This is a genomic window from Acinetobacter sp. CY79 (assembly GCF_059515845.1).
On the sequence record NZ_JCAKMY010000018.1, the window covers coordinates 1 to 57,671 of the forward strand.

A 57,671-nucleotide genomic window follows, 5' to 3' on the forward strand; every position below is an offset into this window, starting at 1 on the left:
GATACTGCTGACACTATGCCCCGAAAGGGGCTTTCTTTTATTTAACGAAAAGGACAAATCCATGCGTAAACGTAACCCACTTAAAGCAGTAATCAAGAAAGAAGACCGCTTTGGTATGGCACACAAAATTGCGGGACATAAGCATGACGCTGCCGTAGTTAAGCTATGGAAAGAGGTTCAAGCTGTAGGCTTAGAAATCTACTATCAAGCCCACAAAGGTATGCTCAAGCAGATGAACGAACTCCCTGAGGGTTGGTTAAACACCGTAACACGTATCAACTTTCGAGCTATTGATGATAAACCATTCAGCATAGTTAAAAAGCACTACTCCGCTAACGATAATGGGTCTAAAGTATATGGATCCACTGATTACGTGCTAAGTGTTGACTTACCTAAAGCATTACCTAGACTAAGTGCCGATACAATCTACCGCTTAGCTGTGAACGCTACCCTTGTTGCTAAACATGCTGAGGCAACACGAGCATACCTACTTGAGTATGAAGAACGTCAACACTGTGCTGAACGTATGGAGACATTCCTAGAAGACTTTCGCACATTCGAGAAACTCTATGAAGCTTGGCCTGAGGTACGTGAACTTGTGAAAAATTGGGAACCTATCCCTGAGCTTACCAAACCACAGTACCCAGTGATGGCTCTTGATACGCAGTCACTTAATGATGAATTTGGTTTACCTACAAAGGTGGCAGCATGATCCGAGGTATTCAACCTTTAATTATTGCCTTTACCATATTCACTATCAGTGTAGGGTACACCGCATTCGTAGGGTTTTACTTACCAATATGGCTTTGGGGCATCACCTCAGTATTTATGCTGATCTACTCAGCCTTACGTGTGGAGAAAGTTAACCATACTTGGATGGCTGTGTACTCCTTCCAGGGCGGAACTGGTCGAATGTTCTTTACATCAAAAACAGGTAAAGTACATAAGGCGTTCATCATTGCGGTGGATGAATGCATTAAAAAGAACCCAGCAACTCCAAGCGCATTTGTAATCAATCTGGTATATCTCGGACTGACTGTAGAATGAACAAAGCCCCCAATTAAGGGGGCTTTACTATGGGCCAAGAGTCTGCCATCAATTTCGCATCATTTGCGTGTCCATCAGCAAGTTTCGCCAACCCGCTATATCTTGCGATGCACTGTCCTGATACGGTATCAAGGGCATCGGCGTACTCTGTTCGGGCTTCTTCGGAAGCGTAGACATACTTCCGCTTGGCTTCTGATAATGCGACTGACATCCTGTCAACGCTAGTATTGAGCTGAGCGTTACTACGCTCCAAAGCTTTAACTTTCTCATCATACTCCTTCTCTGCAATTAACAACCGCTCATTCCAAGCAGCTGTTGTTCTCTCCTTTGCAAGCAACTGATCAAGTACATACTGATCATGTTTTGCTATCTGTTCTACAGTCTTACGACTTAAATGGTCGGCATACAAAACCAAACCACAAATCACAAGGCTCAACACTAAGCTCAAACATTCAAACTTGTGCTCCCAAATCCAACGCCATCCTTTAACTGCAACATTCCCTAAAGCCCCTAAAGCATTAACTAGCAACATGATCTCGAATCACCTCAGCAATTGCCTTAGCAACTAGCCATTTCTTCGCATCCCACAATGCAAGCTCTGCAAAGTTAGAGATGAAGAATAACTCTACGATCAAGCCATTTCCCTTAGATACAAACCCTAAACGTGAGTGTTGACCACTCCCCTCAGATTTCCATCCCTTATCACCACGCAACGGAATACCAAGTACTCCCTTAATTGCACCTGCAATTTTTTGCGCGATCTCCTTATGCTCTGTACCTGATAACACTTCAACTCCACGAGCTGATCCGTTATCTGACGCATTGCAATGGAACTCCACAGCCAAGTGAGCACCTTTTGCTAACTGGATTGCAGTTGTAAGCGGTAGGTTCGATTTACCTGTACCATCAGTACGAGTAATTAATCCAAATGTTTTCAAGTACGAAACGACCATGTTTCGACACTCAACAACAATATCCGCCTCTGTACGGTCTCCATTTACCGCACCCGGATCACGATCATTGTGACCCGCTGTAACTGTAATAATCGCCATAACTACCTCCTTGTAGTTGTGCGAATCCTAACACAGCACGCACGTACGTACGTAATTAAGTTTTAAGATGAACATCAATCCATAAATCTTGAGGAATCTCAAACGGTTGACCATCCTTGGTCGTCAAGATTCTTAAGGCTGAACCCAATGATTCAAACTTCACTTGGAACATTGGTACATCGTCTGCATCCAGTGGTACTTCCTTTGTCCATCGAGTTGTCTCTAAGACAGCAGCGGAGATGGTATAAATACCCACACCCTCCCGCAAAAACTCCAGTACTTCACCATGCTGTGTGGTACAAGTCTGCCAAGTCACACGAGCAGAGTTATCACACGCTTTGATGTTCCCATTCACTGTCACTGTGCTATTGGTTTCACCAAATTGTTTATACCAACGAGTAAAGCCTTGTTCCTTGGATTCTCGTAAAACCAAGTCACTAACTCGACCAATCCCCTGTAACCCTACCTGACCCTTAGTTGATGCTGTACGTGTTGCCAATGTAATTGCAGACACATCATCCATGTTTGCATAAAACAATTCACCGGACTTGTAGTCCTCTGCTGTACGTCCATCAACGTCTAAACCGAGTGGTGAAAGGTCTGTCCCAAAACCACACGTACCGATCACCATAATATCGTTCTCGGCAGTACCTACCTCTCGTACAGCTGCTTCACCTAACCCAAGATTACGGCGAGCACCTTCCATAGTTGATGAACCTGTACCTCCTCGTGATACAGGAAGCGCCACAGGTAATACGTCTGTACTCTCCCCACCTGACATGAAGCTGTACAACTCTACAAATGTTGAGTTGATCTTCTGTGCTCCGGTACGAGCTGAGTCACCTGTCTTATCGTTTGGTGCTGCACCAAACTTAACTACTAATCTAGCCATATATCCTCCATGACAATCTGACAATGATACAGCTAACCAAATTTGGTACTAAATCCTGATAACACCTAACATTACCGGCTTAATTTCAAGGAGGAAATTATGCCTAAGCAAACAATCACCTTTGGCAATGGGCCAATGGGTATTGGAGGCGACACATACAAGACAGCCTTCATTAAGACTAATGAAAACTTCACTGAACTTTACGACAGTACACTCTCTGCCGTAACTACTCGTATCCCTAACGCTCAGACAGACTTCAACACCTTAACCAAGGCAGGTACATACTTTGCTATGTTCGGTATGAGCACTGGAAAGAATGGTCCACCTCTTGTGGGTAACTATGGATTCCTTAAGGTAACTAACTCCGGGAGTTGGATCCTACAGGAAGCCTTTGGAGATGTGCCTCCGTTCTACGCTCAAATGCGTGTATCTATTAACGGTACTTGGGGAGCTTGGGGCAATCTTGCTCAAGTGGATAAACTTCGTACCGCACGGTTAATTAATGGTGTAGCTTTCGATGGTAGTAAGGACATTACCATTCGAGACTCAAAAGCATTCAAAGCTGATGGCCCTGTCTCAGATGTTACATCTGCTGAGGGGCCTGCATGGAATGCCAATTCAGGTGTGTACCGTATGACGCGTTCAGAGGACACCGCACTTGTTACACACTTCAAGTGCGATACATCCTCGACCACCGCATTACAGCTCTATGCAAACTATGGGAACGGCGGACTGTTTTACAGATCCTCTCGTGATCAGCATGGCTTTGAAAAACCATGGGAACGTCTAATCACTGAAACTGGTGGGACAATCACAGGTGCTTTATCGGCTAAAAATATCCAGATCAACAAGATGAACAACCAAGCCTCAGGCATCTCTTGGTACAACGAATCCTATAGCTCTTGGCAGACCTATATGGCTACTGCACTGAGTACAGGTAACGGTGTTAAGGGAACCATTACTGCCCCTAAAGGTAAGTATGTGACCACTTGGGGTCTTCGTAATGTTATTGAGGATCAAGGCGGGTATGGTTGGACGTTTGAGACTATGCCAAGCCAGGGAACTACACCATTGGTTGTCGCAGAGGTTTCCAGTATCGGTGAGATGCACCTAGCTAAATCACTTGATATTGGTTCAACAAATGGCGCTAAGGACACAGAGTACCATAAGCTGACGATCCATCCTCCGACACATACTGGAGGTGATTGGACGCATACCGTGTATGACGACCAAACCTATGCTTACTACCGATTGAAGTATGCAAACACTGGTCAGTTACAACTTAGATCCGACGGTAAGCTTGAGGTAAGCGCGTTAGAGTCAGCAGGTGACATCGTCACACGTTCAGGGATCATCGGCTCTCCGACTACTACGTATCACCACATTGATCTAGGCGGTAATGGTAAAGATCGTATGAACTTTACTTCGTATGCAGGGTTATTCCAGTTCAAGAACGGACAAGGTACAAATGTTGCAACCATAAACACTTCGGGCGTGACAGCGCCTAACTTCTATGGCGCTGCAACTAATCTACGACCTCAACGTATCGGTGAAAACGCAGACCTCAACAACTACGTGGCTGTTGGGGAATACTACAGCGATTCAGATGCAAATGTGAGAACTATGTTGAATACCCCGAATGGGTTCTCGTTCACTATGTCAGTGACGAAGACTGCAGGGGTTGTTCAAAAACTCACTAATTACACGGGACAAAGTACCCGAAACTTTGTACGTGGCTTCTATAACGGCGGTTGGTCAGCTTGGCGTGAACTTGTCTACAAAGACGAGCTTACAGACCTCGCTCCGGGAGTACCAACAGGCGCAGTATCTTGGGGTATGTACAACAGAGAGAAAATTCCTGCAGGTCTTGCATCCCTAGACGGTCAGTGGGTACTTAAAACCACGTTCCCTAAGCTATGGGAATTAGTCAATGCAGGTAACTTGATTAGTGTTACAGACGCAGATTGGGTAGCCGATCCACTGAAACGAAGTGCTTTTGCAATCCACCCAACAGATGCAGCAACGTTCCGCTTGCCTGACTTAAATGGTCGTTTTGAGGCTTCGTTGAAGTCACCAGTACTTCGTGGTGATGGGTACAGCCCAAGCGGTACAATGCTTGGCGATGCTATTCGAAATTTTACAGCTAAAATCGGTCATACGAGTGAGTGGAGTTTTTCTTCGGCAGCAGATAACGGCATCATGTATCGTTCTAACTGGCAGACCGTAGGTAGCCCTAACGGTACGTCAAACCAAGATCGTTTCTTGCTTAACCTTGATGCATCTCGTCAAGTACCAACAGCAAATGAAAACCGTCCGAACTCAGCGTTCGGTATTTATGTAATCGCAGTTCGATAAAGGATTATCAATGCAATACTTAGTAAACCAAGATGGTAAGTACACTGGCACATTGTCAGGTACTCCCGAAGAAGTCTTAACCCAAGTACCAACAGGACATACCGTAGTCCACCTACCCCCACCACGGAGCACGGACTCCTGGAATGGAACTGAATGGGTTGATATTGGTTCACGACCATCGAGCTATCACCAGTTCGATTATGCTGTGAAAAAGTGGGTAGATTCACGGCCACTACATGAAGCCCAGCAAGTAAAGTGGGATCAGATTAAGTTACAACGTAACATCATTGAGTTCAGTGGTTTTATGTTCAAGAACAAGAAGTTCGACTCAGATCAGATCTCACAGACACGGATCCTTGCTGCAGTAGTCATGGGTCAACCGATCACTTGGACATTGGCAGATGATACAACTATGGATCTAACGTCCGAGGATCTACTGGCACTGGGCGGAGCATTAGCAATGCACGTTACCAGTACTCATGAACGAGGCCGGTTAGCTAGACAGCTCATCGACCAAGCACTCACAAACTCAGAGGTAGACGCAGTAATCCTCTAGACAAAAAGCCCCTCAAGTGAGGGGCTTTCTTTTTGCTTTAGTAATAATCCAACTTCACACTAGGGAATGATGCAATAGGTACATTCAAAACAACGTGAGTAACCGTAGAGTAAGCGTGAGCATAAGATGCCTCCCCTTCATACTGGACTGTTAGTTCAGTTCCATCAGCGTTCCATGCGTATGCAGGTCCACACCCATTCATAGCAACACCCATTGTCATACAAACGTAAAGAGGGTGCCCATCCTTAGACTTGTACACCTGCCTGTAGTTAGTCACAAAGGCATCGTACTTCGGATAAGTGTTGTACACATAATAGGACGCTTCACGGTTACGGTTGTTCCGAATATCCTCATCTGTCGTAGAACCACGAGGCTTCTGCCAGATGTACTGAACATTAGGATGTCTAAAGTACTCTGAAATAGTCCATATCACCGAACCATCTACAGGCGAGTACTGTGTCAAATAACCTTCGGGCAAATTCTTCTGACTGCCAGTGACAATCATACTTGCTGTCGGGTATACGTTTGTTTGTGTGCCCACGGTATAACCATAACCATCCTTACGTGATGCAGACATAAAGATTCCTGAGGGAACACAAACCCAAGCCATACCACCATCATACACAACATGGTGGTTATGCCCATCTCCGTCACCATCTGATTTCACATCAGGCCGGAACTGTGGGTAAGAAGCAATAGCAGCATCACTCAACCCACCAAAAACCTCACGCCTCCTCAATTTTGGTGGGGATCCCGAAGTACCTGGCCTTAATGTTGTGTACCCTGTTTGGGTGTATGAATCACCTAAATCAAGTCGAGAAGCATCATGGCTAAAACGGTAGTGAAATCCCTGAGGCTTCAACTGAGAAGACAACAACAGTGTACCGTCAACACTGTATGCTTCAATACCTGTAGTCATGACGCAATCCAAACAACTGTAAGGGAGTGTGAATAACTCTCTGCAATCGCAGGTAGCTTTGCAATGCTACCACTAAACGGAATTCGCACCTTGTTATCTACCACCTCCCCAGGGTATACGTTGGGCGTTGCATTACTCGCAGGATCTTTACGTATTTCCCTGAGAAATGCGATAGTGTTATTTAGCCCCAGAGTTGGGACCCCCGCAGGGGGGGTAATGTTGTACTCAAATATCGTATGCACATACTCCCCAGAGGCTGCAGTCGTACAGTTAGCTGTCGATAGCACCACTGGATGAGCATCAATGACTGTGTGTAAAACCATAATTCCAGTAGTGTTTGTACTAAACAATAACTCCCCAGAAGAGCTGAAAACTTCAATACCTGTTGGCATGTGACCTCCTTATCACCATGTTCCAATACGAATAGCTACGCGCCCATTAGGGTGGTAGAACGTGGTTAGCATCCCATTCTGAACTTGCTTAGATCCATCTGCTGCAGTCAGAGAGAAATTCCTTGCTTTAACGCTAACAGCGTCAATAGCTGCAGCACTTAAATGATCGGCTTTAATTGTTCCGGCTGTGATTCTATCACCGTGCATTGTTCCAGTAGTAATCTTGTTAGCAGACAAGTTACCTACGATTGCATCATTAATAACTGTCTGACCGTTTACTACAGAGAAGACTTTCTTACCTGTACTTGGTGAACCAACATAGAACTGATCTGCATTTACACCAAAAGCAGAAGTCACCTTACCTGCTACAAGGTCAGATACCAAACCATACCCTGACAGGACACCGTTGTTATCAATGGTTACTGTCTTCATCCCTCGGATACCGTCAACAACCTCTGACTGCTCAGTAATCTTTACCGCAAGGGAAGCACCTAATGCAGTCCAAGGCCCCCACGTTTCAAGAGTGGCAGACTTACGTACATAAACCTGATTCTCTGCACCACCACGCATAACCTGTCTAATTGGACCACCTGATGAGTCATTCCACTGAACAGTGGTTGTCAGTACGCCGTAGGTGTTACCAATCAGTGCAGATGTCAGCCCAACAGTATTTACGTACTTAAACTCCGTAACTTCTCGATACGAGTAGTGAGTCCAATACCATTGTGGGTTTTGGTTATCGTTCCGAGTATCCGGGATAGACACAGAATCCAAACGGATGTTACTCAGGGAGGTAGTCACCTCTGATTTCAACGTGGTAGTTGCATTTGCAATTGCCTTAGTCGCATCAGTCTTGGTGATGTAGTCATTAGTAAGCTTTGCATTGGTTTGATTCAACTTACCTGTTAGATCATCCACAGCCGGTTGGAGAGTGCCCTCCACTACCTCACTAAAAGATGACTCAAGTACGGTCAATTGCTGAGTTACAGACTTCTCAAGATCCGCAATAGCTAACTCAGTTGTTTCGATAGTCGCAAGAGCACCGCCGTACTTAGCTTCAAACTGATCCACACGCATAGCAGTTGTAGCGTTAGCATCAGCCAAAGCAGTCACCACACCTTGATAACCTGCATTGATTTCAATGTCAGCAAAGAGTTCGGTATTACCCGCCATGTGGGGAACAAGTTCTGCAGCAAGAGACTCAACCATTGCCGCTTCAACCTTGTTACGCTCTACCCATGTATCAATCGTTTGATCATATGTGGCAAGGGTGTTGTCTAACTGAGCTTTCAATGAGTTAGCTGCTACAGCAATTGCACTATCTGCATCAACTTTTGTGTAGCGATCTGCAAGAGCTGTTGCTGTCGCCACAGTTCGCGCCTGAACTTCCTCATTAGACTCTGACCACCCTGTAGCGATAGAACCACGTTCAATCTTCCACTTGGATAGGATCAGGCCTCCCCCAACCGAACCTGCTGCAATACTCAAGTGAGGTAAGATAGACGTAGTACCTGGGAACCACTTACGTGTCTGCGTGAATGCAACTTCCTTGCCGTTAGCTAAAGCTGAGATGTCGCCTTGTAACTGCACGTACGACATACCCGAAGTCAAGTAGAAACTTGGTAGAAACCTAGGTAAATTCGTAGGATCTACGGCACGAAACCACAGAGATATAGTGATGTCCTCACTGTCCTTAATCTCTTGGAACACTGGCCCAAAGCCTGTAGTGCTCCCCCACCAGCTAGTAAAGTACGTACTCTCTAGGGGAGTGTTAGTAGGCTTAATCTGAACACTTCCATCGCTTAAGATGGAGGTGACTACTTGCGTTGGTTGTCCAACACTTCCTACACGGAAATTCTTAAAGGAGTTCGTTACAAGGTTATTACCTCCAATCACAAGGCTAGACTTGAACTCAGACAGCTCCCCTGCAATTACTTCATCTGCTTTCGCAGAGGTGTAGTAACCTGCAAGAATCGAAGCATCTGCTTTCTTGTTGATGTTCCCCTCTGCAGTAGCCATCCGTGAAGCCAGTCCAGTAATTTGACTGGCATTCGCGTCCGCCTTAGTAACTGCAGTATTAGCGGTGGTCTGAGCTGTTGCCGCGTTTTTAAGTGCTGTACCTGCTAACGTATCAATCTCCTCAAGCTCAGCAAACATCTGATCAAGACGTTGGACTTGAGTTTTTACAACACCATCAACCTCTGTAACCTTTGCGTTCGTAGTTGAGATTGCCTGAGCATTTGCAGTTACATCTTTCAATATCCCAACATTACTAGGAACCCACCCTGTAGCAACATTACCAACCTGCACCATGACCTCAGTAAAACAGATGTCATAAAGCGTACCGTACGCCCCTCCGAACATGAAAGTGAACGAGGTCTTGTCTTTATCTGTAGGTACTTGCCAAGTAAAACTGTACCGCTTAGGTTCATGGGTCAGCACTGGCGTTGCGAAGTACTTCTGTGGGTCATTACCATCCGCGACGGCAGTCTGGTGAATCAACACTGACGCAACTTGACCTACCACATCAGAGTAGGCCAAAAATGATAATGTTAGACTCTCACCCCGAGCCACATCTAAACCAATAGATGTCAACACCCCCTTAAAATATGCTGTGTTTAAACCTTTGAGGTGGAGAAACTGCCGTCTGAACTTTGTAATGATTGTGCGTGATGACGCTGTAGAGTTCTCCCAAGAACTCCAACCAGTCATTCCATTAGTAAAATTGGAGTTGATGAGTAAGTTATCCCCACCAAGTTTTAAGGAGGCCTTGTATTTTGACAGTTCGCCTGATGCGATCTCAGTAGATTTAGCGTCACTCTCTGTCTTGGTGTAGATGTTCTGCAAAGCAGAGCTATCAGCCTTTTTACTTAGACCATTCTCAGTAGCAGTCACTCGTCCTGATAATGTATTCAACGAGTCTGTGTTCGCAGTCGTACGACCATCAATGTTTGCAACATTTGTGTTGGTTGTGTTGAGTGCCGTAGCATCAGCCTTAGTATTTACCTTGTCATTGGTTTGAGTAAGCCCCGCTTTTACAGATGCAATATCTGTAGCTTGGCTTTGAATGTCCTGACCATGCTGAGTTACCTTAGTATCCAGTCCACTGATCGCTTCATTGTTAGCATCAAGACCTGCTTGGGCATTCGTCATTGAACCTTTCAAATTGTTCAAATCGGTTGTATGACCTGTGACAACTCCTCGTGTATTCGTCACCTCTGCTTTCAATGCATTGAATGCATTCACATCCACATTCGTCTCAGCACCTTCACCGATGTCTGTGATCGACGCTGCAAGTGAGTCAAGACGGCTAGACATTGCCTGTTCATTGCTATTAACGACAGCTTCAAGGTTTGATACAGCTAAGGCATCTGCCTTGTTTGCAAGAGTGGCTTTGACAGAGTTAAGCTCGTTCGCCTGTGCTGTATTCGCAGTCACGGCAGAGTCAGCCACGCTTTGTGCATTAGCAACTGCAGTACCTAAACCATCAAGATCAGTACCTACCTCCTCAAAGCGAGTCGCTGTAGCAGAGTCAAGCTCGGATAGTGCTGTCGATACAGTGTTGACCTTTGCAGTGGTTTCACCTAAACCAGTAGAAACAGTATCAATACGTTCAGCTAAAGCAGAGTCACTGTCTGCAACTACCTCTGTGAGTGTTGCAACGTCAGCTGTCAGTTTGTCGGCTACGTCATGCAACTCAGCAAAGGAAACAGATAGACCTACCACAGTGGACGCAGTCGATGCATGTGCATTTGTCACCACCTGTACTTGGTTACTGACGACAGCGAAATTATCACCAGTCGATACCTTGAAAGCGTTCAGACTTGTGATGATGTTTGCGTCAGATGTACGAAGCTCCTCAATATCAATCGTCACCCCGTCTTGAAGTTGTTGAAACTGCAGACGTAGTTCATCCCGAACGTCTGTAACCTTTTTATCGTAGGCAACGCTGAGTTCATTTGTCTTGGCTTCAAGCGCTTCTGACGCAGTTAATGCAACACCATTAATCGCCGTAAGTAGTCGTTGTGCTTCTTCCTCAATAAGCGCGACACGATCCTGTGCCTCTAACTCAAGGAGTTGAGCTGTACGGTGTGCAACCTCTGCAAACGCATCTGTACGTTCAGCTGATTCAGCGAGTAACTGCTCGCTTAGTTTCTGAGTCTCCTCCAAAAGACGCTGTGAGTGGTAGGTCGCTTCAAGACGTACTTGCTCCGCTCGTTCTCTGCGTTCTCGTTCAATCCCATCCTCAACCTCAGTGAATCTCCCCCACAACTCAGCATCCAATGCATCAACACCTACCTGCCCTAATAGTGAATCCACTAAGGTAGAAACGTCAGTGTTCTCAAGAGCCTGGGAGGAATCCTGTGCTGCTTGGATTACAACAGATTCAAGCGTGCGGAGTTTTGTGTTAATAGCCTTCTCTGCTTCCGCAATGTATGAACCTAATTCAAGTTCCCATTGTTGTGCTGCAGATAGGATCGACCATCCGATAGTGTAGTCATCATTATCGAACGTCCATTCTGTTGAGTCCCAAGTCGTATCATCTAACGCTTGGGTATGATCCCCAACAGCCGCCATAGTTGCATTAAAGTACCAACTGTTTTGTTGGTCTGTTTCGTTCAGCTTTGCAACCAAAGCTTCATCACCTGCGATGCGCTCGCTTCGCTCAACATCTAGTGATGCGCTTTGAGTTGCAAACTCCTGAGAGGTACTACCATGATGTTCCTCGATAAGACCTATCACTTGAGCATGGTCTTTTGAGTGTTGACTTCTTAAGTCAGCTACTTCATCCACAACGCCTTGTACAAGTTTTGCTCTGACGAGTTGTTCTTGAGTCAAAGACGTACCGTGACTCTCAATAAGAGTTTGCAAACTTGCGTCATTAGTACTTAAACTACCGACCTCGCCCTGCAAGGATTGTCGAAGGATTCCGATTTCTTGCGTATTTTGGGCAACGGTAGAGTTAAGTTTTTGAAAATCCTCTGCAAGAGTACGTACGTACGTAGGTACTTGCGTATTTTCAGATGTATTCCCATCCATGGGATTAGCTCCTACCAAGTAAAGCCGAGATTCTAATACGGCAAAGGATTGACAACATAATCGGGGGCCTCCGCCCCCTGAAACGGCTTTTCAAAGGAACAAAGATGTCTAAACAAATTGCAGAATATATCGACCATATGGGGAACGATATGTCGGTAGTGAACGCTGCACGTGTCTCATTCGACAAAGTGGCTGAGCTATTTACTGATGAAGCCAATGCTTCATTAATTCGCTATCTTGCACGTGGACGTAGTTCTAAAGACTACAAAGGTCTCTTAGAGACTATCTCCAAAGGAACAAACACTCTCGAAGAAGCTGAGGACATCCTCGGCGAAATCTCGTCAACCGCAGTTCACTGGACTCCGTTTGCACACACAGCTATCACACTCCGCATGGCTGCCCCTGTACCTATTCGTACCCAAAGTTTCAAACACAAGATCGGCATGGTAGAGAACGAGGAATCTCGTCGCTATATCTCAAGCCGTCCTGAGTTGTATATCCCGGACCACTTCCGCGCAAAACCCGAAGGCTCAATTAAACAGGGCTCAGGCTTAGTGCATCAAGGCTCTGACAAATGGTTAGAGATCTACGAAGTTCGTTGTATGGATGCAATCCGTACTTATGAAGCAATGATTGCTGACGGCGTTTGTCCGGAGCAATCACGATTCATCCTCCCACAAGGCGTACTTGTTAATTGGATTTGGACAGGGAACCTCTTGGCTTTTGCAAACTTCTACAACAAACGTAGCGACTCCCACGCTCAAGTAGAGATTCAGCAATTAGCGGAACAAGTTAAAAACATTATCGAGCCACTGTATCCAGTGTCTTGGAATGCCCTCACTTTTAATTAATTTTTAGCGACTGTAACTATGAAATACCTTTCTCAGATTGAGACACCAACTGAGTCGCAAGTGGAGTACTACCCACAAGCGACCAAGGCTGCTATCGAACAGATGGCGATCTTCTGGCCTGCCGAGGAACTCGGTGTTGAAGAAGATGAAAACGATTTCCGTCACGGGCTTAAAGAAGGTGAACGCTTTGCTGTCTTAGCATTACAGCGTTACCTTTCTAAGATTGAACGTGTCATTGGTGGAGACGACTTTTGGGGTGGAAAGATTGGACGTATGTTCCCTCGCCCTGAGATCCAACGTGCATCATCTGTATTTGCAATGATGGAGAACAACTCACATGCACCGTTCTACCGCATTGGTAACGAAGTCATTGGCGTTGCAACCGATGAGTTCTATGAAGAATTTAAGGACATCCCTGTATTCTCAGAACACATCAAGTACATCGTCAAGAAAGCCAAAAGTAAATGCAAGCTTGAAGCTACTGCAGCACTTACGTTCCTTGAGGGCGTACCTCTGTATTCAGCTTTTGCCTTCTTCAAATCATTTGGAGTACGTGGACACAATAAGATCCCGCACTTCATCGCAGGTATTGATGGAAGTGCCAAGGATGAAAACTTTCACTGTATGTTCTCAGCATGGTTGGTAAACCAATGTATTAAAGAGCGTACCGATCTAGGTAACTTCACTGAACAAGAGCTTGTACGTTTCCGCAAAATCCTACGCCGTATGGCTCGTAAGGTATATAAGCATGAGCTTGGCATCATTGATTACATCTTCTCGCATCGCCCTGAGGATATTACAACGATCACTAAGCATGAGCTTAAACACTTCGTACGTGACCGTGTGAACGCAGTACTGGGTTATCTACAGATGACTCCAATGTTCACAGGTAAACAAGGCAAGGTAACTCAGTGGTTCTTCGCCCAATTGAATGCATACAAATTCCAAGATTTCTTTGCGTCTACTCAGTTGCAGTACCGCCGAGATTGGAAGAAGCATTTATTGAAGTTCGATACGGAAATCGCGGAAGAATACAAGGAGTTTTACGCAAATGTTTAAGGCAATTGGAGCAACGAATACCAAGGCAAAAGTACTTGCCGAAGCGTTAAGCGCAGAGCGCAAACAGTTACAGAAAGATGGTCTACTCCCGGAGTGGTACACAACCTCTGCATGGAAGATGTTTAAGTCTAAGTATGGCTTACCATCTGAGGGCAACACATTACGTGAACGCCACAAAACCATTGCAAAGATTTCTCGCCATTTACCGTTGGAGTACCAAGCCGAATATGAACAGAAGTTCTTTAGTGAACTTTGGGACGGTATCCTATCCCCATCATCCCCTGCCCTGGCAAACACTGGTGCAGATCGTGGGATGGGTGTGGCATGTTCAGGTCAGGACATCGGTAACGCAGTATGGTCGTTCTACACAGGACTCCGAGAGACAGCGATGCTATCGAAGAATGCCTTTGGTACATCAGGTAACTTCTCAAGCGTACAGGCTCGTAACACACAGTTCAGTGGTAACGGACAAGCCAATGGTGTACGTGAAGTTATTGAAGACTTCTTTACTGCAGCATCTAAGATCAGTCAAGGAGGCAACCGTCGTGGAAGCTTTGCTGCTTATCTTGACATTGAGCATGGCGATTTCTATGAGTGCTTGGATTCTTTACGAACTCACTCAAATGGTAAGAACTATGGTTGGGTAATTCGTGACTCATTCATCAAGCGCCTGTTGGCGGGTGAGCCCGAGGCTCACAAGCGATGGACTGATGCACTTCATGTGAAGCTGTTGACTGGTAAGGGTTACTTGTTCTTCCCGGACAAAGCGAACCGTCACCGTCCACAGATGTACAAGGATCTCGGCTTAGACGTTAAGGCTACCAACCTTTGTACAGAAATCATGTTGCACAGCTCTGAGCTTCTCACTTACTCATGCATCCTTGCATCTGTGAACTTGAAGCACTGGGACGTAATCCCTGAGCGTGAATCTGTATTCATCGCAACTGTATTCCTTGACTGCCTATGCTCAGAGTTCATTGAGCAATCCAAAGGTAAACGAGGATTGAAGAAGGTCCGAGATTTCACAATCAAAGGACGAGCAATCGGTTTAGGTGTACTTGGTTTTGCAACCTACCTACAAGAGAAACGTATCCCATACGAATCACTTGAAGCGTACTTCCTAAACAATACGATCTTCAAACACTTGCATGATGAATCGCTCCGCGCTTCTAAGTGGTTGGCTGAGATTCTCGGTGAACCGGAATGGTGTAAAGGCTACGGCGTTCGTAACACACACCGTACTGCAGTTGCCCCAACGAAATCCACATCGAACCTTATGGGCGGTGTTGAGGAATCGGTGTTCCCATCTGTAGCTATGGTTTATGAAGCGTCAAGCTCGGTTGGTGGTTTACCACGAATCAATGCTGTGCTTTACGAACTGATGAAAGAGAAAGGCGTTTATACGCAAGAAACGCTCGATAACATCATTAAGTTCAAAGGCTCAATCCAGCATGTAGATTGGCTGGACGATAACGAAAAGCTTGTCTTCAAGACTGCATTCGAGATTGACCAAGAGGTTATCTACCGAATGGCTAAAGGACGACAGAAGCACTTATGCCAAGGTCAGTCCCTTAACTTCTACTTCTCATCTGATGAGGGTGCCGAGAAGAAGATCGCAAGTCTGATGACACGTGTGACTCTCGACCCTGATATTTTATCTCAGTACTACATCTACTCAATGAGTGGGGTTGTAGTAACTGATGAATGTTTAGCCTGTGCCGCGTAAGTACGTACGCACCCACGCACGTAAGTATGTTAATCTCCTCTGCCGCTCTCCGAGCGGTGGAGTGGTTTTAAAATTTTAAACAAGGAAATCTCCCTATGTGTATCTTATGTAAGCTTGGCATTATCGAACAACCACCTAAACCGAAAGCATCTACTGGCCCTGATAAATCTACGCCCGCTACTGCATTCGCAATCCGTGTTTTAGGCGAAGACGTTGTCATCGCTGAATACGAACAACGTCAAGGCCAACCTCTCCACGCAGTTATCCAATACGCAGTTGCGTTTAGTGAACGTGTGGTTAAAGCCGCAGAAGAACAAGGCCTCTCATATCCTGAGTTCCTTGTGGAGTTCAACTCAGAACCTAAAGCTACTCAAGGCGAAGTGGGCACACCACCTAAGACTTCAACCCAGTTCCTCGACAATGCGAAACGCTTACAGGAAAGCCGTGCTTCTCAGTACGACCAACCTGAGGGCGAGCGTTCAATGGCGAAGACTGTAGCAGCATTCAATACCGTTACTGGTCATAACCTTTCTGAAACAGATGCATGGTTAATGATGACTTTGCTTAAAGCAGTTCGTGCAAACCAAGGTGACTTTAAGTCAGACAACTACGAAGACTTTGTGAGTTACGCCGCGCTTCTCGCGGAGTCTGCGGTTAAGGAACAAGGTTAAGTAATGCGTAAATATACCAACCACGAACAGATCCCCCTTGCATTAGCAGTCTTCCTAGCAGAAGACAACTACGACCACGAGGAGGGTGTGATCTCGGCAACAACCCTACTCAAACCAACTCGTCAAGTTGTACTCGCTAAGCGTGTGCCAAAAGAGGATCGGTTGGTAGACATTGCAAGTCTCGTTGCATCTCGCTTAGGTACAGCAATTCATGACGCAATTGAGCGTGCATGGAAGTCGGGCAAGCTAGAAGAAATTCTTTTAGCACTCGGCTTTCCAAGCCGTGTTACGAAGCGTGTGAAAGTCAATCCGACACCCGAAGAAGTGGAAGCAGGTTGCATACCTGTATTCATGGAACAACGTGCCTACAAAGAAATTGAGGGCATGAAGATCTCAGGTAAGTTCGACTTCATTGGTGAAGGCTCTGTACAGGACTTTAAGTCTACAAGTGTTTACACGTACATGAACCAAACCAATTCAACGAAATACCCACTTCAAGGTTCGATCTATCGTTGGCTCAACCCTACTCTGATTCATCAAGACTTTATGTACATCCACTACATCTTCACAGATTGGTCAGGTGCTAAAGCCAAGTCAGAAAAAGGATACCCGCGCAGTCGTCTCCTCAGCCAAAAATTCAACCTCTTGTCACATCAAGAGACTGAACACTTCATTCGTCAACGTGTGCTCTTACTTAAGAAGTACATGGAAGCACCGGAGCATGAAATCCCGGAATGCACAGACGAAGAACTATGGCGTAAGGAAACAGTATGGAAGTACTACAAAGACCCTAACAAGCTCACACGTTCAACGAAGAATTTTGAAACCAAGTCAGAAGCGTTCGCACGCTTTGCTGATGATGGTCAAGTTGGAATTGTGCGAGAGATCAAAGGTGGCGTAGGTGCTTGCCGTTACTGCGATGGCTTCAATGCATGTACTCAAAAGGATCGTCTGATTGCAGACGGAAGTTTAGTTATTTAAGGACAATCTAATCATGGCACTTGATTACAACAACTTAAAGTTTCACCCAATTAGCGAAAAGCTTGTAGACATTCTATGTCTCAAAACTCAGAACGAAGAACGTCTGTTCTTCCGTGTACTCCTTGGATATTACTGGGGTGTAGTTGCATCTCAGATGCGAGCTGACATTGTCGGTTGGACAAGTAAAGGTTCAATCCCTGTCAACGTATATGCACTTAACCTAAGCCCATCGGGTACAGGTAAAGGCTACTCATCTTCACTTATTGAAGGTGAAGTACTCAACCAGTTCAAAGAGAATTTCATGGAACATACGTTCCCAATTCTTGCTGAAAACAATATCCAAAATTTAGCTGTACGCAAAGCGACACGTAACGGTACCAACCCTGACGATGAAGCTGAACGTATTACCAAAGAGTTCAACAGTCTAGGTTCACTCCTATTCTCGTTCGACTCAGCAACAACACCTGCTGTTAAGCAGATGCGTCAAAAACTACTCATGGGTAATGCGGGATCTGTGAACTTACAGATTGACGAGATTGGTGCCAACTTAGTTGGTCAAACCGAAGTGCTTAACACTTTCCTTGAGTTATTCGACAAAGGGTTAGTGAAAGACAAACTTGTTAAATCTACACAGGACAACGTACGTTTTGAGAAGATCGACGGCGCAACTCCTACCAACATGCTGTTGTTTGGTACTCCGTCTAAATTACTGGATGGCGGTCCAACCGAAGCTCACTTGATGGACATGCTCGATATGGGCTATGCACGTCGTTGCTTCTTTGGATTCATCCGACACTCAGCTAAAGCGACTGGACTTACTGCAGAAGAATTGCTTGAGCGTATGTTTAGCTCCGAGAACGATCAGTTCATTGACGACCTATCAAACCGCTTTGCATGTCTTGCAGAAATGGTGAACATCAATAAGAAGCTCATTATCCCCCGTGATGTGTGTCTAACCTTACTGAGCTACAAGCTTTACTGTGAAGAACGTGGACGCTCATTCAACGAACACGAAACCATTCGCAAAAGTGAAATGGATCACCGCTACTTCAAGTGTTTAAAACTTGCAGGTGCTTACGCCTTTATTGACGGAAGTCCTGAAATCACAGATGACCATATCGAATATGCAATCGCAATCGCAGAGTCATCAGGTGATGCAGTAGCAGAACTCCTAACGCCTGAACGTAACCATGTGAAGTTGGCCAAGTACTTAGCGACAAGTAAACAAGAGTTCACTCTTGCTGACTTGGACGAAGACTTACCATTCTTCAAAGGCTCACGCTCAGCACGTGACGAGATGATCACACTGGCAGTTGCATGGGGCTACAAGAACAACGTCATTGTTCATAAGTCTTTCAACGATGGAATCCAATTCCTACGTGGAGAGTCACTTGCTGAAACCAATCTTGATGAAATGATTCTGACTTACAGCTCAGACATGACAACAGGTTACTGCAATGAATATGCACCGTTCGACAAGCTCAATGTGTTAGTCGGTCAAAGCGGATTGCACTGGCTGAATCACCACCTAAACCGTGGCGATATGGTTGATCCGGATACTGGAACTCATCTTGGATACCGCAAAGAGGAGAACATCCTCCCAGGCTTCAACATGCTCGTACTGGACATCGACGGCACATGCCAACTCAGTATGGCGAAGATGCTCTTGAAAGACTACAAAGCGTTGTACTACACAACCAAGTCTCACACAGAACAGATGAACCGCTTCCGCATTATCTTACCAATGACGCATGTATTGCGTTTGGATGCCAAGGACTACAAGGAGTTCTTCAACAACGTAATGGAATCATTACCGTTTGAGATCGACGAGTCTGGAAACCATCGTTGTAAGAAATGGCTTACCAATGCAGGTCATGTGGAATACACAGAGGGTCAATTATTCGATCCCCTACCGTACATCCCTAAGACCTCTAAGAACGAAGAACGCAAGATCAACCTCCAAGATCAAAGCAACTTGGACAATCTTGAGCGTTGGGTTCTGAACAACATTGGTGATGGCAACCGTAACGTACAACTACACAAGTACGCAATGATCCTAGTCGATGGTGGTTTTCCATTTGATCAGGTTCGTCGCAAGGTACTTGAACTGAACTTGAAGTGTAAAGGCGCTCTCGATGAGGGTGAACTTACAGCAACAATCTTTACAACCGTTGCAAAGGCAATGGCTGCAAAAGCTTAATGACGACGCTCTCCGAGCGTTGGTGTGATCAAGCATGGGGCTTGTGTGGGTACACAGGTCTCTAACCAATCAAACAATGGGAATCCTCAATGGAACAAGTAAACGACAACCTATTCTTAGTCTGCGGTGTACCGGCAACAGGTAAATCAGCATGTCTCCGGGACTTAGAAAACGTAATTTATCTCAACTGTGAATCGGGCAAAAAACTCCCATTTCGTCCGAAGAACTTTAAGCAGTTTGTAATCACTGACCCGTACCAAGTGTATGAAGCATTTGCATGGGCAGAAGAACAACCTCAGTACACAACCATTGTGATTGACGGTCTGAACTTCTTGATGGATATGTTCGAGAGTATGTACATCATCGGAAGTGCTGACAGTCGTGCAGCATGGGGCGACTACGCACAGTTCTTCAAAAACTTGATGCAACAGCATGTATCTAAGTCAACAAAGAACGTGATCTTCACAGCGCACACCAAAACAGAATACAACGAGAAGACGTTGCAGTTTGAAACCAAAGTACCAATCAAAGGTGCATTGTCAAACCAAGGTATTGAAGCTTACTTCTCTATGATCTTGTCTACCAAGAAGATCTCACTTGCCGATCTTGCAGAGAAGAAACAAGAGTCAGCATTCTTGAACATCACCGATCAAGAGAAAGCTCTAGGCTTTAAGCACGTATTCCAAACAACTGTTACAGCAGACACCGTACAAGAGCGTATGCGTGGGCCAATGGGTATGTGGGATCCTAACGAGATCTACATCGACAACACCTGTGGACACGTACTCTCTCGCTTAACCGAATACTACTTCGACGACGCTGCTTAACAAACCATCAACCAATTCACGCAAGCATAAGGATTCCTTTCATACTCAACAAACCAAGAGTACAATCCGACTGCTTGCGTACGTACGCACTTGCGTACTTACTCACATTTAAACTTAAGGACATCCCTAAATGAACGCATTAGCTGGCTTAAACTACGACAACGACATCGCAAACGAAACTGACTCAGTTGGTGGATCACTCGTTCGTGAATCAAGTGTGGGCTTATTCACAATTAAATGGGCATACTTTGAAACATCGAAAAACGGTGCAACAGGTGTGACTTGTGTTTTCCTTGACGAACAAGATCGTCAATACAAAGAAACATTCTGGGCAACTAACCGTGAAGGTAAAAACTTCTATGTCAACAAAGACAATGAGAAGAAATATCTTGCAGGTTTCATCCATGCAGATGCATTAACACTTCTTACAGTTGGTACGCCAATCAGCCAAACACCTACTGAAAAGCTTGTAGTTAAAGTCTACAACAAAGATGCAAAAGCAGAAGTACCTACTCAAGTTGACGCATTGAAATGCATCATGGGTAAACAGATTGCACTTGGTATCTTGAAGCAACGTGAAAACAAAACTGAGCTTAACCAAGCAACTAATAAGTACGAACCGATCAACGAAGAAAAGATCTTGAACGTAGTAGACAAAGTATTCCGTGCTGACGGCTTTACTACTGCAGAACTTCGTGCACAAGCAGAAACTCCGGCATTCCTAGAAGAATGGAAAGCTCGTTGGGACGGTAAATTAAAAGACCGTTACAAAGAAGTTGCCGCAAATGCGGTACGTGCAGGTGCTCCTAAACCGGGCGCAGCAGCAGGTGCTCCACGTTCATCAATGTTCGCTTAATTCAATTAACTCAAACGAGGGTGCTATCTAGCGCCCTTTCTTTACACCTCAAGGAAGTACCTCTCATGGAACAAACACAACAACCTCAACCGATTACATCTGTAGAGGCTATGGGTAACTTAGTTTTGAACTGGTTTCAAAACCGTCACGAACAACTGAATCACTTACAGAACTTACCTGAAAGTGATGCACTTGAAGTTGAAGACCGCGACACTGGTGATGTAATCACACTTACAGCTGAACAACGCAAAGTATTCTTAATGGGTGCTGCGGTAGCACAATCCATCTTTAGTGAACCTCCCTTCAAATTAGCGGAAGCTCCAGATGCAGAACAGCCAACAGCTTAAAATTGTTGGTATGGATCCATCCCTCAGAAATTGGGGGATGACCCAAGCACTCTACAGCCCCACTCAGAAGTCACTTGAGATATTAGATTTTGATCTCATCCAACCGGAACTCCCAAAAGCCAAGCTAAAGCAAGGCGAACTCGACATCATCTCAGCCGAACAGCTCTTTACCCGAGCATACCATTTCGCAAAGAACGCAGACATCGTGTGCGTGGAAGTGCCTGTAGGAAGTCAAAGCGCAAGAGCTATGGTTTCGTATGCCACGTGTACCGCGATCATTGGTGCGTTAATTGCTGTGGGACTGCGAGTTGTAGCGGTAACACCTAACGAGGTGAAGAAGGTTATAGGAGATCCCAAGGCATCCAAGCATGACGTTATCGAGTGGGTTCGTATGAGGCACCCATTGGCTCCATACCCGACCTATCGACGTAATGAGCAAAATCTAATATCTGAGGCGAAAGCTGAACACTTATGCGACAGCGTAGTAGCCATCTATGCAGCAATGCAGAAGAAGCGTTTTCTCCAATTAGTCAAGGAACTCACGCTACCTGTCGCATCCTAATCAACTCCCCCGAAAGGGGGATCTTAAATTTAACAGAATGTAAATGAACGGACGCTGCAGCACACGTTTACATTCCCTTGAATTTAACCCCTTTAGTAATCCAATTATGGAAATCATTATGAACATCGAATTACAAGCTCGCATCACTTTAACTACTGAAGACATCCAAGAAGCGTTGACCAATTACATCAACGACAATGGCTTCGACTTAAACGGTAAAGAGGTAGAGTTCCCAAACCTCCCCGAAGAAATCGTTGTGACTGCAGCGGGCGAAGACTTACCAAAAGAAGCCACAACAAAAACAGCATCGCGCTCACGTGCTAAACCAAAGACTGTACAGCCCAAGGTAGATGCAACTGTTGAGCGATCTTTTGAAGATCATGCACAAGAGCAGATCGACAAAGCAGAAGCAGATCGTGAAGCCTTACTGGAGCAAGAGCGCCAAAAAGCAGAAGCTCTAGAAAAGAAACGAGCTGAGGCAAAAGCACAAGCTCAAGAACTTCTACAGAAAGGCACTGAGATCTTAGAGGCATCTAAAACACAGTCAGTTAATCCAATGGCTTCCCTTACCTCTGTTGAGACAGATGTAATCGAAGATGATGAGCAGGTAGCTGAACCACTTGCAGGTCAAGACGTACTAGATGCAAAACCTACAGAAGGCGTGGCAGAAGTTAAACCGCGATTCAATCCATTTGAAAAAACTGCGGATACGTCTGAATCAATTGAAGTAGCAGCAGCAGCCGTAATCCCAGTTCAACAGACAACTCCGGTTCTACCTAAGAAGTCTATCTTCGGATAATGAAAGACCTACTCGGACTCATCTTTTTGATTAGTGTCGTAGTAGCAATCTATACGGTGTACATAGCCTTACGAGAAATCCTAGTAGCAGTACTGGCGATATTCATAGCGTGGCTATGCTACTACGCACACAAAACGAAGCTATAAAAAAAGCCCTGATTAATTCAGGGCTTTTTCATTGTGTTCATAAACTTATCAAACATGAACACATTCAACGCTACTACCAGGTTTAGTCCATAGTAGATAATACCTACAAGGGGTAGGAACAAAAATACCCCTACTAGGAATCCACCTATACCAAAATTGGAGGTGTGCTTCCACTCAGTGAGAATCATTAAAGCGATAAACGCTGAAACAGCTAACAAAGCTTTTGGAAGAACACCTTGAAACTTCAACATGATAGGACAACCTTTTAATGATTGCCCTATCTTACAAGTAGCGTTATTACAACGCTACACCTAACACACCTGACCCCATCACAGCTGACGGTAAAATGAGCGGACCCGGATTGATTACGCCTAAACCTTTACTTAGCAAGTTAGGATCAAGCACAGTCTCCATGCTAGTCATCGCACCAAGAGCCATAGATTGAGTCATCACAAGCGCTGGGTTCTTACGCAACAACGCAAGCATCACACGTTGGTAGCGGAACAAGAACTTAGTAAACAACATCGCACCTACATCGTTAAGCCACTGTACCTGAGCAGATGATGGCAGATCGTAGTTAATGAATGTCTCCATGGCTTCATGTACTGCAGCATCATGTGACATACCATCCTTCTCAGTGAAGTGCTTGTACGCAATGTATCGCCCGATGAAGTCGGAGTACTGTGTAGCCGCTGACATAAAGTTATGACCAACAGTACCCGGTGACATCATCAAAGTTTTACCTACATTCTTTGCAGTATCCGGGACATAACTTGTCAACTCGGATGCCTTAGATGCAAGTGCAGTCTTGTACCCAAAGTCATCGTTAGTCGCTTCAACATCATCAACAATCGCGGGCATAGTTCCTGACTCGATAAACGCTTTAAGCGGATTACGAGCCATGGAGTCTTGCAGTACAGCAAGGCGCTGTTCAAGCTTAGCTGTATCACCAACTCCACTTCGTAACTGCACCTCGATCTCAAGGAGTTCCTTGCGATCATCTTGATACGCTTTACCTGCCTTAAACGCCAACATACCATCTCGCATAGCATTTACTGGATTCACTCCAAGAGCTGTCAGAAGTACGGAGTTAAAGGTCATGTTGCCCATCAAGACTGCAGGTGTACGAAGTACGATGAAGTCTTTAGCAGTAGACACAATCTCAGAAGTAGCACGACCAACTTGGTACGAGCGAAGCTGAGCTTTGTCTTTGAACATCCCCTCCATGATCGTTGTGTACATTCGTTCAGCGAAGTTACGTTCCTGTTGTTGCTTATTCCAGATGTTACCTAAAGCCAACTTGCGATAACCAAAGACAAGAGAAACCAAGTCATTGCGGATATACATTGGCTCGTTCTTACCCCAAGTATCTTCCATCGCCTTACGGGTATCATGTGGCATTAAGCGCCATAGTTCCTGAGCACCACGATCCGCAACAAACGGACCGATGGCTACATAGGCACGAGGGTTCTTGGTGAAGTTCGCCAAGTAGTCCGCATGAAGTGCATCAATCGTACGAATGTTCTGAGCCGGAGAGTAAGTCTTATCCAAGCTTGAACCTGCATATTCGCCCAGTAGTTCACCTACCTCGTGCTTGCGCTGTAGAAGCTCATCACGTGCGTTATTGTTCATACGGTACGAATGGTGCATCACATTACCTAAAGTGTCGTACGTAGCAAACAGTTGCGTATTCTGATCCCCTCTTGGGTCATACGTTACATGGTTGGTCAACTCCACTTGCTTAACCAAATGAGCTTGTGAAGCTGTCACAGCCTGAGACATACCCTGATCGGTAACAATCATACCTTTCGTATGAGTATCGGTCAGACTCATCACCGTAGACACACGACGTTGATAACCCCCCTCACGAGAATACATTGCCTGAGTATGTTTAACAGGATCATTAGAATCCTGACTAAGCTCAGCAACCTTTACCCATCCTTGAGCTTCAAGCTTTTCACCATTACTCACTACATCAATACGTGTCTCCACGTATGGATTGTTGATCTCCGGAACCCATCCCTTGATCGCAGACAGTGGGTTGTCCTTAAAACGATGTTCCATTGCATCAGCACTTAACTGCTTATGTACACGTAACGCGTTCTCAAAACCATTCACCCCATCTTTGCGTCCTAACTCTTGTGACATCACTTGAGCCAGTACCTTACGACTATCACCATCCATATACTCAATCGACCACAACGAAGCCAACTTATCCAATGCCGTTACAAGTTTTGGATCAGCTGTTCGTAACTCCACAAAATTTGATGTACCTAAACCTTGTGCAATCGCTTGGGCATTCATAACAAGCCCTGCTGTTGGATTACCTGACTGCATGTACCAAGCCAATTGTTTAGCTTTATTGATCATGGCATTACCTTGAGGATGCAGACGCATAACCTCAACTTGAGCCTGACCAATGGCTTTCTCACGTTTAAGCTTTTGAGCAACTAAACCTTGCAAGTCTTGAGCCGAGTACGTGTCCATTAACGTATGAGCGTCTGAACGTAATAAGCCGTATGCAACCGCTTTACTTTCCTCAGGTGTAAGCTTACGAGAGAAACCATTGTCCACAATTGTTTTAACCGAGGACTTAACTGCAGCACGAGCCTTCTCAATTTCCTTGGTACCACGAAGTAACTTCTGTAGTCCCTTGGCAAAACCTTGAGCAGATCCGAACTCATTAAGAATCTCTGCAGTAACACCGTAACGTGTGCCAGGGTTTTCATGATTTCGTAAATCACGTAATGCACCCGGGATGTTGTCGATCTTGTCTGATACAGCCAAACGAGCTGACTGACCTACCGCACGTACTACCGCATACTTACTGTTACGAACAAACTCAAACTGTCCCAACTTACCGATTGCTTTTGCTGACATTGGATTCAATGAACCCATCTTGGCAGTCATCCAATCAAAGCCTGCAGAGAAGCGCTCTACAGCAATGTTTCGACTGCGCGTATCAATCTGTGCAATTCGATTAACAAGAGCATCTACCTTCGCTGACACGGTCTGTGCGCGATGTGTGCCTGCCATCCAATTGTTTGTCCATGCAACTGCATAATCAAACGCTTTCAGCAACTTGCCGTAAGGAGTCGTAGGCTTCCCAGCTTCAACACTTGGTTTGAAGTTAAGGAGCTGTGACATCTGCTCACTACCTAAAGCCATTGAAGCAAAACGAGCAATCGTTGTGTTACGTCCGCCAGTCGCTTTCGCTTTAAAGATGTAATCAAACTTAGCCTGAGCTAACGCCCTGTCTTGAGCTGTTGCATGTGTCCAATCGCCTTTATGGAATGATTGCGGTGTCATCGCTTTACGAGCTTCCTCGTATGCTTTGTGCATCACTTTCATCACGTTTGAACCTGCACCATTATCAAGTGCTGTGTCGATCACAACTTCAAAAGCTTCAACCGCATAAGCCTCACGATCATTCAATGCAAAACCTGCAGAACGTGCATCTACAGATCGGTCCGCAATTTGAGTCAATCCATCCTTAAGATGTTCACGACCTGCACGGGTGATCACAGTCTCAATGACAGTGTCCATCATCGTCTCTACACGCTGAGTAAACTCACGTGAATTGTTCTGCCCATCGAGAGATCTAAAGATGTCACGAGGAGACGCTTGAGTAGCTCGCTGCTTTGCACGCTCTTGACCTGAGATCATTGGTTTAGCTTCTTGAGTCATTGCCAACTCAGCACCTTTCAATGCTGTGATTTCACTCGACAGTGAAGCCATATCCATAATCAACGCTTCGTATGCAGGGATATGCTTGCGGTTCGATGCACGAGGACGGTCATGGCCAAATACAAGATCAAGTGCACTTGACACAAAATCCTTGAACATAGAAACAACTTTACGACCCTTACGTTCCACTGTCGTACTTGCCAAGTACTTCTGGAATGTTGGGTTAGTCATACCCCATGAAACCAATTCATCAATGTTGGCTGTGGCTTCCTTGAACTCAGCTTCACGTGCGGTACCTTTCAACGAGGCTACAACATCAGCACGTAAACCCTCTAGGCGATCAACTGCATCACGCATTGCCTGAGTACCTTTACCCGACTGGGCAAGTGCAATCCCATTAGACAAGCCCGCATGAAGTAACTCATGCATCAACAACTCACCACCTACACGGCTATTCGCTGACTTTGAATCCAAGATATTGATCTGATTCGCCTTCGGTGAATACCAACCTGACGCACCTGCATCAAGCATCGACTTACCTTTTTGGTACGACGTATCTACATGCTCCGGTACAACCTGATCATTAATCAAATTGATCGTAAGCCCATCCGGTAAAATCCCTTCAAGCACATCGAGCAACTGACGACCACTCGCAGATGTTACGACTTCCTTTCTCAAAGCTTTGATTGCAACCCGTGCATCCAAAGGCTTCCCGTCCCCACGTGCCAAGATACGCTCAGTTTTAGTAACTGGCTTATTCTCCGGCTCCGTTACTTTACGAACCTCAAGTACCTCACCACCAAACAACTTTTCTAACGCATTGCCCACACGTTTCGCACGACCTAAAGCCTTAGTCTTTAAGTCCTGTTCCAACTTAGCACGACTGTCATCACGCACCTTCTGATGTGCATCAGTCAACTTAACCTCACCACCCCAACTACCGTACTGGTGAACTGTGTCCAGTGAATCCAAGTAATCTAACTTCTTGGCTTCCAACGCATAGCGATGTTCTGCAAGTCCTGTGAGGAAACCACTCAAAGAGTTATCTGCAAAGCTTACCGGCATCTTGTCGCCAAGGCGTGTCAGAGCATCTTGGATCTTCTTGCGTGAAGCTTCACTGATCGGGATAGTACCTTTAGCAACCTGGTCAAGAGAACGCATCATCATGTTCAGCATCTCTACCTGCATGTGGTACGTTGAGGTAATCTCATGGAATGCCTCATTCTGTACACGACCAAGCTCACCCACACGTTCTAAGTTTGAGTAGTTCGCATCATGCATGTTCTCTGTTGCAAAGCCTGAACCTAATGCTGCAGACGAGATGTATGCATCTGTACCAAGTACAGGGAATACAGATCCACGAACACCCGGATCTCCATCTACCTCAGCTGTGATACCAACCTCAGATTTGGAAATACCTTCCTTACTTTTCGCATTACCAAAAACGCTACGAGTACGAATACTTACATGGCTCTCCTCTGCTTTAAGCGATTGCGAGCGTGTGTCTGTCAACATGATACCGGTACCAACTGGATCATCTGATTTAGACGACAAAGCTGAAACAACGATAGGTCTTGCTGTGTAAAGCTCACGGTCAATTTCTTCCATGGCTTTCTTAGACAATCCCTCAAGCGGAACTTTTTTACCATCAACCATCTTGTATGGAATGCGTGGTAAACCTTTCTCGCTTGTTGGTTCCATACCCTCTTGGATATACGACTCAACCAATGACTCTTTCAATGCTGCATACGTTTCGTAAGCCACAGATGACATTGCAATGTTTACGTCACGGACTGCCAGGTAATCTTTATAGGCATCCTGTAAAGCCATCTCATGAACACGACCATGTGTATTGTAGATCACGGTCTCGAGTGCAAGCATTAGGTCACGTGGTAACTCTGTCTCTAGTAATGTAGCGACAGATAATTCACCATCTTTGATCAAAGATACTGGGGCAACATTTGGACGCTCACGGTTATAACGGTACTTCGCTGAACCCCACATTGAGTTAAGTGTTCCGCTTTTACCCGTGTACTTCGCCAAGAAGTCCATATCAGACATACCACTGAAATCCACTGGCGCATCAGCGTTGCGAGAGTTGTAGTCATACTCAAGTTGAGTACGGTACATCTCCATACCTTCCTTACCATACATACCATCAGGGATAGAGCGGAAGTTGCTATTGAACAATGCAAAGATCGCATTCATATCCTTTCGCATAACATCCAATTGCTGTACTGCAGTATCAGGATCAGTCTTACCAGTCTGAGCAATTTTAGCCATCTTCTTGTAAATCGTAGACACAGCTTCGTTTACAGAGTTGATCTTAATCGCTGTGGTACCTGAACCATAGATCGTAGGTGATGCAATCGTCTTACCCTTAGCACGTTGCAAGAAGTCACCGAACAACACATTCATACGATCAGCAGTTTTACGCAGACGTTCGTTATCACCTGTGCTCGATGTGAACGTAGTCGATGCAAGCAACTGATTCCATCGGTTGTCTTGGTACGTGTTGATCGTGTTGTACAAATCGCCCATACCTGAACGAGCTACTTCGTATTGGTTTTGGAAACCCTTGTCCGGATCATTTGCAGACGCTTTGGTGATTAAACCAAAACCATCTGACATATCATTCGTACCTGTCGACGCATCCACGGTACCCGACTGAGTCAGCGCAATTGCTGAACCGTTCGTCTTACCATCTGAACCTGCACGTAGGTAGGTTGTGAAAGTAGACGGAGCTTTAGGATCAGTCATGGCCATGTGCAACTCAGCGAGTGAAACCAAACCATTAAATGATTGGATTCCCATGCCCATTGCTTTCACAGTTTTAGACATATCACGGAACACGCTGTCAGGAACTTTATCACCTGACTTGGTCAAAGCCATTAAGTTAGCTGTCGCTTTGATACCTGCTTGTGTTTCAGCAGAGTGGTACCAATCCAATAGCTCAGGTAAGTAAGTCTCAGGGTGAACTTTGTCTGCAGTCGCTCCAACATAGCCCTGAGTTTTCAAGCCCAATTCTTCTGCATGTTCTGCAACTGCCTCAAACATACGACCTAATTTTGTTAAGTCTCCCGCCTCAGAGTACAAGTGCTCACTCTTAATCGACTCACCTTCTGCCAATTTTGGTACGTCAATCTCTGCTCGATACTCCACAGGTGTCAACAACGTACGATGTACTTGGTTCGCCTGAGTGTTTAAATCGTTGTTGTCCACATGCATACGCTGTGTACGAACGACATTCATGCCCAAGTAAACGTGCTGATACTCGCCCTTGTCATCACGTGTAAGCTGACCTTTGATAAACCCAACACCATGTTCAAGATCACGGATCACCGCCTGACGTTTAGACTTCACACTACCTCGTTGAGATATATGGAAATTTTCTGTCAAGTGTTGCTCGCTGTGATGAAGATCCAACATATCGAACAATTTGTCCTGATAGTTATCGAACATATTGACGATTGGATCTGCTGTCTCTGTACGCACACGGAACGGATTATCAATCGCTTTGTTGATACGATCACGCTGTAAAGACGGCGGAGCTAATACCGAACCACGGATCTTAGTCTTTGCATCCATTGGTTTAATCTTTGTAATCGACGGGCCTTTACGCTCAGGTACCACAGAGAAGATCTTACCAATGATTGCGCCACTACCTACGTCTCCGTCTTTGGCTTTAGCACTTTCAACAATACGTTGTACCAGTTTAGGCGGAACACCCTCAGCGTCACGCTTTAACTCCACAAACTTGCCGTAAACTTTTGAGCTGTTCTCTAATTGATGTACAGCTGTGTTTTGTTCAGGTGTGTACTTAGACGCATCTATCGGGAGAGTTGAGCCGATCTGCTGACTCAACCAGTCACGGTACATATATGGACCAAGACCTTTTGCAAGTTCTGCCATCTCCTTACCAGTGATCGAAGTCACAGCGAGTACACCTTGATGCTCTAAGGCGTAGACCATGTGAACACCTAACGCTGATTCAAGACGACCTTGGAAATGTGAATCCACATCACTACGTACACGTAAGCCCAGAGCTTGTACCGCACGTTTACCTAAGGTACTTGCCATAGTCGATAACGACTGTGAGTAAGCAAATTTTTGGTGAATGTCTTGCGATACCGTATTCCCCTCTGAGTTCTTGAAGTGGAAAATACCCTGTACGATTTCGTCTGCGTTGTAAGCAGGGTGCTCACCATTCTCACTAAACCAAGTAAATGCAGATGCAGCCATCGCAACTTTGACGTTCTGCTCAATACCTGACGCACCGTCTTCGTTCACAGCCAAGTACTGTAGGAAGTCTTCCTTATGGAACTTCTTACTTTTGGTACGTACAAACGAGTTACCAAAGGCAGTAGAGAAGTGCATCGCATACTTACCGAAATTGGTAAAGTGATCTTCCTGAGCTTTGGTTAGTTCTGCCCCTGCAAACTTTGCGAGAGTTGCTTTGTACTCTGCATCGTCTAACTCATCGAGAGATGAAAGGAAGTCCTTAACCTCAACTAATGGATTCACCGCACCGTCGGTTGCTGTACGTTGCTCAAAACCAACAAGCACTAAGTTCTGCTCGTCATAGTCTTTCAGACGTTCAGCATCACGTGTAGCCGGAGTTGTATCAGCGAGTACGTTTAACTTGCCTTGACCCTTTGGAGGTTTAGGCGTAGCTGTATCGTCCTTGCTTTCAGCTTTAGGCGTTACTGATTCAGCATCCGTCTTAGTACGCTGTGGTGATGGCTTGTCAGTGTTGGAGTCCCCTTTCGTCTCAGGTCTCTTAACACTTTTTGTAGGCGTAGCTTCTTGCTTCTTAACATTACCGGTATCCTTACCTTTAGGTTGAGTTTGAGTTGGTTGATCTGATTCAGGTGGAACCCAATTATCAAATGAGAGGGATAGGTCATCAGCATCACGTGTGTCATTGAAATGATCTAACGCGCTTTGAGCATCTGAATCCAATGACAAGGGAGGAAGCGATTCCGTCATCGGAGCTTCTGTTTGCGGTAAATCTAATTGAGTTGGTGCACCAAGTACTGATTGCATTTGTACCAGGGCATCACGTGTCTTACCGATCAGTACTGCATCATTGTCAATGCGCCCTACCAAGCGAACTGACCCTGTGTGGTCGGCATCAATATCCAATGCACCAAGCTGATCTCGGTTGGCATCATTGATTGCTACTTCACCTTGGTTTATGAGCCATTGACCATTTACCTGATCTTTATAGATCTGGAAAACTTCGCCTGATTCTTTAGATAGGCGTAAAGCTTCTTGAGCAACCTGAGCTTTGTTCGTGGTATTGAACTCAAACTCACCGATCTCCTCTAACAGACGATCTTGAGAACGCTGACGACCTGATGAAACTGCATTGGCCATTTGAGCCACATACTCATCAAGACCGCGGTATCCCTTACCACCTTTGACGATCTCTGCTGAAACATAGTTGTCATCTTTACTTTGGTTTAACTCGACTGCACGTTGCGCCAATGTACGGAATAGACCACGCTCATTCTGTGTTAACGGTAGGCTTGCATTCTCAGACGCAGCAATCAGCGCCTCAGCTGAGTACAGCTGTGGAGAGTTCTTCATCTGAGTAATTACATCTTGTGCAACCTCAGGCGTAGCAGTCTCAACCTTACCGGTCACGACATCAGTTGTCGCTTTGATGTTAGCCGTTGTAGGAGCTTTACCCGATTGAGCACGTTGAGCTTTGGTGAACGCCTCAAACTGGTCTAAGGCATCATTCGCATGTTTATGCATGGATTCAAGCTTAGTAGTTGCAACCTTCTTCACACCTTCTGCTTTGGTAATATCCGCACGCATTGCTGTGATTTCGTCTTGGAACTCTTTGATCTGTGCCGGATCTTGGAGAGATTGCAACTGAGTCTCATACTCTGCAATCAGAGTTTGATTCTCTTGGATGATGACATCCTGTTGTGCCAGTGCTGATTGAACCTCATCACGGGTAGTAACGAACTGTTGCTCTGCAATATCTACAGCCTGTTCCATATTGGCGTAGGCTTTGCCTGCGGATTCCTCAGTAGCGTCCGCCTTACTGAACTCAGTCATCTGTGAACGAATGGCTTCTGCCGGATTGAACTTAGGAGATTCAGGATTGATCGTATCTTCGTATGTAGTTTTACGAGCGTCGATCTTCTCTTTGGCAAGGTCTGTACCTGCACGTGTTGCAGTAGCGACACCACCGATTGCATGACCACCTGCCGTCAACGCACCTGCAGTAAGACCACCTGCAACACCGGCTTCAATGAACGAACGTGAATCCACACCCTCAGTAGAAAGTGAGCCCCAACCTTTTTGAATCGTGTCTTGTAAACCAGTAGCCAAGAAGTTAGACGCAACCGCACCTGCAACACCGGTACCCGCTTTAAGCGCTTGCTTACCTGCAGTACCTTTGGCAACACCGATAGCCTGGGAAGGTGCAAGACCTTTCGCTAAACCAAGTGCTTTAAGTGGGGTAGCGTTCTCAACGAAGTTCGCACCAAAGTTCAAGGCAGCCATACCGCCCATCTTCCATGCATCTGATCCAGTTGCAATGTGACCTTCACGTTCCTCATAGTCAGCAGACGAGTGAATGTAGTCCTCCATTGTTTGAAGCCCTGCACCGCCTACAGCTGTAACCATACCGCCCATTAAATACGGTACGAGAGAACCTGCTTCACCAATCAAAGCATCATTGTGTTTTGCATTGGCACTGACAGCATTACCCAAGTACTCAGCATTCATTTTAGCAGCTAGGGCTAATGCACCTTTCGTATCCCCTGCTTTTTCAAGAGCTTCGATCTGTGGTTTGTACTTCTTACCTACAGCATCGTTGAGCGTCTTCATCTCACGATCACGTAGATCACTGAAATATGGGTTGTACTTTTCGGTACCCCATTTCCCTTTCTCACCTTTACGCGCATCACCTAACCACTCACGAGCGCCATCCATTTCCTCATGGTATTCATTGAGTAATTCAAGGTTAGTTTGTGGGTTGTAGACAACACCACGTTCAGCCTCAGGACGGCGTTGTAAGAGGGCAATATCTTCTGCAGATGCATCGAAAGGATTTTTCTTGAAACGGGCATGAGCTTCACGAGCTTCATCTGAAACGAGAGATTTAGCATCCATCGCATCTTTGAAGTAAGTAGACGCAATACCTTGGTTCAACATCTGTGAACCGGCATCCAACGCACTACCTGCAAAGTTTTTGGTTTTACCCCAAGCACGACCAGAGAAACTACCCTGAGTCATTTCATCACCAGTTGCCCAATACTTATCAGCTTCTTGCTGACTTGCTTGGATACTCGCCTGAATTGCTTGGTTTGTTTGAGTACGCTTCGTCTGCATGTCTGTAAACGAGGTTGTGCGGAGGTTGTTTAAGTAAGACAAGTTATTGCGAAAGGTCGCATCCTCGACTTGCTTTTGCTTAGGGGAAGGTTGTCCCCATTGATCAAAATCCATTTTGATTCCTACGCAAATAAAAAGAGAGCCAATGTTACCATTGACTCCCTCATTACGTAAGTACGTACGTACGTATTTACAGACCTGCAAACTGCTTTAATAAAGCCATTTGTTTATCTTTTGACTGCTGTGCTTGGTTGAGCTGTTGGATCGTCAACTGATTTTGCAAAGCTCGACTCAACATTTCAGAGTCATTTTGATCACGAACCTGACGCGCACTTGTGAACTCTTGCACCGCTTCACGAGCCATCTTACGAAGGTTCTCTTTAGAAGTTGGACCATTCATATCAAACAATCCTGACGCATCCTCTGCGATAGCCGTCTGAGCCATATGATGTGCAAGGCTCGCTTTCATTGCCGGAGGGAGACCACGTGTTGCCGCATCATTATTTAAGATACTGATGATGTCAGTTTTCGTTCCCGGCTCCAACTCGTCCTTGTAGGTTACAGACGTTTGTTTGCCCCACTCTTGAAGACCTCCTCCCGCTTTACCAAGATTTGCATACAAGGGTGATGTATTAATCTGCTTATTTAAAAGCTCATTGTTTGACGCATTCGCAATTTGATCCTGTTTCAACTGGGTATCAAGGATTGCTTTCTGAGCCTCCGGAGCCTGGCCTTGAAGCATCTGTGCTAGGTTTTGCGGTACAACCCCTTGTCCCCCATTCTGTACAGTGTTATGAGCCTGAGCATACGCACCGAGATCACCGCCGTAATACAAGCTTGCTTGATTAGGTGATAACTCTGCACGACTAAGCTGCCCTACCGCGTCTCTAGCACTGCCCGCGTATTTTTGCATACGTGCCGCAACATCCTGTAAATACTTCACAGAGTTAGGGTTGGCCACCTTACCGTCATTACCTCGACGAGCCATGTACTGTGTCCAAGTCTGATTGTTGGCTTTACCACCTGCAATCATTTTGTCCATGTTACCTTCACCGGCAAAATAAGCAGTTGTAGCTTTCGCCCAATCCCCACCGTATCGTTTACCTAAGAAAGACAAGTACTGAGTACCCGCAGAAATGTTGCTACGGGGATCCATACGATTACCCGCCTGTACTCCAAAACGTGCTGCAGTATTCGGCATCAATTGCATAAGACCTTGTGCACCTGCAGATGACGTTTGACCGTTACGACCACCCGACTCTTGCTCAACAATGGCTTGGATCACGTTGACTGGTACACCATATGTACGAGAAGCCTCGCCAATCATTTCGTTCCACTGAGCCATGTCACCGTAAGTCTTTTGAGTACCTGCACCACCGCCTAAGGTGATACCTGCATTCGGAGCCTCACTGACACCAAAAGTACCGTTAATTAACTGCTGACGATACTTCTGTTGTTCTGCAAACTCTTGAGCTTGCATGTTGTGTGTCTTCTGTGCCAACGTCATTGACTGCGTCGTATTCTGACGCGCAAGATGTGAAGTCTTTAAACCATCAAGGTTCATTAAGACTCCGGCCTGATTCCCTTGAAGCTGACCCAGTAATGCCGTTACATCTGCATTTGGATTCTGTGTACGCTTCGCAAGGATCTCGTTCACGATTGGTGCATCGTTCTGTTCCGTCAAGGCATTGTCCAAACGAGTCTGATTAATATCACGACCCATCAACATATCTGGACGAGCTTCCATAGTCTTCTGGAAGTCCTTGGTGTGGTACTCACCTCCGAGACTTGCTTGGAAATCTCGTAAGCCTTGTTGAAATGCTGGAGCATTAAACTCAGCTGTAGTCTTTGCTTGGTTTACTTGATCCAATAAACGAGCAGTGTTCTGATCTCGAATAGCAGTCTGTGAACCTTTCAACGTGTCCTGTAATGTTCTGAACCCATCGCCTTGTGCTTTCGCTGCAGATGCCATTAAAGCATTTACACCTGAGAACGATGGGGCTTCAATCATCCGTAATTGAATTTCAGCCATATCACTTCATCCCGTATTTGCCCATGTACGAATCAACCGATTGATAAGCACTTGGGTTTGTATTTGACGCGACACGCGCACGTTGACGATCCTCTAGCTGATTGTTGTACTGCTGTTTGCTCGCACCCCATTGCTGATTCCAAACGTCCTTTTGGAAAGCGAATTGCTTTTTGGCCATCTTGTTTTGGTTGAAACCATTCCATACACCATTGACAGCTGTTAAGCCACCTGCCAGTGCGTTGAGCTGATCAGTACCAGGCATATTCATAAAGCCTTGTACTGGCTTCGAGTTAGCAATACCTGAGCCTAACTGACCCGCCTGATAACCTAAACCATTCCAAGCACTACCAAGAGCTTCACCCCATTGTTGCATTTGCGTCAAAGGAGCTCCGCCACCTACTGTGTAGTTCGACATAACTGGGGCAAGATAACCTGTCTCAGCCTGTTGACCTACGTTAAATAGCTGTTCAAAACCGTTCATTAAATCCCTCCATGGATTTGTTGAATTGTCGTTTGTGGTCTAGGGAGTGTAAGCATTTCACCAATACTCCCTAGTGTTACATCAATCACCGCAGGGCCAATGTTCCCTGCATGAATGGTGCGAGTATAATAGTCATCGGGCGATTCTCCCAATTTGATATATGCCCCGCTAAAATCAGGCGCAATCCATAGTGCGTTATTGAGTATTTGGCTTTGCATTGCCACTTCATCTTTAAGCTCTTGGAGCTCCTTCATTCTGTCCTCATGCTCTTGCCCTAAGTTCTGCATCTGCTTCATTAGGCTTTGCATTTCGTACTGCGTCATATTGGCTTGGATCTGTAAAGCTGCATTAGAGATACGTGTCAACGTCTGAGCTGACATACCTGCAATTGCATTCACATTGTTGAAGTTTACATAACCAACAACAACTGCAGCGACTACAGCTACAACCATCATTACCTCAACAGCAACGCCAATCTTAATCAGTAGTTTTGTGGCGAGCGTCACAGCCACCGTAATAGCTACAGAGACGGCGATTGCTTTTGCAACTGCAATCAACCCCCACCCTGCACCACCTGTCCAAACAGTAATAACGATTGCCACAACAAACATCACAAATTTAAAGGCACCTCGTTGGTACCACTTTGTTTTTACCACTTTCACTGTGTTGACGATGATATGTAACCCTTTCGCCATCACAACTTCGTAATCACGTGCAGACATCTCACGTTGCATCGTAGCGTCTACAGGAATAAGTAATGTGTCACTATCGCCTGTAGACACGACACGTTTACCTCCCAAAACTTCCTCAGACGATGACAAACCATAAACAGAGATAACGTGATAAGTGTCCTCTGTGATCTGAAACTTGTACCGGTGTACCTGTGTAGATACTTCACGATTATGCCAACCCATTCGCCCACGATCTACAACATAAGCAAGCTCATAATGGTACGAACCGACATCACCGAGCTTCCCTGTCACCACACGATTACCAATGTGGCTGAACGAAACGATCTGTGTATATATGTTGTCCCGGATAGTCAGTGACAACCCATCTCGTACGTTATTGTTAATGAACTCAACCTTACGTGCTCGGTACTGTTCCTGAACTGATGAGGTTCGTCCACGCTCCCGAGTCATGTACAACTTCTGAAACCATTTGAATAGGTACTCAAGTTGATCCTTGTCCCAAGTGTTTGCAGGGATTGAACAAGTAACGAATACCTGAGGAATGTCTTCAACGTCCTCCATGTTTTGGTGCAACTGCTCTACCCAGTTCGCCCAATCCAAATCAGCAACACGCCATAGGTTTTGACAACTCTTGTATGCATCGGTCTCCTTCCTGTGTGGTTCAGAAAGGTTTTGGTAATTCACACGTGCGTACATACGTGGGTAGAAGTCACCATAATTAATACCGGTTAAATACACCTGATCGATTCGAGGGTATTCACCGGTACCAAACTTACCTGTGAAGTAGCGGACCTCGCCACCTGTCAAGTAAGAAACCATGATGTAATCCTGAGTCTCGTCATAATCCTCAAAAGTTACTTCAATGGTTTGATCACCTGCTGTGGATGTAGTTGTCACAACAGCGCGTACAAGCTCACTGGTGAGGTTTTCTTCCCAATAGGTATGATCGGCTTGACGATTCTCTACACGAGCATGTGTGCGACCTGACGAAGCAGAATAACCCCATTGAGACATGAGATCCTCATCGACCACATCAACCAAAAACTCAGTGGGATACTGCATCACAGCATCTTGTAGGAATACTGGTGTACCTGCTTCCTGAGAGAGTACTGTCAGTTCATTGGTTGTTGGATTCCACCCATAAGTGCTGACAAGCTTTTGCATCAATACATGGAAGTAGTTCATCTCGTCTGCATGTGCATAGATCAGTTCCACTTTCTCCATCGCAGAGGCCTCAAGCATCTGGACAATCTCATTCTCAAAATCGGTACTCTCTTGGAGCACAATGTTTGAAGTCGGTACCCCATAGACATACCCTTGAGCCTTTGCACGTTGATGTGCGCGTCTCCATTTAGCAGGTAGGTTATTGAGTGTGGCTTCATTCATGTAATCCACAATCGACATCTCTTTGAGTGTCGTGCTTGTCTGTAGAGAGTCCCTGAGTAGGTAGTCTGTAATTGCTCGTTGGTTTGCGTTGACAACATCTGCATCGTCCAACATACGAGTAGCAGACGAATACACATAGGTCTTCTTCTTGGAGCTGAATAACCCCATAAGTGTCTCCATAAGAAAAGGGAGCCGAAGCTCCCTTGGGTGTTACGTGAGAGGAGAAGCGCCAACCCCCGCCAGTAATGTACGAAGTACAACACCGATGTTTTGGTCAACGAGTAGGTTATCGACGTTGGCTGTCGTACCGTTATCCGTGTTTCGACGGACACTCCATGTATCCACAAAGATCTTCGCTGCTTTCTGTTCGGCATCACGTTGGAAACCGTCAGTCTGTGCTTTGATCATTGTGTTCTGAGTTCCGATTACAGAACCCGGTCCAATTACAGATGCGTCTACCTGAGCTTTCTCAGTAATAACCTTCTGAGCGTACAGAGCACTTTGAGCTTTTTGCCCTGCGATCTGTTCTAACAAGAGGTCAAGCTGTTTCTGCTTGGCAGCAAGTTCAGCCCGAGATAACTCAATTTGTTGGTAAGCCAAATCAATTTGAGCAGACTGGAGAAGAACATCCTTCTGTAACTTAATACCCTGTTGCTCAACCAAGTGTGTCTGAGCTTCAAGGTGCGCCTTCTCGACTGGAGCTTTCTCTACATTGGCTTGAACTAACTTAGTCTGTTCAAGTACCTGTGCAGTTTGAGCCTCAAGCTGAGCACCTTGTTTAGAGGTGTTGACTGTTTCAGCTTCGACATGATCTGTCTGAGCTGATGTATGAGCAACCTGTGCTTGGGTTACTTTGACTTGCTCATCTGCTTGTAGCTTCTGCTTTTCGAGCAACTCAATCTCGACAGGAACCTTAGTCGCTTGTAGGCGAATCGTATCTGTCTGTGCTTGAGTCTGATCTGTTTCAGCAGTTGCTTGGATTGCCTGTTTCTGTAGCAGAGCTATTTCCTCAGGAATCTTGCCGATTTGAGCTGTGATCATTTCAGTCTGTTTAATGGTTTGAGCATTTTGTGCATCAAGACCTGCAGACTGCTTACGAACCATTTCTACTTCAACCGGTGCCTTGTTAGTCGTTTCATAGACAAGGGCTGCGGTTTGCGCTTCTACTAAAGCTTTTTGTGCATCTGAACCATCAATCTGAGATTGAAGTAATTCCAGTTCAAAACCTAGACGAGCTTTGCTCAATGCATATTGAACAGCTGTCTGTAATGTCGCAGAGTAAGAACTGATATATGCAGTTGCATAATCAGGCCCACGGATACGACCTGCTTTGAACTCAAGGTCAAGATGTTCTCGCATGGTTTTAAGGAGCACATCTAAAACACCGTTCCCATTAACGGTACCCTCAGTGAGCTCGGTAATTTCCAATGGAGCATCTAAGATTACTGGCTTCACTGTGACGGACATTACTCACCTCGCTCGAACAGCTCTAAGCGTTTCAGCAAAATTTTGCTGTAAGCTTTCATTGCTTTCTGTTGTCCATGCAGTAATGCCCAGTGAATTGTAGAGATAAACGTAGGACGCTCAGGACGGTTTAACAAAGTAGTAAGCTGTCCAAGTTTAAGGGCAAGATCTGCAAGCTCATCGGTTACTCGCTCCGATGGTGTACGAGCCTTTAAAGATTCTTTCTCCTTAAGGAGATAACCCTCTAAGTCCCACACTTTTTCAAGTGCCTTGGCGTATGCGATGTCTTCACCAATTTGCTGATCGAAGCGGGATGCACTGATACAAGCTGATGTACCTGATACTGTGAATCCATTGGCTAAAACCAATGAACATACTGTGGTAGTTGTCTCAGGAACACGGTGATAGTGAACCGTTACAACCTTGGATTCGATGTCGGCTAACGTAAGACGAGGAGCACTTGGCTCCCCGTTTTTAGGTTGACCAACAGATTTTTGATCTGTCATGTCTGCACCTTAACCCACAGCTTTACGTGCTTTTTGATCAGCACCTAATGCATCAAGTTCCGACTTAGTCAACGGTTCCAGGTATTCAATTGAGTAAGCATTTACCAATTTACCTTTACGAGTTTTACGACCACGTTCATCTTTGTGTGTGTAGAACTGTTGATACTTCTTGTCTTTCAATTGTTGAAGGATGATGTTTGGTACATGGTACGGTTCGTTAAATTGAACGAACTGTTTGAATGAACCTACTACACCATTCATTACTGTGAACAATTCACCAGTGTATTCCTTCTTCAACGGATCGTGACACGAGATGCGAACACGAATTTTCTTCGATGCTTCATCACGAAGTTCTTTCAATGACTTGGCTTCTACCGTTTGAGGTACTGCAGGTTTTTCATCTGTACCAACTTCAAGTGCTTTTGCAACACGTTTACGAAGCGTGTCTACACCAATCGACGTACTGTACTGAACACCTAAGAGATCAGCTTGACGCTTCAAAGCCTCTAGCTCGTCCTCATGTCCATCAATGTCAAATGTGTCAACGGCATCTGTTGCCTTTAAGTCTGTCATGCTAATTCCCTTTAAGTGACAGTGTGTAAGAATGTGGGTAAATGCTTACGCACGTACCCACGTACGTATTACAGTGGAGCAGCTGTGTGCAATACAGCGATACGTTCGCCACGAAGCAACATGAAGCCGTACCACCATTTGATTGAGATGAAGCCCATCTCGCCGTATGGATCGTCCTTGTCCGCAGTAGCTTCACCAGGCGCACGATGGATGATCTTGAACTTGTGTTGCTTACCGTCGTTTTGGAAACCGATAGTAGTAAATGATTCTTCACCAACAACTAACATTGGGAATACATCGTACTTACCGTCAGTAGCGTGGAAGCCATCGCCTTCACCTGCAACAACAGCAGCACCGGCACCTGCCCACTTCATCATTTCAGGAACTACTACAATACGGAATTGGTACAATGCACCGATTTCGCCATTCAAAGTAGTTGTACCTGCAGCGTACTTCTCAATCGGAGTAAACGCAGGGTTGCCATGAACATCTTTAAGGCCTTCGATTAGAGGGATAAGCTCTGAACCGATGTACATCACACGAGACGCATGGATTGTCTTGGTATCAATGTTTCGAGTACCAGTAATCAAAGTTGTCTTTTTAGGCGTACGGTTGTTATCTAAAGTGATAGATACACGGCGTACGTCTTGGTATGTGATTTGGTGTGCGTGGGTCATTTCAGCTTTAGAAATCGCTGCACCCGGATACGCCAAAGTTGTACCGTTTGTAAGTAAGTCGATCTGCAATGCATCTTCTGTTAATTCCATCGCACCGTTAATTGCTTCACGGTTGATGTGGTCTAACAATTCTGCATCTGTATCGAAAGACAATGAGTCAGCTGAGTATTCTGTGAAGAAACCAAACTTCTCAAATGTACCTTCAATTTCCACACGGCTAAAGCCGACACGGTTTACACGACCACCTGTTTCACCAACAAGAGGCATCTTGTCAGGAATTGTACCGATGTCTTTTGAACTACCGTACAAGTTACCGTTTGCAATTACTGCACCTGACGCATCAATACCTTGGTCATTGATGTTGGCATCGTCAAGTAGTGGTAAGTAATGCATCTGCTTGATGATCTTACCGTGGTGCTTCGGCATAGTGCGGGTATCCGCTAACTGACCGAAGTATTGCTCTTTACGCGCTTCGACGAGAGCTTTACGTTCCCATGCGAAAGTGTTGAGCTGATTACCAATGGTCGACTTATCGCCACCCACTGGATCGTTATAGGTCATACCTTTAACTGACATCTAAATCATCCTTGATTATTGTCGTGTATCTAAAGCAGCAAGTAACTCGTCATCCGACATATTTCCGTAGTCCGGTTCACGAGCCTGAGTCTTGACTGCAGGTCGAGGAGCACTCGCAGCACGGCGTTTTGCATTCAGATCTGCTTGTTGGGTCTGTGCAATACTCGCCGGTGCTGCAAGCGGTGCGGTTTGACTTTGTACTACTTGGGTTGGTTCGCTCTTAGGTTGTCCGAACATCCCGCGAGTATTCATGTCATCACCGACTTTGCGGTAAGCATCGAAATCGCTTAAACCATCAATATGACCACCGATTGCTCGTAGACGTTCTACCTCAGTCATTACCTTATCGAAAAAGCCATGTTGTGCATGACCATCAAGCACACGTAACAATGATGGATTGTTTGCAATTACTTGGGTACTTTGTTGATCCCATTGCGCCACAATCGTATTCAGTGTGTTCTGAAAAGTTGGTGAGCTTGCCGTAAGTTCCTGAACTACCGTATCAAGCTCCACTTCACCATCAGTAGCTATGGCCGCTTGAGTCTTGTAGTCGGTTGCCTTTTCAGCGTCCAAAGAGTAAACGTCTACGCCACTATCCTTGATAAGTTTGCTAATGGCCTCAGGGTTCTTGTTGTGTAAATCAATCAAGTAACCTAAGTCCGATTCGCCAATCTTATGATTTTCAAGTGTACGTAGGATTCGCATTGATGGTTTAAGTGTCGCCATTTTCTTGGCGAAACCTGCACCACGTTGCATCATCGCTACTACGTCATCCGGTTCTGTGATTGATAAATCACGACCATTCGCTTTGAATGATGCTGTCACCTTGTCGTAGAAAGCTTTGTAATCTACGTCGTCAGAAGTAGGGCTCTTGTCTTCGATCTGCTCAGGTGTTTCCACATCTGCAGGTTGTGTAACTTCCTGAGGAGCTACAGTTTCCGGTAAGTCTGTTTCGGGTGTCTCAAGATCTGCTTCGTCTGGAGTATCATCAACTTGATGATTTGCATTATCGTCAGCGGTTGGTTCTACAGTCTCTACAGTTTGAGTTTCGTCAACTTCATCATCGGGCGCTGTATTAAGTTGGGTTAGGTCGAGTTTGCTTAATTCCTCATCCGATAATGTATTAATATCGACATGAGCTAGTTGCGATTGTTCTTCCATGAAAATTCCTATGGTTCAAGCTCATCTAAGAGCAAGAGTCCTTCTCTGATATGTAAGTGAGCGACTTCTCCGATTGACTCAATATCTTTCAGGTACAAATCCAAGTAAGAGATTGCATCGGCAATACGGTTCAATTCTTCACGTGCCTCACTCGATGCCTTATGTCGCTGTAGGACACATTGGGTAAGCTTGTCTTTAAACAGCCCATCTGTGAAAACCAGTCTGAAATCACCGGAAGCTTTCAAGCGTTGTAGCGCTTGGTAACGCTTCTCAAACTCCCGAGCCTGTGCAATATCCTCACGGATTTTGTTGAGATCGCTCATCTTTACGTCCTAGTAAATATCACCACATCCTTGCGGTGTGACGGCACAATAATACGATTTGAACCGTCATACCAAATTTAATTTGCGTACTTACGTACGTACGTACGTTAAGTATTTGATTTGCTTGTTAATTGAGGTTTAGGTGCAAGATCAGCTTTTGCGTGCTCTAACAACAGACTACTGTTGTGTTGATCACGGAAGCGTAATCCCTCTGCCTCAAAGTCACGAGCTTTCATGTCACGATCAAAGTCTTGCTTCATACGTTGAGACTCAAGCGAAGCCTGTCCTTTCGTAATCTGTAGATCCAATTGACGCATGTGCTGAGTACCCTCTTGCTGTTCCACATAGTTCAATGCTTTGTTATCAGCATCACTTTGTAGGTTGTTCGCACGAGCTTGCTCTACCGGAATCTTATTCTGATTAAGCATACCCTTCGTCTGCGCTTCCTCTGCCTGTGCTTGAAGTAATGCAATCTCAGCTTCAAGTTTCTGAGCTTCGAGTTCTGCAATACGTTGTTGCATAGGATCAGGTTGCGGTTGGTAATCTGCAATCTGCTTGGCAAATTCAGGCATCTTACGAAGCTTGAAGATCTCGGCATACATGAGATTGCGGAGCTTTGGATCCATATCAACACCATTGGTTTGCAACATGAAACCAATCTGTTGAGCTTTGGCTTCATCGCCCTCTGCAGTACTGATCGTCAGCTTGAGGTCAAAATCCCCTGGCAAGTCATCACGTTTGATCGCCACAAATTTTTCATCTGTGATACGAACAATCTCAGTCTCATCAAGGAACTGTGCATTCATGGCAATGATCTTACGCCCGATCTCGATAACACCTGCTGAGATACGGCGAAGAATACTCATCTCACGTTTACTTGCAGCATCCATTGCAGAACGGATACCCACTACGTTTTCACCAAGGGCTTGACCTGTGATACCACCTGAACCAGAGAATGCTTTCACACCTGTCAACGACTCAGCTTCCATGTTCATCATCTGAATCATGAACTGTGCAGACTGAGGAATCTCCGGGTATTGGTGCATGTGTACACCCCCGCGTGGATCGACGTTCGGGTTAAACTCGTAGTCGTCACCTCGCTCATACTTAATGCGGTTCGTTGCATCAAGCATACCTTTCTGCATACCTGTTTGACCGTTGGCACTTCGTCCCATGGTATCCAAGATCCCGCGCATAACTGCGCCTTGAATCTTTTGGTGTTCTTCTAAGAGAACGCCATCAGGTTCGCCATAAACCGATTTACGTTTCGGTAGGTAGGACATAGACACAAACGGCGGTTTACCGTCAGGGAACGGATTGTCCTCCATACGGATAACAACATTGTCTACCCATGAGGTAACAATAGGACGCACACTGCCATTATCATCACAATCCCAATATCCCCAATACTCATAAACAACAAGCTTTTTACGGGCTTTGTCATCAAACTGCACAGTCTGTGACCGGTCTGAGTACGAGTGGTATGCATCGTTTCCTGTGGTGTGTTCGACATTAAGTTTGTCGAGGTTCTTGTAACGTGGATCTCGTTGAAGTTCGGCATAGGTAGTCTCGAAACTGTAGATAATGAATTGAGCCTTGGTTAAGTCACCCTTACACGTTGGATCAATGTACAGGTTACGAATGTCACAGACTTCAAGTGTTGGGCAATTCTTAACGGTCTTCATCTTCTTAACTTTCTTCATACCGACAAGTTGTGCACGCACAGGCTGTTGGTAATGGAGAGAAGCTTCGATACTCAAAACCAATTCCTCAGGTTGAGTATTTTTGAAAACCTCAGGGTTCTCTTGGTAGCTTGGCATGATCTGCTGTAGCTGTTCCATGAACATTGGGTCAGGCACGTATTGGTATTGAGGTTCTTCCTCAACCACTTCACGCTCCTCAAACTCCCAACCTACACGAGCAATTGCAGTACCCTCGTCCACAACCGTACGAACACAGTCGTCCACGAACGCTACCTTGTTGATCTTGGTTTGGAACTGATGGTTTAGCACCAGTGCGTTTTGTACAGCTGCAGCTTTATCGGCCCAAGTCGCAGGGTCTACCTGAAAGAGATTTGACGTTGACAAGAATGGTTCAGACAACGCAGGGTACCGCCACTCAGCACTTTTACGAATGAGCTTCGGAACGATAGAACTGCGGTTCTTATTCTTGTTGTTTACAACGGCATTACCCTCAACATTGAGGTTGTTAAGCCACTGAGTTACTTTCGCAACGTGGGCATCATGTGTGGGCTTCGACTGTTGGAAATCCCACTGGAGTTCCTGTAGTGTCGGCTCATTTTTCCAATCAGTCATCTTGGCTGAGTGAGTGGAATTGATTCCATTGAAAAGCATAGTTAAGTCCATTTAACTTAGGTAAAGCGAAGTTGCCCCTCCACCGCCCTGCCGGGCTAGAGGGGCTTTCGCTTTACACGAATCCGTTACGAGAAAAGCGGGATGATTCTTGACTAACTTCTACATCTAATCCTTGATATAAAAGCGTCTGACATGCTTGCTCAAATCGTTGAGCGTACATATTCCCTTCCTGTGGTGCTCCGTTCATAGAGCCATTAATCGGGGTAATCACCCGACTTGCGATGTAGAATAATAAGGCCTCTAAGTGAGTCATAGGTAATTCAATATCTACCTTACTCGCGTCGAAGGTCTCAGGATCTTCTACCTTTGCAATTTTTGGGTGTGAAGCTTTGTACAAAACAGAGTAAGTTCCCAAGGGGACATCATCACTGAAACGTACAATGTTGTGTGCCGGAGTGAACACGCTGAGTGAGTCTTGCGCCGTGTAAGTATTCAACGGTAACTCACAACCACGTGCATCACGTACGGCGAGGATCTCGATAATGTCGTCTTTAAACGGATCATCAAGGTCAACGATATACGCTTTCTCAGCACCCACAGATTGCGTCTGTTTGCTCGTGAGAGGGTATCTAATCACATCCTCTAGTGTTTGTAGCGTCAAGGTCTTACGCTTCAACATGAAGCGCTTATGAAGCTCTGTGAGCCCCATATTCACTTGATTGATTACACGGTTGTAATCGGTTGGATTAATCTCATCCACTGAGACCAAAGCCAATTGTGATAGCTCACCGGTTGCGAGCTGATCGAATACATCTGATAGTTTCACTGTGTCTCCTTACACTATGTAACTGCTGTACGAACTTGGGGCATTGTCAATATCATCGTCATCCCACATGCCCGAAGAACTGCTTGTTTCTTCACTTGGTTTAAATGCTTTAAGCGCTGCCAACATTGACACGGTGTCAATACCGTCATCATGCTTGGACTTGAATCCGCCTACAGCTGCTTGCCTTAATTCGAGCATCAATTCCTTGAGTGCTTCGTGTGTCTTCATGTCATCCGGGAAATACACCATCCCTTGCTTAAACCATGGAACAACTACGTTGAATCGTTGTAACTTATCGACACTTGGACGGATACCTTCCTCGCCTGTCTTCTTGTCGTTCGCCAAAGTGAACCACACGTTACGAACCATCATCTCGTTCTTAATCCAAGGAATGAATCCTCCCTGTTGTCCAGTCACCTCGATACCAACCAATTGAGGTTTGTACTTCTGTGCCAGTCGGAACAAGTCGTCGATGTTTGCTCCCATGTGCTGACGCTTACAGATTCCATCTACCCAGTACCAGTGACCTGCATTGTTGTATGCCCACACCGAGATAAAGCTAAAGTCTGCCGACTGCTTCTCTGACGTAGCAAAGTCAGTGGTGATGTAGTAGTTGAAGTTTGCTCGATAGCGTAATAAGACTGAACGTCTGTACCAACGAATGTCTGCATCTGCAATCAGTCGATCTTCATCCGACATGATTCGGAGCATAAGCTCTTGGTTAAACGTGTCGATCTTCCCTGCTTTCTTGGCTTGGGTGTACTTCTCCAACACATAGTCATAAGTGAATCGGTCCGGCCACGATCCTTGAAACTCCGCACGAGTACAAGGGAAGCGCTCACATACTGGATACACGTTGACTTTCCACGCACCTGACTCAACTGCCTTGTACAATGGATCACCCGCGTTAAAGGGTGTGCCTGACCAAATCACTTTGTTTCGGCTCGGGTCTAGGGCGTAATCGACTGCCTTGTAAACTGTTGCTTCGATGGCTTCGATCACCGTTGGCGATCTTGCGTCTTCGTCTGAAACAAGGTCGTCGAGGACTGCTAAGACTGGGCGTTTGCCTCGGGCTTTCGCCCCTCGCACGCCCGTCTTCGCACCGTACCCCTTAACAATAAATACATTCCCATCTAAGTTCTTAAACTCCCAATGGATGTCAGTGAACTTAGCCTCAGGGATGTACTTCATTAAAAACTCAGAGTTCTCTCGACGGAACTCCAAGTTTTTCCGCATGTTCTTCACACCGTTGTCGATGGAGTCAGATACATAGATTGCGAAAGGGACTTTACCGAACCCAGGCAATGAACCATATACAGCGATGTACAGGAACAGGTACTCACCAAGTACAGTAGTTTTTGCAGCACCACGATGTACCATGTTTGCTACACGTGGCGTAGGCCCTGCAACCTGATCCAACATTCGGTAATGAAGTACCGGTGTCTTATGTGATTCACCTTGAGAACCGTTTACCATTTTGATAAAGGTTACAAATTCAAGTGCGAAGTCACTCGGTACATACGTCTGATCAGCTGAGTAGGACACACCATCGAGCCATTGCTCAACGGTAGGTGATGTATCTAACTCCTCTGTAAACTCTGCAGGTAACTCCTGTCGGATTGCATAACTGAGTGTCGATTCCTTAAGAGACATCTTTCGATTCCCCCTCAATGATCCGAGACTCAGCCGCTTCTTTCACAGTAATGGCTTGAGATTCGATTGCACGTTTCTGTGCAGCGACATACTCCATAGTCGACTGACGTAATGCATCAATTGCACCACCCTCTTTCACACCGATCTCTAACTCAAGCTTCTGAGTCTGTGGTGGTTTCAAATGGTTGAGCAAAGAGTTCGCAGCATTCATACGAACCATCTCAGACTTAGCGTTAAGCATGAGATCGGCTTGAGTGTTCAATGCTTTTTGGAACATATCCTGATTCAGAACCCAAGAAGGAATGAGGGTCTGTTCAAAGATCAGATTCACCAACTTGGATTTGTTGTATGCAGAGATGTACGACGAGATGTCCTTACTGGATACACCTCTCGCCAACCATGACTGATACTTTTCAGGGAACGTCTTGATGTATGAATCAAGGTGCGTATTCCCTAAGAGTTTATGGCTTACATACTTAACGGCTCGCACATACTCAGGGATCGTCCATCGACCTTCTTGCATTACAGTGGTGTAACTCAACAGGTTATCTCGATACGCTTCATACATATCGGGATCTGCAAGGGTGGTATTGATCTGATCTACTAAGTCTTGGTTTACCGTCTTCTTAAATCTATCTGGCAATGCTTCTTGCAATTGCTCTCTCGATAGCAAATTAGACATCGTTTTACTTCCTTGTAAAAAACGCCTGATAGTATACGCACGTACTTGCGTACGTACGTAATCGGGTATATACTCCATCCCATGTTCAGGAGTTACAAGGAAGTAACTTAGCGAGCTAACCCTAGACGACAAGGATGTTATCTAGGGTTTTTTATTACTTAGAAAAAGCCAATGAATCCAAAGAAGAATGAAGCACACCCTTAGGTGCAACCTCCATGAAGTCCTCAATTGTATAAGGCATAGATTCCAAATTAATGTATGGATCATTCGTACTGTAATCGTATGAGGTAGGAGTCATAAGGTGAACCTCCTCAATACATTCGTCTTCCATACGAGTCACCCAGTCCAATGCATGTTGTGGACCAAGTTCTTTTAACCATCTCAGTTGTAGTGCGTTCAAAAGTTTTCCCCCATTTTTCTCTCATATTATATAGGAATGCCCACAGATTGTAGTGGTTAATTAGTGAGCAGAAAGTTTTGATGATCTCAAATAATTTAGTACGGTAGCAGGGTTCTTACAGTCAGGATACCCCCAGGGGGATTGACCCCCCCGGGTATCGGATCAGGAAAAGGATTCTTACCACTACAAATCAATGACCGCTTTCCATTACATAGCCTACTCCATGCGAGTGTATTGATCTGCAAGGCTCGCGCCTTGATCGGCATCTATGCCTTGACTATTGGAGAAACAACATGAACGCAATTAAAGCTATCTTCCTTGCAATTGGTGCATTCGCTCAAGTATTCGTACGCTTAGGTCAAGCAGCGGAGAAAGGTGCTAATGCATTGAACAACCTAGCAGAAGTAGGTGAAGTAAAGAGTGAGAACTTCGTTAAGCTTGCTAAGCTTAATGATGAGGCTACATTCATGGAGGAGCAAGCGAAGATTCAACGCCGTCGTGAGCAGTTGAAGATGGATACTACTACTGTTCACTCGAAGCAAGAAGAACTTAAGCTCAGCCTGTGATACCAATGACCCTACTTAATTGTAGGGTTATTGACTTCATCAACACATACACATGACACAAACACATCAAGACAGTCCATGTGCCAGCCCCTTTGTATGTTAGGAAACCTCCGTCTCGCGGACATCACCCTACCTCATACAGTCCTACACATACACCCTACTCCATTACACTCTCATGCCTACAGTCACCCTATGCACACTATCCAATAGTTCTGAGGGTACAATGATGAGAGAGAAACGTAGGTAAATAGGAGCTTTGGCACTAGGTATACACCTACCTACCTACACTATCTATCACCCTATAGATATGCAAGACCTATACTCTACCCTACTAAATCAGCTACCTATACACTCCCTACATAGTTACCTCGCGGTATGTCTTGGAAATACTTCCTTGACTACATATTGGTGACTACTATGGCTAACACATCTACACGTAAAGCAATGCTTAGTGAAGAACAGATTAATATCCTGTTCACAACAGATGAGTTAATTACCTACACCTTGGATATGTCATTGTCATACAACATGACAACTGAACTCCTAGATTGGGCTGTCCTAGAGCACTGTCTCCTTGTCAATAACATCATTGACATAGATCAAGATGAACATCGTACATGGTACGTGATTCATAAAGATCGCAAGGTTCAGATGCCTCCTATCTAATCCAATATTCCCTACACTCAGTTGTAGGGTTTATTGCTTCCTACCTCTATGACATACATCTCCTTAAGTCGTCTTAATCAGGCTCGCGCCTTGTCTTGGAAACACTTGTTGTGTTCATCCTTGACTATACTTATTGGAGATTTATCTAATGGCTAACAATTCTCGTTTTGTTACTAACACTAATTCATCTAACCAAGATCGTGAGTTTGAAGAAGCTAAAGGCTTCCTAAACTTTGAGATTGAGTTTGATAATGGTGAATTACATAAACTATCTAAGAAAGGTATTCCACTTGTGGAATCAGATCCAGTGCACGCACTGTTAATCAAGATCCTTTCAGAAGACCCAGCTAAAGCTCAGGCTTTGGCAGGCAAGCTTCGTATCACATACGGACAAAAGAAAGTTGTTAATTCAAACAGCTTACAACTGTCACTCTAATATAAGTAGAGCACTTACCAAATGGTAGGTGCTCTATTTGATTTAATGAGTTTGATCAGACAGACAGATAGCAGTTACTCCGAAGCCTCGCGGCTCGTCTGGTGCTATTGGGCACTCACTAACTAAAAGGAGATTACCATGTCAGGTATTACAAAGAAGAATGTACGTCTAGCTCAATTCGTTACACAAGCACGCAAGCAGAAGAACATTGAGAACTTCTTTAATGCTAAATCCATACATAAGATGGTACGTGATGAAATATCACAATCTCCTGAGATTATGGGGAAAGTAGCAGACGGCGTTAAAGCTGTGACTGAGTGGATGTCAAAGGATTACTATGAATCCAAGAATCAACGATTAGATGAAATAGCACTGCTAGACACGTACGCTCTTGTATTCGACATCATCACTACTATCATCATGAAATGTAAGTCACCTATGCCGTTAGTAAACGTGGCATCTATGTGTGCAAACAAGCTCAAGATGATGGACCAAGGTTCAGCTATCCAAACTGTAGCTGAGATTATTGCAGTTCTATGTGAGACAGACCTGTTCGACTTAGAGCGACCAAACAAGTACTCACAGATCAATGTACGCTCATGTATTGCATTATGTGCTGACCTAGAAGAACGTGCTAACTATGCTCAGTTCTTACCTCCTATGTTACATAGACCTCGTACCTTGAAGAACAATCGTCACTCAGGTTACTGGACATGCTCAGGTGACAGCCTAATCTTAGGCGGTTATCAAAATCATCATGATGGACAGTTATCCCTAGATGTATTGAACACTCAGAACAAAAATTGTTTTGAGATTGATACAGACTTCATCTCATCTGTAGAGGAGACACCCTCTAAGAAGGTGGAGAAACGATGGGGTGAGCTTGACGATGACTATGACAACCTTAGTCGTGAAGAAAAGGAAATGTACAAACTTGAAGTGGAAAACTGGGATCAGTACAAACTACAATGTTACAGTACGTACGCACTCATGATTCATCATGGTAATAAGTTCCATTTCCAACACAAGGTAGATAAACGAGGACGAGTTTACTCGTACGGTTATCACATATCACCTCAAGGAAACTCATTCAAGAAAGCTATGCTCAACCTTGCACACAAAGAAGTTGCAACAGGTGCAGACGCATTCATACAAGGCTGTAAGTAATGAATTATTACATCAACCCAAAACGTATTGACCAAAGCCATGATGCAACTTGGGATCCAGTATTACACAGCATCTCAACTAATGTACCTAAGTGGATGTCATACGCTAGACAGCATGACTTCATCTTAGTCCTCGCACCTATGATGAGAAGCAGATATGAAGTTCATGTGCTAGATGTAGGGAGAGTACAACAACTATCTCAGTATGTAGAAATCACTACATTAGCTCAACTTAAATCAGTACAACTAAAGAATTTGGTAATCGTATGAATACACAATTTGCAGAGCTATCGACGTATGTAAATCTCGTAGAACGTGGTGTTATTCCAGGTTACTACACGTCAGTATTTACTTGTGAAGACAGCGTGGCAACATTCATGCTCCACAACTTGTCAGGACAGCTTATAGGATACCAAGAGTATCGACACCTCTGTACAGACAAGTCAGGCAGTAAGCCAAGAGAAGAATCACGCTACTATACTTATGTAACTAAAGGCCAAACAGCAATGTGGGGACTTGAGGGCTTGAATCCATCGCTCAAATACCTCTGTGTAGTTGAGGGGACATTCAAAGCAGCAGCCATACACAAACTTGGTCTAAATGCAGTAGCACTACTGACATCAACACCAAACCAAGATTACATCAATACACTAACCTCTATGCCTTATAAGTTGTTCGCCATTGGTGACAACGATCCATCAGGACATAAGTTAGTAAAAGCAATTGGACATGGCATTGTCAGTCCAAAGGATCTCGATGAGATGACTACAGACGAGATCGTTGACCTCCTCAAGAACGTACTTACGTAAGTAGGTGCGTACTTAAATAACATTGACTATCAGTAATTGGAGAACACCCATGCAATATGTAGCACAACACATCCTCGCAGGTTTAGTACTAGCAACAATCATTGTATTAATGGCAGTACTTTATGGCCTACGAGTTGGTGACAGCAACTTAGTAATGTCTGCACTAATGATCGTAGTTGCATTCGTTATAGCTATGATCCCATGCGCTGTAATCACATACCGTACAACTGCTTAATCTAAATACGTACGTACGTGCACACGTGCGTACTCAATCAAACCACTAACTAAAACATCAAGGAATCAACACATGAAATCTTATACAGGCATTGAATACCTAGCAATCGACTTAGCTAACCACTTCGGTTTAGATAAAGAATTATTTGAGACTCGAATCCAATGGGTAAAAGACAACTGGTCTAACCTAGAGACATTCGCAGATCAAGCAGATGAACCACACTTATACCGTAAGGCTGTACTGAACATTCGTAAAGCAGCACAAGGTATTGAGACTGGGCACATGGTTGCATTAGATGCAACGTGTTCAGGTATCCAAATTATGTCAGCACTCACAGGCTGTCATAAAGGTGCAGATGCTACAGGTCTAATCGATCCAAACAAACGTGCAGATGCATATACTGCAGTACACAAAGCAATTAATGCCATCCTTATCAAACAAGGTATGGATGAGATCAACATCTCTCGTAAAGATGCTAAAGATGCAGTAATGACATCATGTTATGGAAGTAAGAAAATTCCTCGTGATTTATTCGGTGAAGGCCCAGTACTTGAGGCATTCTACGATGCAGCATCAGAAGTAGCAGAAGGCGCATACCAACTGTTAGAAGATCTCATTCAAACATGGCAAGCTTATGCATTGTCACACGACTGGGTAACTCCAGACGGCGACCTTGTACACATCAAAGTAATGCAAAAAGTTGAGAAACGTTTGGAGATTGATGAGTTAGATCATTACCAAATGACAGCTCAGTTCAGCGTACACGAAGGTAAGAAGCGTGGTGTATCAAATGTGGCGAACGTAGTTCACTCATTGGATGCTTACCTGCTTCGTACTATGATTCGTCGCTGTAACTACAATCCAAACCAAGTAAGCAAAGCTATCGAGATGATCACTAAAGAGCTTAGCGTTCGGTACCCTAACTACAAGTTAGAAGTAATGAGCGAGAAGATTGCATTCCATTATGATCTCTATGTTCAAACAAATATGTTAGACACAGTGATCGTACAGCATCTTACCCAGCAAGCATGTGAGTCACTACCATCTGAATACTTAGAGAAACTTCTCAACCTATTAGATCGTATGTCACAGCACAAACCATTCGCTATCGAAACAGTACATGACGCATTTATGTGTCTACCTAACAACTGTGATCGTATGCGTTATTGGTATAAAGAGATCATGGCTGAATTTGCAGAGTCTACAATCTTAGACTTTGTATTCAGCACAATCCTTAAATCAGATGGCCAATATCCAAAATACTCAGACGACTTAGCAGACTTAATCCGTAACAGTGATTATGCAATTTGTTGATTATCCGAACACTTGCGTACGTACTCAGGTACGTACGTATAAAACTTCTTGTATTCCGCACTCCGTGCGGTAGAATGATCAGCAACAAAGCCAATCAGCTTTGCTATCTCAGAATTTTACAGTCCATAACTTCCCCAGTTATGGACTTTTTTTATACCAACGAAAAGATCAGGTAAACCCCATGACCGTACATCACCTTAAAGAGCCTGCAGTAATTAAAGAAATTGCAAACGCCTTCCGTTTAGGCACTGTAGACATTAATGAGCTTGCAACGTTCTACGGTGTCAGTCCTACCACAATTCGTCGAGTACTTGCAGATGAGGGACTTATTAGCTGCCCGACGTTTAAATCAAAACCTGAGAAAGCAATTCTCGAATATCTAAAGCTTCACAACATTACCAGTTTAAATCAACTAAAAGACAGACTCCTAACATCAACGTCTGCACAGGAACTTTACAACAAAATGTCAATCGAATCTCGTGTCGATTGGCTGAATCAATCAGTACAAAGGGGTAAAAACCATGAGCATCTCGAAACTGTTCAACAAAGCAAACACATCTAAGGAAGCACTCAACGCAATCTTGCAGACAGTACCCATAGGGCAACGTAACGAAATGACAGTCTTAATTATGACCCTCGTTACTACAGTTGTTCATGAGGTGCAGAGTGATCTTTCAAACCAAATATCTTAATGTCGTTGATTACTTCGGCATTACCTTGTATCTCCCAAAATTTGTTAAGTATGTGGCAACAGATGCAGACGGTACCATTACCGGATACGCATCAATGCCTGAACTTAGCGAACGAAGCCAATGCTTCAAAGTAGCATCCGATCACCTAGAGGATTACACCACGAATGGTTATATACCATTTATGCGTGTCGATATTCTTGAAGGGGATTGGCGTACTTCATGTATCTCAGTTAATCAACTCACTTGGAAAATCTCCCATGACAAGCAAAGACAAACCAGTATTCATCATTAAAGACAAAGGCCGTGTTTACGATTACTTCGGTATCACCCTGTACATTCCACCGGAATACAAATGGGTAGCCACTGATAAAGACGGCACAATTTGGATGTTCAAACACAAACCTGAACGTCACGACACAGAAGGATGGACATGCCCATCTTGCGAGTACGTGCAAACAGCTCAAGTTATTGATGTAAGCGGATGGAAGTACTCTCGCGTAAAAGTTAAACACTTAGATGAAATTATCGCTTAATCCACGTACGTACCCACGCAAGCACGTACGCAAGTAACTACAATAGGGGGCTCTCCGAGCCCTCGAATGATCTCTCTAATAGGAAACCAAAAGAATGAAAGTATCATTAAGTAAAGCAGCCGAACTTATTCGTAAATACCTTGCAGTAGGTATTGTCCCATTCATGGTGGGTAGTCCTGCAATTGGTAAATCAAGCGTAGTTCATGAGATCGCTGACTCTGCAGGGCTCATTTTAATTGACTATCGCTTGTCTGAACGGGATCCAACAGACATCTCAGGATTCCCAGTTACAGAGAAAGGACGCAGTTACTATGCACCACCTCGTAACCTACCATTAGAAGGGGACGCTTTACCTGAGGGTAAAAATGGTTGGTTACTGTTCCTTGATGAGTTCTCTAATGCACCACCTGCAGTTCAAAACGTAGCATACAAGCTCGTACTTGATCGTATGGTTGGTGATTTCAAACTTCATCCAAACGTACATATCGTTGCTGCAGGTAACAAAGCAACAGACGGCGCAAACGTAGAGGAAATGTCATCCGCATTGGTCTCTCGTATGGCTGTATTTGATGTGGAAGTATTAGCAGAAGACTGGGCGCAGTATGCAAGCTCAGTGGATGCAGATCACCGTATTCTTGGCTTTATCAACTGGCGACCAACGTACCTATACACATTCAACCCTGACTCAGCTCAGGATGTGTATGCATCTCCTCGTACGTGGATGTTCGCAAACAGACTCACCAATGGTAAGCCATTATCAGATGAAGACGTTCTACTCCTTGCCCCTTTAATCAGTGAAGGCGTTGCACGTGAGTTCCTTGTATTCACCTCTATCTATAAATCGTTGCCATCAATCCAAGCAATTATTGCGAACCCTTTGAGTGTAGATGTTCCGACAGCTTTGGACATTCGTTGGGCAACACTTTCTTCGATTGCAGCACATGCATCAGAGGAAAACATTGGAAGCTTACTTAAGTATGTGAACCGATTCCCAGGCGAACTTCGAGTGATCTGCTTAAAACAAACAATCAAGCGTAAGCCTGAACTGTTCGAGCACCCTGATGTGGAGAAATGGTTTGAAGACAATGCGGACGAACTACTTTAAAAGCCAGATCTACCCACACATCCCTGAGATTCTCTTAGGCATGTGTGGGGGATTTTTTCTTATTTTCATTTACTTCATAGTTAT

The 57,671-nt window shown here is 45.0% G+C and carries 46 protein-coding genes; 25 read left to right on the forward strand and 21 right to left on the reverse strand.

Going from position 1 to position 57,671, the window contains the following annotated elements; all coding sequences use genetic code 11:
* The first annotated feature begins 61 nt into the window (after positions 1-61).
* Positions 62-712: an Nmad5 family putative nucleotide modification protein gene (locus AC5YCE_RS08940; RefSeq protein WP_496171782.1), complete on the forward strand. Its 651-nt coding sequence runs from the start codon at positions 62-64 to the stop codon at positions 710-712.
* Positions 709-1,047 carry a hypothetical protein gene (locus tag AC5YCE_RS08945; RefSeq protein ID WP_496171783.1) on the forward strand — a complete coding sequence of 113 codons (339 nt, stop codon included), beginning with the start codon at positions 709-711 and terminating at the stop codon, positions 1,045-1,047. The genes AC5YCE_RS08940 and AC5YCE_RS08945 overlap by 4 nt, the downstream gene beginning before the upstream one ends.
* A 13-nt stretch (positions 1,048-1,060) precedes the next feature.
* On the opposite strand, the gene AC5YCE_RS08950 is transcribed toward AC5YCE_RS08945, so the two are convergent.
* From AC5YCE_RS08950 to AC5YCE_RS08960, 3 genes are read right to left on the reverse strand one after another with little or no spacing between them, the layout of a single operon-like run.
* Positions 1,061-1,579, reverse strand: coding sequence for a hypothetical protein (locus AC5YCE_RS08950; protein WP_496171784.1), 519 nt, complete (start codon positions 1,577-1,579; stop codon positions 1,061-1,063).
* Positions 1,566-2,099 (reverse strand): N-acetylmuramoyl-L-alanine amidase, encoded by a 534-nt coding sequence (locus AC5YCE_RS08955; protein WP_496171785.1) that lies wholly within the window; start codon positions 2,097-2,099, stop codon positions 1,566-1,568. The genes AC5YCE_RS08950 and AC5YCE_RS08955 overlap by 14 nt, the downstream gene beginning before the upstream one ends.
* Positions 2,100-2,154: 55 nt before the next feature.
* Positions 2,155-2,991 (reverse strand): hypothetical protein, encoded by an 837-nt coding sequence (locus tag AC5YCE_RS08960; RefSeq protein WP_496171786.1) that lies wholly within the window; start codon positions 2,989-2,991, stop codon positions 2,155-2,157.
* Between the two features lie 99 nt (positions 2,992-3,090).
* On the opposite strand from AC5YCE_RS08960, the gene AC5YCE_RS08965 reads away from it, so the two are divergent.
* Together AC5YCE_RS08965 and AC5YCE_RS08970 are read left to right on the forward strand one after the other, a co-directional pair.
* On the forward strand, positions 3,091-5,346 hold the full coding sequence (locus AC5YCE_RS08965; protein ID WP_496171787.1) for a pyocin knob domain-containing protein: 2,256 nt from the start codon (positions 3,091-3,093) through the stop codon (positions 5,344-5,346).
* Positions 5,347-5,356: 10 nt separating this feature from the next.
* On the forward strand, positions 5,357-5,902 hold the full coding sequence (locus tag AC5YCE_RS08970) for a DUF4376 domain-containing protein (protein ID WP_496171788.1): 546 nt from the start codon (positions 5,357-5,359) through the stop codon (positions 5,900-5,902).
* 37 nt (positions 5,903-5,939) lie between these two features.
* On the opposite strand, the gene AC5YCE_RS08975 is transcribed toward AC5YCE_RS08970, so the two are convergent.
* The 3 genes from AC5YCE_RS08975 to AC5YCE_RS08985 all read right to left on the reverse strand — a co-directional run bounded on the left by AC5YCE_RS08975 (position 5,940) and on the right by AC5YCE_RS08985 (position 12,253).
* A complete protein-coding gene (locus AC5YCE_RS08975) occupies positions 5,940-6,512 on the reverse strand; it encodes a hypothetical protein (RefSeq protein ID WP_496171789.1) in 573 nt (190 codons plus the stop codon).
* A 305-nt stretch (positions 6,513-6,817) separates the two neighbouring features.
* The gene (locus AC5YCE_RS08980; RefSeq protein ID WP_496171790.1) at positions 6,818-7,144 is read right to left on the reverse strand and encodes a hypothetical protein; all 327 of its coding nucleotides are present in this window, start codon (positions 7,142-7,144) and stop codon (positions 6,818-6,820) included.
* An 81-nt stretch (positions 7,145-7,225) separates the two neighbouring features.
* Positions 7,226-12,253 (reverse strand): carbohydrate binding domain-containing protein, encoded by a 5,028-nt coding sequence (locus AC5YCE_RS08985; RefSeq protein ID WP_496171791.1) that lies wholly within the window; start codon positions 12,251-12,253, stop codon positions 7,226-7,228.
* 137 nt (positions 12,254-12,390) lie between these two features.
* Between AC5YCE_RS08985 and thyX the strand changes: the two genes are divergently transcribed.
* The 11 genes from thyX (at position 12,391) to AC5YCE_RS09040 (ending at position 23,132) form a co-directional block, all read left to right on the forward strand.
* Entirely contained in the window at positions 12,391-13,104 is a 714-nt protein-coding gene (thyX, locus tag AC5YCE_RS08990) for an FAD-dependent thymidylate synthase (RefSeq protein ID WP_496171792.1), read from the forward strand.
* A gap of 18 nt (positions 13,105-13,122) precedes the next feature.
* The gene (locus AC5YCE_RS08995; RefSeq protein ID WP_496171793.1) at positions 13,123-14,163 is read left to right on the forward strand and encodes a ribonucleotide-diphosphate reductase subunit beta; all 1,041 of its coding nucleotides are present in this window, start codon (positions 13,123-13,125) and stop codon (positions 14,161-14,163) included.
* On the forward strand, positions 14,156-15,889 hold the full coding sequence (locus AC5YCE_RS09000) for a ribonucleotide reductase barrel domain-containing protein (RefSeq protein ID WP_496171794.1): 1,734 nt from the start codon (positions 14,156-14,158) through the stop codon (positions 15,887-15,889). The genes AC5YCE_RS08995 and AC5YCE_RS09000 overlap by 8 nt, the downstream gene beginning before the upstream one ends.
* 95 nt (positions 15,890-15,984) lie before the next feature.
* A complete protein-coding gene (locus AC5YCE_RS09005) occupies positions 15,985-16,560 on the forward strand; it encodes a DUF6378 domain-containing protein (protein ID WP_496171795.1) in 576 nt (191 codons plus the stop codon).
* A 3-nt stretch (positions 16,561-16,563) separates the two neighbouring features.
* Entirely contained in the window at positions 16,564-17,541 is a 978-nt protein-coding gene (locus AC5YCE_RS09010) for a PD-(D/E)XK nuclease family protein (RefSeq protein WP_496171796.1), read from the forward strand.
* 13 nt (positions 17,542-17,554) lie between these two features.
* Positions 17,555-19,741 (forward strand): DUF3987 domain-containing protein, encoded by a 2,187-nt coding sequence (locus AC5YCE_RS09015; RefSeq protein WP_496171797.1) that lies wholly within the window; start codon positions 17,555-17,557, stop codon positions 19,739-19,741.
* 89 nt (positions 19,742-19,830) lie between these two features.
* On the forward strand, positions 19,831-20,568 hold the full coding sequence (locus tag AC5YCE_RS09020; protein ID WP_496171798.1) for an AAA family ATPase: 738 nt from the start codon (positions 19,831-19,833) through the stop codon (positions 20,566-20,568).
* Between the two features lie 130 nt (positions 20,569-20,698).
* A complete protein-coding gene (locus tag AC5YCE_RS09025; protein ID WP_496171799.1) occupies positions 20,699-21,424 on the forward strand; it encodes a hypothetical protein in 726 nt (241 codons plus the stop codon).
* A 65-nt stretch (positions 21,425-21,489) separates the two neighbouring features.
* Positions 21,490-21,771: a hypothetical protein gene (locus AC5YCE_RS09030; RefSeq protein ID WP_496171800.1), complete on the forward strand. Its 282-nt coding sequence runs from the start codon at positions 21,490-21,492 to the stop codon at positions 21,769-21,771.
* Positions 21,749-22,333, forward strand: coding sequence for a RuvC family protein (locus AC5YCE_RS09035; protein ID WP_496171801.1), 585 nt, complete (start codon positions 21,749-21,751; stop codon positions 22,331-22,333). The genes AC5YCE_RS09030 and AC5YCE_RS09035 overlap by 23 nt, the downstream gene beginning before the upstream one ends.
* A 118-nt stretch (positions 22,334-22,451) precedes the next feature.
* Entirely contained in the window at positions 22,452-23,132 is a 681-nt protein-coding gene (locus AC5YCE_RS09040) for a hypothetical protein (RefSeq protein ID WP_496171802.1), read from the forward strand.
* A gap of 443 nt (positions 23,133-23,575) precedes the next feature.
* On the opposite strand, the gene AC5YCE_RS09045 is transcribed toward AC5YCE_RS09040, so the two are convergent.
* From AC5YCE_RS09045 to AC5YCE_RS09115, 15 genes are all read right to left on the reverse strand, one after another.
* Positions 23,576-34,432, reverse strand: a complete 10,857-nt coding sequence (locus AC5YCE_RS09045; RefSeq protein WP_496171803.1) for a hypothetical protein — start codon at positions 34,430-34,432, stop codon at positions 23,576-23,578.
* Between the two features lie 76 nt (positions 34,433-34,508).
* Positions 34,509-36,350, reverse strand: a complete 1,842-nt coding sequence (locus AC5YCE_RS09050) for a lytic transglycosylase domain-containing protein (protein WP_496171804.1) — start codon at positions 36,348-36,350, stop codon at positions 34,509-34,511.
* A 1-nt stretch (position 36,351) separates the two neighbouring features.
* A complete protein-coding gene (locus AC5YCE_RS09055) occupies positions 36,352-36,831 on the reverse strand; it encodes a hypothetical protein (protein ID WP_496171805.1) in 480 nt (159 codons plus the stop codon).
* Positions 36,831-39,077: a hypothetical protein gene (locus tag AC5YCE_RS09060; RefSeq protein WP_496171806.1), complete on the reverse strand. Its 2,247-nt coding sequence runs from the start codon at positions 39,075-39,077 to the stop codon at positions 36,831-36,833. Before AC5YCE_RS09060 ends, AC5YCE_RS09055 begins: the two co-directional genes overlap by 1 nt.
* 42 nt (positions 39,078-39,119) lie before the next feature.
* A complete protein-coding gene (locus AC5YCE_RS09065) occupies positions 39,120-40,376 on the reverse strand; it encodes a hypothetical protein (RefSeq protein ID WP_496171807.1) in 1,257 nt (418 codons plus the stop codon).
* Complete coding sequence (locus tag AC5YCE_RS09070; RefSeq protein ID WP_496171808.1) at positions 40,376-40,879, reverse strand: Gp49 family protein; 504 nt, start codon at positions 40,877-40,879, stop codon at positions 40,376-40,378. Before AC5YCE_RS09070 ends, AC5YCE_RS09065 begins: the two co-directional genes overlap by 1 nt.
* A gap of 9 nt (positions 40,880-40,888) precedes the next feature.
* Positions 40,889-41,452: a hypothetical protein gene (locus AC5YCE_RS09075; protein WP_496171809.1), complete on the reverse strand. Its 564-nt coding sequence runs from the start codon at positions 41,450-41,452 to the stop codon at positions 40,889-40,891.
* A gap of 68 nt (positions 41,453-41,520) precedes the next feature.
* The gene (locus AC5YCE_RS09080; RefSeq protein WP_496171810.1) at positions 41,521-42,705 is read right to left on the reverse strand and encodes a N4-gp56 family major capsid protein; all 1,185 of its coding nucleotides are present in this window, start codon (positions 42,703-42,705) and stop codon (positions 41,521-41,523) included.
* A gap of 15 nt (positions 42,706-42,720) precedes the next feature.
* The gene (locus AC5YCE_RS09085; RefSeq protein ID WP_496171811.1) at positions 42,721-43,866 is read right to left on the reverse strand and encodes a hypothetical protein; all 1,146 of its coding nucleotides are present in this window, start codon (positions 43,864-43,866) and stop codon (positions 42,721-42,723) included.
* 8 nt (positions 43,867-43,874) lie between these two features.
* The gene (locus tag AC5YCE_RS09090; protein ID WP_496171812.1) at positions 43,875-44,189 is read right to left on the reverse strand and encodes a hypothetical protein; all 315 of its coding nucleotides are present in this window, start codon (positions 44,187-44,189) and stop codon (positions 43,875-43,877) included.
* A gap of 107 nt (positions 44,190-44,296) precedes the next feature.
* The gene (locus AC5YCE_RS09095; protein WP_496171813.1) at positions 44,297-46,543 is read right to left on the reverse strand and encodes a portal protein; all 2,247 of its coding nucleotides are present in this window, start codon (positions 46,541-46,543) and stop codon (positions 44,297-44,299) included.
* A 73-nt stretch (positions 46,544-46,616) separates the two neighbouring features.
* Positions 46,617-47,330 (reverse strand): hypothetical protein, encoded by a 714-nt coding sequence (locus AC5YCE_RS09100; RefSeq protein ID WP_496171814.1) that lies wholly within the window; start codon positions 47,328-47,330, stop codon positions 46,617-46,619.
* Positions 47,331-47,339: 9 nt separating this feature from the next.
* Entirely contained in the window at positions 47,340-48,101 is a 762-nt protein-coding gene (gene terL / locus AC5YCE_RS09105; RefSeq protein WP_496171815.1) for a phage terminase large subunit, read from the reverse strand.
* A gap of 871 nt (positions 48,102-48,972) precedes the next feature.
* On the reverse strand, positions 48,973-49,665 hold the full coding sequence (locus AC5YCE_RS09110) for a hypothetical protein (RefSeq protein WP_496171816.1): 693 nt from the start codon (positions 49,663-49,665) through the stop codon (positions 48,973-48,975).
* Between the two features lie 154 nt (positions 49,666-49,819).
* Entirely contained in the window at positions 49,820-50,065 is a 246-nt protein-coding gene (locus AC5YCE_RS09115) for a hypothetical protein (RefSeq protein WP_496171817.1), read from the reverse strand.
* Between the two features lie 293 nt (positions 50,066-50,358).
* On the opposite strand from AC5YCE_RS09115, the gene AC5YCE_RS09120 reads away from it, so the two are divergent.
* The 10 genes from AC5YCE_RS09120 to AC5YCE_RS09165 all read left to right on the forward strand — a co-directional run bounded on the left by AC5YCE_RS09120 (position 50,359) and on the right by AC5YCE_RS09165 (position 57,587).
* Entirely contained in the window at positions 50,359-50,631 is a 273-nt protein-coding gene (locus AC5YCE_RS09120) for a hypothetical protein (RefSeq protein ID WP_496171818.1), read from the forward strand.
* Positions 50,632-51,048: 417 nt separating this feature from the next.
* Positions 51,049-51,297, forward strand: coding sequence for a hypothetical protein (locus tag AC5YCE_RS09125; protein ID WP_496171819.1), 249 nt, complete (start codon positions 51,049-51,051; stop codon positions 51,295-51,297).
* Positions 51,298-51,445: 148 nt separating this feature from the next.
* The gene (locus AC5YCE_RS09130) at positions 51,446-51,733 is read left to right on the forward strand and encodes a hypothetical protein (protein WP_496171820.1); all 288 of its coding nucleotides are present in this window, start codon (positions 51,446-51,448) and stop codon (positions 51,731-51,733) included.
* A gap of 138 nt (positions 51,734-51,871) precedes the next feature.
* Entirely contained in the window at positions 51,872-52,900 is a 1,029-nt protein-coding gene (locus tag AC5YCE_RS09135; RefSeq protein WP_496171821.1) for a hypothetical protein, read from the forward strand.
* A 505-nt stretch (positions 52,901-53,405) separates the two neighbouring features.
* Complete coding sequence (locus AC5YCE_RS09140; RefSeq protein ID WP_496171822.1) at positions 53,406-53,708, forward strand: toprim domain-containing protein; 303 nt, start codon at positions 53,406-53,408, stop codon at positions 53,706-53,708.
* A gap of 307 nt (positions 53,709-54,015) precedes the next feature.
* Positions 54,016-55,257, forward strand: a complete 1,242-nt coding sequence (locus tag AC5YCE_RS09145) for a DNA-directed RNA polymerase (protein WP_496171823.1) — start codon at positions 54,016-54,018, stop codon at positions 55,255-55,257.
* 181 nt (positions 55,258-55,438) lie between these two features.
* Complete coding sequence (locus AC5YCE_RS09150) at positions 55,439-55,819, forward strand: DeoR family transcriptional regulator (protein WP_496171824.1); 381 nt, start codon at positions 55,439-55,441, stop codon at positions 55,817-55,819.
* A 104-nt stretch (positions 55,820-55,923) separates the two neighbouring features.
* Complete coding sequence (locus AC5YCE_RS09155; RefSeq protein WP_496171825.1) at positions 55,924-56,241, forward strand: hypothetical protein; 318 nt, start codon at positions 55,924-55,926, stop codon at positions 56,239-56,241.
* Positions 56,207-56,482 (forward strand): hypothetical protein, encoded by a 276-nt coding sequence (locus tag AC5YCE_RS09160; protein WP_496171826.1) that lies wholly within the window; start codon positions 56,207-56,209, stop codon positions 56,480-56,482. Before AC5YCE_RS09155 ends, AC5YCE_RS09160 begins: the two co-directional genes overlap by 35 nt.
* A gap of 94 nt (positions 56,483-56,576) precedes the next feature.
* Positions 56,577-57,587, forward strand: coding sequence for an AAA family ATPase (locus AC5YCE_RS09165; protein ID WP_496171827.1), 1,011 nt, complete (start codon positions 56,577-56,579; stop codon positions 57,585-57,587).
* Positions 57,588-57,671 lie beyond the last annotated feature (84 nt).

Coding starts and splice junctions, on each gene's coding strand:
- AC5YCE_RS08940 (WP_496171782.1), top strand. CDS start 62: ATGCGTAAACGTAACCCACTTAAAGCAGTAATCAAGAAAGAAGACCGC.
- AC5YCE_RS08945 (WP_496171783.1), top strand. CDS start 709: ATGATCCGAGGTATTCAACCTTTAATTATTGCCTTTACCATATTCACT.
- AC5YCE_RS08950 (WP_496171784.1), bottom strand. CDS start 1,579: ATGTTGCTAGTTAATGCTTTAGGGGCTTTAGGGAATGTTGCAGTTAAA.
- AC5YCE_RS08955 (WP_496171785.1), bottom strand. CDS start 2,099: ATGGCGATTATTACAGTTACAGCGGGTCACAATGATCGTGATCCGGGT.
- AC5YCE_RS08960 (WP_496171786.1), bottom strand. CDS start 2,991: ATGGCTAGATTAGTAGTTAAGTTTGGTGCAGCACCAAACGATAAGACA.
- AC5YCE_RS08965 (WP_496171787.1), top strand. CDS start 3,091: ATGCCTAAGCAAACAATCACCTTTGGCAATGGGCCAATGGGTATTGGA.
- AC5YCE_RS08970 (WP_496171788.1), top strand. CDS start 5,357: ATGCAATACTTAGTAAACCAAGATGGTAAGTACACTGGCACATTGTCA.
- AC5YCE_RS08975 (WP_496171789.1), bottom strand. CDS start 6,512: ATGGCTTGGGTTTGTGTTCCCTCAGGAATCTTTATGTCTGCATCACGT.
- AC5YCE_RS08980 (WP_496171790.1), bottom strand. CDS start 7,144: ATGGTTTTACACACAGTCATTGATGCTCATCCAGTGGTGCTATCGACA.
- AC5YCE_RS08985 (WP_496171791.1), bottom strand. CDS start 12,253: ATGGATGGGAATACATCTGAAAATACGCAAGTACCTACGTACGTACGT.
- thyX (WP_496171792.1), top strand. CDS start 12,391: ATGGGGAACGATATGTCGGTAGTGAACGCTGCACGTGTCTCATTCGAC.
- AC5YCE_RS08995 (WP_496171793.1), top strand. CDS start 13,123: ATGAAATACCTTTCTCAGATTGAGACACCAACTGAGTCGCAAGTGGAG.
- AC5YCE_RS09000 (WP_496171794.1), top strand. CDS start 14,156: ATGTTTAAGGCAATTGGAGCAACGAATACCAAGGCAAAAGTACTTGCC.
- AC5YCE_RS09005 (WP_496171795.1), top strand. CDS start 15,985: ATGTGTATCTTATGTAAGCTTGGCATTATCGAACAACCACCTAAACCG.
- AC5YCE_RS09010 (WP_496171796.1), top strand. CDS start 16,564: ATGCGTAAATATACCAACCACGAACAGATCCCCCTTGCATTAGCAGTC.
- AC5YCE_RS09015 (WP_496171797.1), top strand. CDS start 17,555: ATGGCACTTGATTACAACAACTTAAAGTTTCACCCAATTAGCGAAAAG.
- AC5YCE_RS09020 (WP_496171798.1), top strand. CDS start 19,831: ATGGAACAAGTAAACGACAACCTATTCTTAGTCTGCGGTGTACCGGCA.
- AC5YCE_RS09025 (WP_496171799.1), top strand. CDS start 20,699: ATGAACGCATTAGCTGGCTTAAACTACGACAACGACATCGCAAACGAA.
- AC5YCE_RS09030 (WP_496171800.1), top strand. CDS start 21,490: ATGGAACAAACACAACAACCTCAACCGATTACATCTGTAGAGGCTATG.
- AC5YCE_RS09035 (WP_496171801.1), top strand. CDS start 21,749: ATGCAGAACAGCCAACAGCTTAAAATTGTTGGTATGGATCCATCCCTC.
- AC5YCE_RS09040 (WP_496171802.1), top strand. CDS start 22,452: ATGAACATCGAATTACAAGCTCGCATCACTTTAACTACTGAAGACATC.
- AC5YCE_RS09045 (WP_496171803.1), bottom strand. CDS start 34,432: ATGGATTTTGATCAATGGGGACAACCTTCCCCTAAGCAAAAGCAAGTC.
- AC5YCE_RS09050 (WP_496171804.1), bottom strand. CDS start 36,350: ATGGCTGAAATTCAATTACGGATGATTGAAGCCCCATCGTTCTCAGGT.
- AC5YCE_RS09055 (WP_496171805.1), bottom strand. CDS start 36,831: ATGAACGGTTTTGAACAGCTATTTAACGTAGGTCAACAGGCTGAGACA.
- AC5YCE_RS09060 (WP_496171806.1), bottom strand. CDS start 39,077: ATGGGGTTATTCAGCTCCAAGAAGAAGACCTATGTGTATTCGTCTGCT.
- AC5YCE_RS09065 (WP_496171807.1), bottom strand. CDS start 40,376: ATGTCCGTCACAGTGAAGCCAGTAATCTTAGATGCTCCATTGGAAATT.
- AC5YCE_RS09070 (WP_496171808.1), bottom strand. CDS start 40,879: ATGACAGATCAAAAATCTGTTGGTCAACCTAAAAACGGGGAGCCAAGT.
- AC5YCE_RS09075 (WP_496171809.1), bottom strand. CDS start 41,452: ATGACAGACTTAAAGGCAACAGATGCCGTTGACACATTTGACATTGAT.
- AC5YCE_RS09080 (WP_496171810.1), bottom strand. CDS start 42,705: ATGTCAGTTAAAGGTATGACCTATAACGATCCAGTGGGTGGCGATAAG.
- AC5YCE_RS09085 (WP_496171811.1), bottom strand. CDS start 43,866: ATGGAAGAACAATCGCAACTAGCTCATGTCGATATTAATACATTATCG.
- AC5YCE_RS09090 (WP_496171812.1), bottom strand. CDS start 44,189: ATGAGCGATCTCAACAAAATCCGTGAGGATATTGCACAGGCTCGGGAG.
- AC5YCE_RS09095 (WP_496171813.1), bottom strand. CDS start 46,543: ATGCTTTTCAATGGAATCAATTCCACTCACTCAGCCAAGATGACTGAT.
- AC5YCE_RS09110 (WP_496171816.1), bottom strand. CDS start 49,665: ATGTCTAATTTGCTATCGAGAGAGCAATTGCAAGAAGCATTGCCAGAT.
- AC5YCE_RS09120 (WP_496171818.1), top strand. CDS start 50,359: ATGAACGCAATTAAAGCTATCTTCCTTGCAATTGGTGCATTCGCTCAA.
- AC5YCE_RS09125 (WP_496171819.1), top strand. CDS start 51,049: ATGGCTAACACATCTACACGTAAAGCAATGCTTAGTGAAGAACAGATT.
- AC5YCE_RS09130 (WP_496171820.1), top strand. CDS start 51,446: ATGGCTAACAATTCTCGTTTTGTTACTAACACTAATTCATCTAACCAA.
- AC5YCE_RS09135 (WP_496171821.1), top strand. CDS start 51,872: ATGTCAGGTATTACAAAGAAGAATGTACGTCTAGCTCAATTCGTTACA.
- AC5YCE_RS09140 (WP_496171822.1), top strand. CDS start 53,406: ATGTGGGGACTTGAGGGCTTGAATCCATCGCTCAAATACCTCTGTGTA.
- AC5YCE_RS09145 (WP_496171823.1), top strand. CDS start 54,016: ATGAAATCTTATACAGGCATTGAATACCTAGCAATCGACTTAGCTAAC.
- AC5YCE_RS09150 (WP_496171824.1), top strand. CDS start 55,439: ATGACCGTACATCACCTTAAAGAGCCTGCAGTAATTAAAGAAATTGCA.
- AC5YCE_RS09160 (WP_496171826.1), top strand. CDS start 56,207: ATGACAAGCAAAGACAAACCAGTATTCATCATTAAAGACAAAGGCCGT.
- AC5YCE_RS09165 (WP_496171827.1), top strand. CDS start 56,577: ATGAAAGTATCATTAAGTAAAGCAGCCGAACTTATTCGTAAATACCTT.